This window comes from Quatrionicoccus australiensis (genome assembly GCF_020510525.1).
Taxonomy (GTDB): Bacteria; Pseudomonadota; Gammaproteobacteria; order Burkholderiales; family Rhodocyclaceae; genus Azonexus; species Azonexus australiensis_B.
Window position 1 is genome coordinate 1,239,304 of sequence record NZ_CP075188.1, and the last position, 55,862, is coordinate 1,295,165.

General features: G+C 60.7%; 54 protein-coding genes (2 of these 54 only partly in view). 22 read left to right on the forward strand and 32 right to left on the reverse strand.

Going from position 1 to position 55,862, the window contains the following annotated elements:
* Positions 1-396 carry the end of a bifunctional phosphopantothenoylcysteine decarboxylase/phosphopantothenate--cysteine ligase CoaBC gene (coaBC, locus tag KI612_RS05970; RefSeq protein ID WP_226442902.1) on the forward strand. It extends 807 nt beyond the left edge of the window, so the window shows 396 of its 1,203 coding nt (coding positions 808-1,203); its start codon lies off the left edge, out of view; it ends in the stop codon at positions 394-396.
* Positions 383-832, forward strand: a complete 450-nt coding sequence (gene dut / locus KI612_RS05975) for a dUTP diphosphatase (RefSeq protein WP_226442903.1) — start codon at positions 383-385, stop codon at positions 830-832. The genes coaBC and dut overlap by 14 nt, the downstream gene beginning before the upstream one ends.
* A gap of 8 nt (positions 833-840) precedes the next feature.
* Here the strand turns inward: dut and KI612_RS05980 are convergent, their stop codons facing one another.
* The 3 genes from KI612_RS05980 to aceK form a co-directional block, all read right to left on the reverse strand.
* Entirely contained in the window at positions 841-1,080 is a 240-nt protein-coding gene (locus KI612_RS05980) for a DUF2789 domain-containing protein (protein WP_226442904.1), read from the reverse strand.
* A gap of 79 nt (positions 1,081-1,159) precedes the next feature.
* Positions 1,160-2,560: a class II fumarate hydratase gene (gene fumC, locus KI612_RS05985; protein ID WP_226442905.1), complete on the reverse strand. Its 1,401-nt coding sequence runs from the start codon at positions 2,558-2,560 to the stop codon at positions 1,160-1,162.
* Positions 2,561-2,660: 100 nt separating this feature from the next.
* Positions 2,661-4,433: a bifunctional isocitrate dehydrogenase kinase/phosphatase gene (aceK, locus tag KI612_RS05990; RefSeq protein WP_226442906.1), complete on the reverse strand. Its 1,773-nt coding sequence runs from the start codon at positions 4,431-4,433 to the stop codon at positions 2,661-2,663.
* A 207-nt stretch (positions 4,434-4,640) separates the two neighbouring features.
* On the opposite strand from aceK, the gene KI612_RS05995 reads away from it, so the two are divergent.
* On the forward strand, positions 4,641-6,878 hold the full coding sequence (locus KI612_RS05995; RefSeq protein WP_226442907.1) for an NADP-dependent isocitrate dehydrogenase: 2,238 nt from the start codon (positions 4,641-4,643) through the stop codon (positions 6,876-6,878).
* A gap of 169 nt (positions 6,879-7,047) precedes the next feature.
* A complete protein-coding gene (icd, locus tag KI612_RS06000; RefSeq protein ID WP_226442908.1) occupies positions 7,048-8,289 on the forward strand; it encodes an NADP-dependent isocitrate dehydrogenase in 1,242 nt (413 codons plus the stop codon).
* Between the two features lie 76 nt (positions 8,290-8,365).
* Here the strand turns inward: icd and KI612_RS06005 are convergent, their stop codons facing one another.
* Positions 8,366-10,021, reverse strand: a complete 1,656-nt coding sequence (locus KI612_RS06005) for a B12-binding domain-containing radical SAM protein (RefSeq protein ID WP_226442909.1) — start codon at positions 10,019-10,021, stop codon at positions 8,366-8,368.
* A 69-nt stretch (positions 10,022-10,090) separates the two neighbouring features.
* Complete coding sequence (locus KI612_RS06010) at positions 10,091-10,309, reverse strand: hypothetical protein (RefSeq protein ID WP_226442910.1); 219 nt, start codon at positions 10,307-10,309, stop codon at positions 10,091-10,093.
* 214 nt (positions 10,310-10,523) lie between these two features.
* On the opposite strand from KI612_RS06010, the gene murI reads away from it, so the two are divergent.
* On the forward strand, positions 10,524-11,312 hold the full coding sequence (gene murI, locus KI612_RS06015) for a glutamate racemase (protein WP_226442911.1): 789 nt from the start codon (positions 10,524-10,526) through the stop codon (positions 11,310-11,312).
* A 1-nt stretch (position 11,313) separates the two neighbouring features.
* The gene (locus KI612_RS06020; protein ID WP_226442912.1) at positions 11,314-12,513 is read left to right on the forward strand and encodes a CaiB/BaiF CoA transferase family protein; all 1,200 of its coding nucleotides are present in this window, start codon (positions 11,314-11,316) and stop codon (positions 12,511-12,513) included.
* A 32-nt stretch (positions 12,514-12,545) separates the two neighbouring features.
* Here KI612_RS06020 and KI612_RS06025 read toward each other — a convergent pair whose 3' ends face one another.
* Together KI612_RS06025 and KI612_RS06030 are read right to left on the reverse strand one after the other, a co-directional pair.
* Entirely contained in the window at positions 12,546-14,174 is a 1,629-nt protein-coding gene (locus KI612_RS06025) for a methyl-accepting chemotaxis protein (RefSeq protein ID WP_226442913.1), read from the reverse strand.
* A gap of 114 nt (positions 14,175-14,288) precedes the next feature.
* Complete coding sequence (locus KI612_RS06030) at positions 14,289-14,987, reverse strand: energy transducer TonB (RefSeq protein WP_226442914.1); 699 nt, start codon at positions 14,985-14,987, stop codon at positions 14,289-14,291.
* Here KI612_RS06030 and KI612_RS06035 point away from each other — a divergent pair.
* Together KI612_RS06035 and KI612_RS06040 are read left to right on the forward strand one after the other, a co-directional pair.
* The gene (locus KI612_RS06035; protein ID WP_226442915.1) at positions 14,956-15,897 is read left to right on the forward strand and encodes an ankyrin repeat domain-containing protein; all 942 of its coding nucleotides are present in this window, start codon (positions 14,956-14,958) and stop codon (positions 15,895-15,897) included. The genes KI612_RS06030 and KI612_RS06035 overlap by 32 nt on opposite strands.
* Before the next feature lie 144 nt (positions 15,898-16,041).
* On the forward strand, positions 16,042-16,323 hold the full coding sequence (locus KI612_RS06040; RefSeq protein WP_226442916.1) for a hypothetical protein: 282 nt from the start codon (positions 16,042-16,044) through the stop codon (positions 16,321-16,323).
* A gap of 78 nt (positions 16,324-16,401) precedes the next feature.
* On the opposite strand, the gene KI612_RS06045 is transcribed toward KI612_RS06040, so the two are convergent.
* The 6 genes from KI612_RS06045 to KI612_RS06070 form a co-directional block, all read right to left on the reverse strand.
* On the reverse strand, positions 16,402-17,010 hold the full coding sequence (locus KI612_RS06045; protein WP_226442917.1) for a response regulator transcription factor: 609 nt from the start codon (positions 17,008-17,010) through the stop codon (positions 16,402-16,404).
* Entirely contained in the window at positions 17,003-19,354 is a 2,352-nt protein-coding gene (locus tag KI612_RS06050; RefSeq protein WP_226442918.1) for a PAS domain S-box protein, read from the reverse strand. Before KI612_RS06050 ends, KI612_RS06045 begins: the two co-directional genes overlap by 8 nt.
* 122 nt (positions 19,355-19,476) lie before the next feature.
* Positions 19,477-20,202: an LrgB family protein gene (locus KI612_RS06055; RefSeq protein ID WP_226442919.1), complete on the reverse strand. Its 726-nt coding sequence runs from the start codon at positions 20,200-20,202 to the stop codon at positions 19,477-19,479.
* On the reverse strand, positions 20,199-20,558 hold the full coding sequence (locus tag KI612_RS06060) for a CidA/LrgA family protein (RefSeq protein ID WP_226442920.1): 360 nt from the start codon (positions 20,556-20,558) through the stop codon (positions 20,199-20,201). The genes KI612_RS06055 and KI612_RS06060 overlap by 4 nt, the downstream gene beginning before the upstream one ends.
* A 137-nt stretch (positions 20,559-20,695) precedes the next feature.
* Entirely contained in the window at positions 20,696-22,558 is a 1,863-nt protein-coding gene (locus KI612_RS06065) for a diguanylate cyclase (protein ID WP_226442921.1), read from the reverse strand.
* Between the two features lie 277 nt (positions 22,559-22,835).
* On the reverse strand, positions 22,836-23,747 hold the full coding sequence (locus KI612_RS06070) for a LysR family transcriptional regulator (RefSeq protein WP_226442922.1): 912 nt from the start codon (positions 23,745-23,747) through the stop codon (positions 22,836-22,838).
* Between the two features lie 111 nt (positions 23,748-23,858).
* Here KI612_RS06070 and KI612_RS06075 point away from each other — a divergent pair, with 111 nt between their 5' ends.
* Together KI612_RS06075 and KI612_RS06080 are read left to right on the forward strand one after the other, a co-directional pair.
* Entirely contained in the window at positions 23,859-24,626 is a 768-nt protein-coding gene (locus KI612_RS06075) for an SDR family NAD(P)-dependent oxidoreductase (RefSeq protein WP_226442923.1), read from the forward strand.
* Positions 24,627-24,638: 12 nt separating this feature from the next.
* A complete protein-coding gene (locus KI612_RS06080; RefSeq protein WP_226442924.1) occupies positions 24,639-25,634 on the forward strand; it encodes an aldo/keto reductase in 996 nt (331 codons plus the stop codon).
* A 149-nt stretch (positions 25,635-25,783) separates the two neighbouring features.
* On the opposite strand, the gene aceB is transcribed toward KI612_RS06080, so the two are convergent.
* Positions 25,784-27,382, reverse strand: coding sequence for a malate synthase A (gene aceB, locus KI612_RS06085; protein ID WP_226442925.1), 1,599 nt, complete (start codon positions 27,380-27,382; stop codon positions 25,784-25,786).
* A 38-nt stretch (positions 27,383-27,420) separates the two neighbouring features.
* Positions 27,421-28,128 carry a haloacid dehalogenase type II gene (locus tag KI612_RS06090; RefSeq protein WP_226442926.1) on the reverse strand — a complete coding sequence of 236 codons (708 nt, stop codon included), beginning with the start codon at positions 28,126-28,128 and terminating at the stop codon, positions 27,421-27,423.
* A gap of 75 nt (positions 28,129-28,203) precedes the next feature.
* On the opposite strand from KI612_RS06090, the gene KI612_RS06095 reads away from it, so the two are divergent.
* Entirely contained in the window at positions 28,204-29,106 is a 903-nt protein-coding gene (locus KI612_RS06095; RefSeq protein ID WP_226442927.1) for a LysR family transcriptional regulator, read from the forward strand.
* A 120-nt stretch (positions 29,107-29,226) separates the two neighbouring features.
* On the opposite strand, the gene aceA is transcribed toward KI612_RS06095, so the two are convergent.
* The 4 genes from aceA to clpS all read right to left on the reverse strand — a co-directional run bounded on the left by aceA (position 29,227) and on the right by clpS (position 34,013).
* On the reverse strand, positions 29,227-30,525 hold the full coding sequence (aceA, locus tag KI612_RS06100) for an isocitrate lyase (RefSeq protein WP_226442928.1): 1,299 nt from the start codon (positions 30,523-30,525) through the stop codon (positions 29,227-29,229).
* A 364-nt stretch (positions 30,526-30,889) separates the two neighbouring features.
* Positions 30,890-31,381 carry a ribonuclease E activity regulator RraA gene (gene rraA / locus KI612_RS06105; protein ID WP_226442929.1) on the reverse strand — a complete coding sequence of 164 codons (492 nt, stop codon included), beginning with the start codon at positions 31,379-31,381 and terminating at the stop codon, positions 30,890-30,892.
* Between the two features lie 65 nt (positions 31,382-31,446).
* On the reverse strand, positions 31,447-33,705 hold the full coding sequence (clpA, locus tag KI612_RS06110) for an ATP-dependent Clp protease ATP-binding subunit ClpA (protein WP_226442930.1): 2,259 nt from the start codon (positions 33,703-33,705) through the stop codon (positions 31,447-31,449).
* Entirely contained in the window at positions 33,705-34,013 is a 309-nt protein-coding gene (gene clpS, locus KI612_RS06115; RefSeq protein WP_226442931.1) for an ATP-dependent Clp protease adapter ClpS, read from the reverse strand. Before clpS ends, clpA begins: the two co-directional genes overlap by 1 nt.
* A gap of 274 nt (positions 34,014-34,287) precedes the next feature.
* Between clpS and KI612_RS06120 the strand changes: the two genes are divergently transcribed.
* Complete coding sequence (locus tag KI612_RS06120; protein ID WP_226442932.1) at positions 34,288-34,491, forward strand: cold-shock protein; 204 nt, start codon at positions 34,288-34,290, stop codon at positions 34,489-34,491.
* 82 nt (positions 34,492-34,573) lie between these two features.
* Here the strand turns inward: KI612_RS06120 and soxZ are convergent, their stop codons facing one another.
* From soxZ to moaC, 3 genes are read right to left on the reverse strand one after another with little or no spacing between them, the layout of a single operon-like run.
* Positions 34,574-34,885: a thiosulfate oxidation carrier complex protein SoxZ gene (soxZ, locus tag KI612_RS06125; protein WP_226442933.1), complete on the reverse strand. Its 312-nt coding sequence runs from the start codon at positions 34,883-34,885 to the stop codon at positions 34,574-34,576.
* Positions 34,886-34,887: 2 nt separating this feature from the next.
* On the reverse strand, positions 34,888-35,358 hold the full coding sequence (gene soxY / locus KI612_RS06130) for a thiosulfate oxidation carrier protein SoxY (RefSeq protein ID WP_226442934.1): 471 nt from the start codon (positions 35,356-35,358) through the stop codon (positions 34,888-34,890).
* Positions 35,359-35,376: 18 nt separating this feature from the next.
* Positions 35,377-35,811 (reverse strand): cyclic pyranopterin monophosphate synthase MoaC, encoded by a 435-nt coding sequence (moaC, locus tag KI612_RS06135; protein WP_404818096.1) that lies wholly within the window; start codon positions 35,809-35,811, stop codon positions 35,377-35,379.
* A gap of 112 nt (positions 35,812-35,923) precedes the next feature.
* On the opposite strand from moaC, the gene KI612_RS06140 reads away from it, so the two are divergent.
* The 3 genes from KI612_RS06140 to pabB all read left to right on the forward strand — a co-directional run bounded on the left by KI612_RS06140 (position 35,924) and on the right by pabB (position 39,375).
* A complete protein-coding gene (locus tag KI612_RS06140; protein WP_226442936.1) occupies positions 35,924-37,372 on the forward strand; it encodes a beta-barrel assembly-enhancing protease in 1,449 nt (482 codons plus the stop codon).
* Positions 37,373-37,411: 39 nt separating this feature from the next.
* Complete coding sequence (locus KI612_RS06145) at positions 37,412-37,639, forward strand: sulfurtransferase TusA family protein (RefSeq protein WP_226442937.1); 228 nt, start codon at positions 37,412-37,414, stop codon at positions 37,637-37,639.
* Positions 37,640-37,797: 158 nt separating this feature from the next.
* The gene (pabB, locus tag KI612_RS06150; protein WP_226442938.1) at positions 37,798-39,375 is read left to right on the forward strand and encodes an aminodeoxychorismate synthase component I; all 1,578 of its coding nucleotides are present in this window, start codon (positions 37,798-37,800) and stop codon (positions 39,373-39,375) included.
* 75 nt (positions 39,376-39,450) lie between these two features.
* Here the strand turns inward: pabB and KI612_RS06155 are convergent, their stop codons facing one another.
* Genes KI612_RS06155 through KI612_RS06180 form a run of 6 tightly spaced genes read right to left on the reverse strand, consistent with a single transcriptional unit; the run spans position 39,451 to position 46,734 of the window.
* Positions 39,451-39,927 carry a hypothetical protein gene (locus KI612_RS06155; protein WP_226442939.1) on the reverse strand — a complete coding sequence of 159 codons (477 nt, stop codon included), beginning with the start codon at positions 39,925-39,927 and terminating at the stop codon, positions 39,451-39,453.
* A 15-nt stretch (positions 39,928-39,942) separates the two neighbouring features.
* The gene (locus KI612_RS06160; RefSeq protein WP_226442940.1) at positions 39,943-42,789 is read right to left on the reverse strand and encodes a valine--tRNA ligase; all 2,847 of its coding nucleotides are present in this window, start codon (positions 42,787-42,789) and stop codon (positions 39,943-39,945) included.
* A 49-nt stretch (positions 42,790-42,838) separates the two neighbouring features.
* Positions 42,839-44,389, reverse strand: a complete 1,551-nt coding sequence (locus KI612_RS06165) for a glycosyltransferase family 39 protein (protein WP_226442941.1) — start codon at positions 44,387-44,389, stop codon at positions 42,839-42,841.
* A gap of 34 nt (positions 44,390-44,423) precedes the next feature.
* Positions 44,424-44,810, reverse strand: coding sequence for a hypothetical protein (locus KI612_RS06170; protein WP_226442942.1), 387 nt, complete (start codon positions 44,808-44,810; stop codon positions 44,424-44,426).
* 8 nt (positions 44,811-44,818) lie between these two features.
* Positions 44,819-45,241: a DNA polymerase III subunit chi gene (locus KI612_RS06175; protein ID WP_226442943.1), complete on the reverse strand. Its 423-nt coding sequence runs from the start codon at positions 45,239-45,241 to the stop codon at positions 44,819-44,821.
* A complete protein-coding gene (locus tag KI612_RS06180; RefSeq protein WP_226442944.1) occupies positions 45,238-46,734 on the reverse strand; it encodes a leucyl aminopeptidase in 1,497 nt (498 codons plus the stop codon). The genes KI612_RS06175 and KI612_RS06180 overlap by 4 nt, the downstream gene beginning before the upstream one ends.
* A gap of 71 nt (positions 46,735-46,805) precedes the next feature.
* Here KI612_RS06180 and lptF point away from each other — a divergent pair, with 71 nt between their 5' ends.
* Entirely contained in the window at positions 46,806-47,888 is a 1,083-nt protein-coding gene (gene lptF, locus KI612_RS06185) for an LPS export ABC transporter permease LptF (protein WP_226442945.1), read from the forward strand.
* Positions 47,888-48,973 (forward strand): LPS export ABC transporter permease LptG, encoded by a 1,086-nt coding sequence (gene lptG, locus KI612_RS06190; RefSeq protein ID WP_226442946.1) that lies wholly within the window; start codon positions 47,888-47,890, stop codon positions 48,971-48,973. The genes lptF and lptG overlap by 1 nt, the downstream gene beginning before the upstream one ends.
* Here the strand turns inward: lptG and KI612_RS06195 are convergent, their stop codons facing one another.
* The 4 genes from KI612_RS06195 to KI612_RS06210 are packed head-to-tail and all read right to left on the reverse strand — an operon-like array spanning position 48,974 to position 50,848.
* A complete protein-coding gene (locus KI612_RS06195) occupies positions 48,974-49,390 on the reverse strand; it encodes an RDD family protein (RefSeq protein WP_226442947.1) in 417 nt (138 codons plus the stop codon).
* Positions 49,390-49,932 carry a DUF3106 domain-containing protein gene (locus KI612_RS06200; RefSeq protein ID WP_226442948.1) on the reverse strand — a complete coding sequence of 181 codons (543 nt, stop codon included), beginning with the start codon at positions 49,930-49,932 and terminating at the stop codon, positions 49,390-49,392. The genes KI612_RS06195 and KI612_RS06200 overlap by 1 nt, the downstream gene beginning before the upstream one ends.
* Positions 49,902-50,288: a DUF3619 family protein gene (locus KI612_RS06205; RefSeq protein WP_226442949.1), complete on the reverse strand. Its 387-nt coding sequence runs from the start codon at positions 50,286-50,288 to the stop codon at positions 49,902-49,904. The genes KI612_RS06200 and KI612_RS06205 overlap by 31 nt, the downstream gene beginning before the upstream one ends.
* Positions 50,285-50,848, reverse strand: coding sequence for an RNA polymerase sigma factor (locus KI612_RS06210; RefSeq protein WP_226444160.1), 564 nt, complete (start codon positions 50,846-50,848; stop codon positions 50,285-50,287). Before KI612_RS06210 ends, KI612_RS06205 begins: the two co-directional genes overlap by 4 nt.
* Before the next feature lie 118 nt (positions 50,849-50,966).
* Between KI612_RS06210 and ilvB the strand changes: the two genes are divergently transcribed.
* From ilvB to KI612_RS06235, 5 genes are all read left to right on the forward strand, one after another.
* Positions 50,967-52,667 carry a biosynthetic-type acetolactate synthase large subunit gene (ilvB, locus tag KI612_RS06215; protein ID WP_226442950.1) on the forward strand — a complete coding sequence of 567 codons (1,701 nt, stop codon included), beginning with the start codon at positions 50,967-50,969 and terminating at the stop codon, positions 52,665-52,667.
* A 19-nt stretch (positions 52,668-52,686) separates the two neighbouring features.
* The gene (ilvN, locus tag KI612_RS06220; protein ID WP_226442951.1) at positions 52,687-53,178 is read left to right on the forward strand and encodes an acetolactate synthase small subunit; all 492 of its coding nucleotides are present in this window, start codon (positions 52,687-52,689) and stop codon (positions 53,176-53,178) included.
* 24 nt (positions 53,179-53,202) lie between these two features.
* Complete coding sequence (gene ilvC, locus KI612_RS06225) at positions 53,203-54,219, forward strand: ketol-acid reductoisomerase (protein WP_226442952.1); 1,017 nt, start codon at positions 53,203-53,205, stop codon at positions 54,217-54,219.
* A 144-nt stretch (positions 54,220-54,363) separates the two neighbouring features.
* On the forward strand, positions 54,364-55,116 hold the full coding sequence (pssA, locus tag KI612_RS06230) for a CDP-diacylglycerol--serine O-phosphatidyltransferase (protein ID WP_226442953.1): 753 nt from the start codon (positions 54,364-54,366) through the stop codon (positions 55,114-55,116).
* Positions 55,117-55,132: 16 nt separating this feature from the next.
* Positions 55,133-55,862 carry the start of a 2-isopropylmalate synthase gene (locus KI612_RS06235; RefSeq protein ID WP_226442954.1) on the forward strand. The gene runs 815 nt beyond the window's last position, so the window shows 730 of its 1,545 coding nt (coding positions 1-730); it begins with the start codon at positions 55,133-55,135; its stop codon lies beyond the right edge, outside the window.

Consider the following 55,862-nt stretch of genomic DNA (forward strand, 5'->3'; position numbering starts at 1 on the left):
TTCATCGGCGTTGCGGCGGTGGCCGACTACCGCGTCGCGAATGCTGCCGAGCACAAGCTGAAGAAGGATACGGGCGGCATTCCGCCGATCGAGCTGGTTGAAAACCCGGACATCCTGGCCGAAGTCGCCGCCTTGCCGGCCGCGCCGTTCTGCGTCGGCTTTGCGGCCGAGAGCCGCAATCTCGAAGACTATGCGCAGGCCAAGCGCAAAAAGAAGAATATCCCGCTGATTGCCGGCAACCTGATCCAGGACGGCTTCGGCGGCGACGACAACCGGCTAGTCCTGTTCGACGATGCCGGTGTCCATCCGCTGACGCCGGCGCCGAAATCGGTGCTGGCCCGTCAGCTTGTTGAACACATTGCCCACATGACAGGAAACACCGATGCACACGATTGACGTCAAGATTCTCGACAACCGCCTGCGCGATACGCCGCCGCACTATGCAACGCCCGGCTCGGCCGGCCTCGACCTGCGCGCCTGCATCGCCGAACCGCTCACCGTGGCACCCGGCCAGACGACGCTGGTGCCGACCGGCATGGCCATCCATCTGGCCGATCCCGGCCTGGCGGCAATGATCCTGCCGCGCTCCGGCCTCGGTCACAAGCACGGCATCGTGCTCGGCAACCTGACCGGCCTGATCGACAGCGATTACCAGGGCGAGTTGATGGTCTCGGTGTGGAACCGCGGCCAGACTGAATTCACGCTTAATCCGCTCGATCGCATCGCGCAGATGATCATCGTGCCGGTGCTGCAGGTCGGCTTCAATATTGTTGACGAGTTCGACGCCAGCAAGCGTGGCGAGGGCGGTTTCGGCAGTACCGGCCACGCCTGAGCAAATATTTAGTGCGCGGGGTGCAGCGCCGCGTTCAGATGGTCGATGACTTCCGCCCAGGCGGCATCGACCAGGATTTCCTCACGCAGGAAAGTGGCCTGGGCCGGGCTCCAGAACGGGGCATCGGCCAGGCGGGCCGGTTCGGGTAGCGGGCCGTGCGTTTCGATGAAGCGCGCGATGTCCGCATCTTCCGACGGCAATCCCAATTGGGCGAACAGATTGCGCATGCTGTGGCTGTGGGTTTCCATGGCTGACCTCGATGTGATTGTTTGTTGCGGCGGCCGAATGTGGCGTGCTGCAGGTTGGAGTCCGGCGCGCCGGCAAAGTTCATGACGCCGTCAGCGGCGTAGCGGTCGACGCCGGCTGCAGCATGTTTTCCGGGCGCACCCATTGCGCGTACTCGGCGGCCGTCAGGTAGCCCAGGGCCAGTGCCGCTTCTTCCAGTGTCGATGCGTCGCGCTGCGCCTTCTTGGCGATCTCCGCCGCCCGGTCGTAGCCGATGTGCGGCGTCAGTGCCGTGACCAGCATCAGCGAGCGTTGCAGCAGTTCGGTGATGCGTTCGCGGTTGGCCGTGATGCCGCGCGCGCAGTGCTGCTCGAAGCTGCGCATGCCGTCGGCGAGCAGGCGGATGCTGAAGAGGAAGTTGTGGGCGATCAGCGGCTTGCAGACATTAAGTTCGAAATTGCCGGCCGCGCCGCCCATACTGATCGCCACGTCGTTGGCCATAACCTGGATGCAGGCCATGGCGAGCGCCTCGCTTTGCGTCGGGTTGACCTTGCCGGGCATGATCGAACTGCCCGGCTCGTTTTCGGGCAGGGCAATTTCGCCCAGTCCGGCACGTGGACCGCTGGCCAGCCAGCGAATGTCGTTGGCGATCTTGCTGAGTGCAACCGCCAGCACCTTGAGGCCGCCATGTACGGCGACCATCGCGTCGTGCCCGGCCAGGGCCGCGAACTTGTTGCCGGCGCTGGTGAAGAGCAGTCTGCTGCGCTGAGCGACCTCGGTCGCAACGCGCCTCCCGAATTCCGGGTGCGTGTTGAGGCCGGTGCCGACCGCCGTGCCGCCCACGGCGAGCGGGTAAAGCGCCGGCAGCAGCACGTCGATTACGCTTTGCGCCTGATCGAGTTGCGCGACGTAGCCGGAAAATTCCTGGCCCAGCGTCAGTGGCGTCGCGTCCTGCAAATGCGTGCGGCCGATCTTGATGATGCTGGCGAATTCGCCGGCTTTGGCGTCCAGCGTGTGGCGCAGGGCGCTCAGCGCCGGCAGCAGTTGCTGCACGATGCCGGTCGCCGCGGCGACGTGCATGGCGCTCGGGAACATGTCGTTCGAGGATTGCCCGAGATTGACCGCATCGTTGGGATGCACAGGCTGTCCGAGTTGCTCTCCGGCAAGGCGGGCGAGCACTTCGTTCACGTTCATGTTGGTCTGCGTGCCGGAACCGGTTTGCCAGACGGAGAGCGGGAATTCGGCGGCGTATTCGCCCTTTGCCACGGCGTCGCCGGCAGCGGCGATGGCGGACGCCGTGTCCGGCGGCAGCAGGCCGAGTTCACCATTGACGCGGGCGGCAGCGGCCTTGAGCAGGGCGAGGGCGCGGATCAGTTCCTCCGGCATGCGCTCGCGGGAGATGGCGAAATGCTGCAGCGAGCGCTGCGTCTGGGCGCCCCACAGATGCTCGGCGGGAACCTCGATGGCGCCGAAGGCGTCGTGTTCGGTGCGGGTGTTGCGCATGGCTGGCCTCGCTTTCTCCCTATTAAGAGAGCGTTGCCGGCCGGAGGTTCAGAAATCGTGCCTTTTTACCGGTCGACCGTCTGGCGCGGCCGTTTTTCGCCTAGTCAGCTTCCGGCGGGTTGTTGCAGAAGCGCAGTTCTTCCGGATAGGGGAAAAAATCCTCGACATGGCCGGCGCGGATCTTCTCCTGCGCGTCCTGCCAGAATTTCGCCGAGAGCAGGTCCTTGTGGTGCTTGTGGAAAATCTTGCGCAGGGTCGGCGAGGCGAGCAGGAAGGTGGCGAACTCTTCCGGGAAGATGTCGTTCTTCGCCACCGGATACCAGACCTCGCCCGACATCTCGGTCTCGAAATCCGGCGCCGGCGGGATTTTGCGGAAATTGCAGTCGGTCATGTACTCGATTTCGTCGTAGTCGTAGAACACGACGCGGCCGTAGCGGGTGACGCCGAAATTCTTCCACAGCATGTCGCCGGGGAAGATGTTGGCCTGCGCCAGTTCGCGGATGGCGTTGCCGTATTCGCGGATCGCATGTTCGAGGCCTTCGATGTTGTTGCTGCGCTCCATGCGGTCGAGATGCATGTTGAGCGGCTCCATGCGGCGTTCGATATAGAGATGCTTGATGATCAACTGGTCGCCATCCACCTCGAAACAGTTGGGCGCCAGTTTCTGCAATTCGGCCAGCACCTCGTCGTCGAAGCGCTTGAGCGGCAGCAGCACGTTGGAAAACTCCAGCGTGTCGGCCATGCGTCCGACCCGGTCGACTTGCTTGACGAGCAGAAATTTCTTTTTGACCGTGGCGCGATCCATGTTCTTCGAGCTGCCGAAGACATCCTTGATCAGCTTGAAGACGTAAGGGTAGGAGGGCAGCGTGAACACCAGCATGACCAGGCCGCGGATGCCGGGGGCCATGATGAACTTGTCTTCCGAATGGCGCAGGTGATAGATCAGGTCGCGGAAGAACATGGTTTTGCCCTGCTTGCCGAGGCCGAGCATGATGTACAGCTCGGAGCGCGGCTTGTTGGGCAGGATGGAGCGCAGGAACTGGACGTAGCCGGACGGCACTTCCATGTCGACCATGAAATACGCGCGCGACAGCGAGAAGAGCAGGCCGATGCGCCAGGCGTCGAGCAGCACGGTGTCGATGAAGAGCCGGCCGTTCTCGTCGTGCAGCACGGGAATGGTGAACGGATATTCGGCAGCGCCGTTGATCGCCTTGCCGATGATGTAGGCGGCCTTGTTGCGGTAGAAGGCGGAAGCCAGCACCTGGATCTGGAAATTCACCTCGCGTTGCGGCATGCCCTGCAGGAAGCGGCTGATCGCCTGATAGACGCGATTGACGTCGCGCTCGAGATCGGCAAACGGCCGGTGCCAGTTGAAGTCGGCGATGATGCTGGCGACCGCGCCGCGCAGGCCGTCGGCCTTGGCGTAGTAGCTGCGGTAGGTTGGGTCGGTGTCGGCCTCGATGTTTTCGGTCGACAGCGTCGGACGGACGAAAATGAAATCGTTGTGATAGTAGTTGCGGTCGAGGATCTTGGTCGTCACCGAGTTGAAGAAGGTTTCGGCCAGTTCCGGCTGCTTGTGGTTGAGCAGCAGCCCGATGTAGAGCAGCTTGATCTGCTGCCAGGTCGGCTGGTCGATGTGGCTGGCGTCGAACTCGTCGCGCAGGCGCTCGACGCATTCATCGACGCGGTCGTCGTAGAAGCGGATGCGCTCCTTGACGGCGAGCTGTACGCCCGGCCAGTCGGCCTTTTCGAAGCGTACCTTGGCTTCCTGGCTGGTCGCGCGAAACAGCGTGTAATGCTTGTTGAAGCCCTGGATCAGGGCGAGCGCGATCTGGTGGGCATTGGTGCCGTAGAGGCCGACCGCAATTTTCATTTTTGTCTCCTGACTTTGCCCGAAATTCTAGCATCCGGCATGCGCGTTGATGCCTTGCCGGGCACGCTGGCAAGCCGTTTTGGCAGCGTCGACGTTGACTGCCATACGGCTGGCAAAGGATACTCTTCGTTTTGTCGCTGTAAGTATGGCGAAAGGGGGGCGGCGTACATTCGTCCCGGTAAATCTAACCTAATACGAGGGGGTAGCATGGCTGCAGGGAAGTCAAAGATCATTTACACGCTTACGGACGAGGCGCCGCTGCTGGCGACCTGTGCCTTTCTGCCGATCGTTCGCACGTTTGCTGCCCCGGCCGGGGTCGAAATCGAAAAGGCCGACATCTCCGTGTCCGCCCGCGTTCTGGCCGAGTTTCCGGAATGCCTGACCGACGAGCAGAAGGTCCCGAATACCCTGGGTGAGCTGGGCAAGAAGTGCCTGCTGCCGGATACCAATATCATCAAGTTGCCGAACATTTCTGCCTCCGTCGCCCAGCTCAAGGCCTGCGTCAAGGAATTGCAGGAAAAGGGCTACAAGATCCCCGATTACCCGGAAACCGCCAATACCGAAGAAGAGAAGGCCCTCAAGGCCCGTTTTGGTAAATGCATTGGTTCCGCCGTCAACCCGGTGCTGCGCGAAGGCAACTCCGACCGCCGCGCGCCGATGGCCGTCAAGAATTTTGCCAGGAAGCGCCCGCATTCCATGGGCGAGTGGAAGCAGTGGTCGCAGACCCACGTTTCGCACATGGAACACGGTGACTTCTACCACGGCGAAAAGTCGCTGACCCTCGACAAGGCGCGCGAAGTCCGCATGGAACTGATCGCCAAGGGCGGCAAGACCACCGTTCTGAAGCCGAAGCTTTCCCTGCTCGAAGGCGAGATCATCGATTCGATGTTCATGAGCAAGAAGGCGCTGTGCGACTTCTACGAAGCCCAGCTCGAAGATTGCCGCCAGTCCGGCATCCTCTTCTCGCTGCACGTCAAGGCGACGATGATGAAGGTCTCGCACCCCATCGTCTTCGGCCATTGCGTCAAGATCTACTACAAGGAAGCCTTCGAGAAGCACGGCAAGACCTTCGACGAACTGGGCATCAACGTCAATAACGGCATGGTCGATCTGTACGAGAAGATCAAGCAATTGCCGGAATCCAAGCGCGACGAGATCATCCGCGACCTGCACGCCTGTCAGGAACACCGTCCGCGTCTGGCCATGGTCGACTCGGCCAAGGGCATCACCAATTTCCATTCGCCGAACGACATCATCGTCGACGCCTCCATGCCGGCCATGATCCGTCAGGGCGGCAAGATGTGGGGTGCCGACGGCAAGCAGTACGACAGCAAGTGCGTCATGCCGGAATCGACCTTTGCCCGCATTTACCAGGAGATGATCAACTTCGTCAAATGGCATGGCAACTTCGATCCGAAGACCATGGGTACCGTGCCGAACGTCGGTCTGATGGCCCAGCAGGCCGAGGAATACGGCTCGCACGACAAGACTTTCGAAATTGCCGAAGACGGCATCGCCAACATCGTCGATAACGCGACCGGCGAAGTGCTGCTGACGCAAAACGTCGAAGCCGGCGACATCTGGCGCATGTGCCAGGTCAAGGACGCGCCGATCCGCGACTGGGTCAAGCTGGCCGTTACCCGTGCCCGCCAGTCCAACACCCCGGCCGTGTTCTGGCTGGACGCCTATCGTCCGCACGAAAACGAACTGATCAAGAAGGTTCAGAAGTACCTCAAGGAGCACGACACCACCGGCCTCGATATCCAGATCATGTCGCAGGTCCGCGCCATGCGCTTCACGCTGGAACGTGTCATCCGCGGTCTGGACACCATCTCGGTGACCGGCAACATCCTGCGCGACTACCTGACCGACCTGTTCCCGATCATGGAACTGGGCACCTCGGCCAAGATGCTGTCCATCGTTCCGCTGATGAACGGCGGTGGCATGTACGAAACCGGTGCCGGCGGTTCGGCGCCGAAACACGTGCAGCAGCTGACCCAGGAAAACCACCTGCGTTGGGATTCGCTCGGCGAGTTCCTGGCCCTGGCCGTTTCCCTGGAAGAGCAAGGCATCAAGGACGGCAACAAGCGCGCCATCCTGCTCGCCAAGACGCTCGACGCTGCTACCGGCAAGCTGCTCGACAACAACAAGTCGCCGTCGCCGAAGACCGGTGAGCTCGACAACCGCGGTTCGCAGTTCTACCTCGCCATGTACTGGGCGCAGGAACTGGCTGCCCAGACCGAGGACAAGGAGCTGGCCGATCATTTCGCCAAGCTGGCCAAGACCCTGACCGACAACGAAGGTCAGATTGTCGCCGAAATGAAGTCGGTACAGGGCAAGCCGGTTGATATCGGTGGCTACTACAAGGCCGATGCCGAGAAGTGCAAGGCCGTGATGCGTCCGAGTCCGACGCTGAATGCCGCGCTGAAAGCTGCACGCATTTAAGCTGGCAGGCCCCGGCCGGGGCTTGTTCCTGACTTGAAGCAAGGGGAGAAATGGCTGCCATTTCTCCCCTTTTTGTTTCATAATCGCCGGCACGATCTGCCATGGCGAAGCCAGCAGCGGGAAGCTTCTTCCCGGATCAACGCAGCCGAAAACAATTCAAGGAGTGGTCATGACATCCCACATCAGGATTCCGCAAGGTGGTGAGAAAATTGTTGCGGGGCAAGCGATCCCGGACAATCCGATCATTCCTTTCATCGAAGGTGACGGGGTGGGCATCGACGTCACGCCGGTCATGATCAAGGTGATTGATGCAGCGGTCGACAAGGCCTACGGCGGCAAAAAGAAAATTCACTGGATGGAAGTCTATGCCGGCGAGAAATCGACCCGCCTGTACGGACCGGATGAATGGTTTCCCGAGGAAACCTTCGCCGCGCTGAAAGAGTATGTCGTCTCGATCAAGGGGCCGATGACGACACCGGTTGGTGGTGGCATCCGCTCGCTCAATGTCGCACTACGCCAGGAACTCGACCTTTATCAGTGCGTGCGGCCGGTGCGCTATTTCAGGGGCGTGCCCTCGCCCCTGAAGTATCCGGAGCAGACCAACATGGTGATCTTCCGCGAGAACACCGAAGACATTTACGCCGGTGTCGAGTGGGCATGCACGTCGGAGGAGGTCAAGAAGGTCATCAAGTTCCTGCAGGACGAAATGGGTGTCAGGAAAATCCGTTTCCCCTTCTCGTCTGGCATCGGTATCAAGCCGATTTCAGTCGAAGGCAGTTCCCGCCTGGTGCGCGCCGCGATCAAGTACGCCATTGCCAATGACCGCAAGTCGGTGACTATCGTGCACAAGGGCAACATCATGAAATACACGGAAGGCCTGTTCCGTGATGTTGCCTATGAGCTTGCAAAAAATGAATTCGGAGCCGAGCCGATCGATGGCGGACCATGGTGCAAGGTCACCAATCCGCATACCGGGCGCGAAATCGTCATCAAGGATTCCATCGCCGATGCCTTCCTGCAGCAGGTCCTGCTGCGGCCGGCCGAATATGACGTGATTGCGACGACCAACCTGAACGGCGACTACATCTCCGACGCGCTGGCCGCCCAGGTCGGTGGCATCGGCATTGCGCCGGGCGCCAATATTTCCGACCAGTATGCCTGTTTCGAAGCGACGCACGGCACGGCGCCGAAGTATGCCGGTCTGGACAAGGTCAATCCGGGGTCGCTGATCCTGTCGGCGGAAATGATGCTGCGCCATCTCGGCTGGAAGGAAGCCGCCAACCTGGTGATCAAGGCCATGGAATCAGCCATCGGCGACAGGAAAGTGACCTACGATTTTGCCCGCATGATGGATGGGGCGGATGAGTTGTCGTGCTCCGAGTTTGGTGATGCGCTGATCGAGCGGATGTAATATCTGCTGCGAAGCGGCTATTGCAGGAAGCCCTCCGGACGGGGGCTTTTGTTATTTTGGGCTGCTCCGCGCCCGGTCAGGCAACGAGCAGGCCCGTCCGGCGCAGGTCTTTGCTCAGTTCGTGCTGCTGGCTGGCGATGAAACGGTTGCGCGTATGCAGAAGGCGTTCGAGCAGGCGATCGCAGCGTTCGCCAAGGTCGGCCTCGCTCCAGCCCGATGTTCTTCCGCACTCGTGGCCCTGGCACGCATCTTCCAGCATTGTGAACAACAATTGGTTGGCGGAGCGAGTGATCGAGCGCAGGTTCGTTTCATAGCGCCGGCTGTGACGTACGGAAGGAAACAAGCGCCTGATGATGGCCAATTCGTTCCAGGCCCAGTTGATGTTGGGGGCGAGCGAGCGCTGTCCGTGTACCCAGCCGGCCATGCTGGTTAACTCGTGCACTTCCTTGTACAGGCTTTCGATACATGGTTCGAGGAAGTCGTAGTCGGGGTTGCAGATGTCGCCGCGCATGCGTCCTTCCGCTTCAAGGGTTGATTTGATCGGCGTTCCCTCATAAGGGAGCATGCGGCAGAAAACGGCCGCTGCACTGCCGTCACCAACGATCTCCCGGAGAAAGCGGATATTGTCGCGGATGCCGGGCAAGGTACTGGATGGATCGAAGAGCATGAAACCGAACTCGAACATCATGCCGATTTGCTTGAGTAGCGCGACTGCCCGCAGGTTCTGTTCGACATCGATCTGCTTGTGGAGCGTCTGCAGTCCGTGTTCGCTGCCCGATTCGAGTCCCATATAAACGAGGTAGAGGCCGGCTGCGCGCATTTCCGTGAATAGCGCTGCGTCGACCGCATCGGCGCGGCAGTTGATTTTCCAGGCGATTCGCCCGGCCAGCCCACTGCGCCACAACTCGGCCACGAACAGGCGAGCCCAGCGCTGCCATGCCTTGCCGTAGAGGGGAAAGTCGTCATCCTGGAATAGGAAGATGTTGATTCCCCGGGTGTGGTGCAGGTGGTGCATTTCCTCGACGACATGTACCGGTTGCCGGGTGCGTACGACCTTGCCGGGTGCCTGGCGGTAGAAGGTGTGGATGGAGCAGAAAGAACAGGTCCGGGCGCAGCCGCGGCTGGCAATGAGTGGCATCGCTCGTTGGCCGAGGATGGTTTCGGCTTCGTACTCGCGATCTGGATAGGGCAGGCGGTCGAGGTCGGGGAGCAGGGGACGCAGCGGATTCATCCGGACTCTCTCATCCTGCCGGTAGGCGATGCCGTCGATGTCCTGCCAGGCTTGTTGTTTGTCAAGGCGGCTGGTCAGTTCGAGCAAGGTCTGTTCGCCCTCGAAACGTACGACGCTGTCGAGGTGGGGGATGTGCTCCAGCGTGAGCGTCGGGTTCAGGCTGGGGAAGTGCCCGCCTATTGTGAAGTGGCAGGTCTGGTCATACTCGCGCAGGCGTTCGGCGAGAGTTGCAAAGCGCGGCAGGTAAAACTGGAAGATCAGCGAGAAGCCGATCAACAGGGGGCGCAGTGCCTGCGCCGCCTGGCACAGGCTGGCGACATCCTGTTCGATATCGAGAATCTCGACGCGATACCCAGCTTGGCGCAATGTTGCCGCAAGATAACCCAGACCGAGATTGCCCTGATTCAGGAAACCGATCAGCAGGACCGGTTGCTGCGTGCGGGCGGAATGCCGGGAGTCAGCCCGGGGAGCCGTCGTGACGGGAAGCGGGAAATGGCGCATCGTTCTCTCCTCGCGAGCGGCGGGATACGCGGCGGGCAGGGCGCCGTCCGCCGCGGGGTAATGAACTGCCTATTTTTTCCGGTTCAGTACGACGAGCGATTTGTCGAGCGCCTCGAGTTGCGCCTTGAGGACGGTGCGCTGTGCCTCAATCTGCAGGGCGCCGAGTTCACGGATCGCATCCGGGGTGAGATGGTCGATGACCCAGTCGGGGACCGGGTCCCACCACCAACGCGGACGGAAGTGAAAAGTGTCTTGAAGCTGGACGGGAATCTTGCTGGTTGTGGCCATGTTGAATCCTCCTGTATGACACGCTTGAAAATCAAAACCCATGACAAATGGGTAAACAAACACTAGCACTGCGCTGCTGGGTGGTCAATGACAATGGCGAATCTCCGTAAGTGCCGGGCTGGACATGCCGTGGTGTCGACGAGCACTTCAGGCAGTGCTGGGCTAAACTTGCAATCGGTTTGATAAGGACCGTCCCGGCTCGGGCGGCAACAAATTGGAACGTACCCAACCCATCGCTGTTTTCGACTCCGGCTTAGGCGGACTAACTGTCCTTCGTGCTTTGCGCGGTCGACTGCCGCATGAAGACTATTTCTATTTTGCCGACACCCGTTTTCTGCCCTATGGCGACCGTTCCGAGTCCTTCCTCAGGGAGCGCGGTGTCCTGATCGCGCAGGCGCTGGAAAAGCGTGGCGCCAAAGCCCTGGTGATTGCCTGCAATACGGCCACGGCGGCGGCGGCCGAGGCAATCCGGGCCGCAATCAAGCTGCCGGTGGTGGCGCTGGAGCCAGGCGTCAAGCCGGCGGTGGCGCTGACCCGGAGCGGTGTGATCGGCGTCCTGGCGACGACGCGTACTTTGCACAGCGAGCGTTTCCAGCGTCTGGTCGGCAATCATGCGCCGCATCTGAAGGTGCTGGCGACGGCTTGTCCCGGTCTGGCCGAGGCGATCGAGATGCGCGGCGCGCACAGCCCCGAGGTGGCGGCCCTGCTCGACGAGTTCGTGTTGCCGCTGGCAGAGGCCGGGGCCGATGTCGTGGCGCTGGGCTGTACGCATTATCCGTGGGTGGCCGAGGCGATTGCCCGGCGCCTGCCGGCCGGGACGCGCCTGCTCGATACCGGCGAAGCGGTGGCGCGCCAGCTGGAAAGACTGCTTGCCGCCGGCAATCTGCTCGGCGGCGGGGGCGGGCATCTGACGGTGGCGACCAGCGGTGCGCCGGCGTCGGTGGGCGCAACGGTCGACCGTCTGTGGGGGCAACATTTGCCCGTCGAACACTGGGAACCCTGACATGAGCGACATGCAAAAACCGCTGGCCGGCTTGCGCGTGATCGAACTCGGCACGCTGATCGCCGGGCCGTTCTGCACGCGCATCATGGCCGAATTTGGCGCCGAGGTGATCAAGGTCGAGTCACCCGACGGCGGCGATCCGCTGCGCAAGTGGCGCAAGCTCTACGAAGGCACCTCGTTGTGGTGGTACGTCCAGGCGCGCAACAAGAAGTCGGTGACGGCCAATCTGAAGCATCCGGAGGGCCGCGAATTCGTGCGCAAGCTGATTGCTGGCGCCGACATCCTGGTCGAAAATTTCCGTCCCGGCGTGCTGGAAAAGCTGGGCCTGGGCTGGGAGCAGCTCAAGGCTGACAATCCCGGACTGGTCATGGTGCGCCTGTCCGGATTCGGGCAGACCGGGCCGTACAAGGATCAGCCGGGCTTTGGTGCGGTCGGCGAGGCTATGGGCGGGCTGCGTTATATCACCGGCTTCGCCGACCGGCCGCCGGTGCGTACCGGAATTTCGATCGGCGATTCGATTGCTGCGCTATGGGGCGCCATTGGTGCGCTGATGGCGTTGCGCCACAAGGAAGTCAATGGTGGCGCCGGGCAGGTGGTCGATGTCGCGCTCTACGAGGCGGTGTTCGCGATGATGGAGTCGCTGGTGCCGGAATTCGATGTCTTCGGCTTCGTGCGCGAGCGCACCGGCAACATCATGCCCGGCATCACGCCGTCGAACACGCATACGACGCGGGATGGCAAGCACGTCACCATCGGCGCCAATGGCGATGCGATCTTCAGGCGTTTCATGCGTGCGATCGGCCGCCCCGATCTTGCCGATGATCCCGGCCTGGCTGACAATGCCGGGCGCGACGCGCGGCGCGACGAGATTTACGGGCTGATTGACGCCTGGTGTGCGCAGCACGACGAGAGCGAAGTGCTGGCCATTCTGGCGGCGGCCGAGGTGCCGTCGTCGCGGGTTTATTCAGCGGTCGACATGTTTGCCGACCCGCAATTCCTCGCCCGGCAGATGCTTGAATCGGCCCGCCTGCCGGATGGCAGGGAATTCCGCATGCCCGGTATCGTGCCCAAGCTTTCTGCTACGCCGGGCTCAACCGAGTGGCTGGGGCCGGAGCTGGGCGCACACACGGCTGAGGTCCTTGCTGAACTGGGTTATGCCCCCGGGGAAATTGCCGAGCTGAAAGCAAACGGGGCGGTTTGAGCCGCCCCATTGTTGTGGACCGTCAAGGCGCTTTATACCCGGAAGCGTCCGATCAGCTGTTTCAGGCTGTTGGCAATGCCCTGCAGCTGATGTGCCGTGGCTGCCGTGCCGCGGATGGTGTCGGTGGTTTCTTCGACCATGTTGGCGATCTGCTCGACGCGCTGGGCAATCGACGTGCTGGCGGCACTTTGTTCCTGCGTCGCATCGGCGACTTCACCCACCCGCTCCAGCGTGCGCCGGGCACCCATCTCGATGGCCTGCAGCGACTCGGAGGCGGAGCTGGCGAGTTGTACGCCTTCCTGGACTTCCGGCAGGGCTGAACTCATGGCTTCGACGGCGCCGACGGTATCGCTCTGGATGCCGATGATCATCTGCTCGATCTCGGTTGTTGCCGACGAGGTGCGTTCGGCCAGCTTACGCACTTCGTCGGCGACCACCGCAAAGCCGCGTCCCTGTTCGCCGGCGCGGGCGGCTTCGATGGCGGCATTCAGGGCGAGCAGGTTGGTCTGGCCGGCGATGTCCTTGATTACGTTGGCAATTGACGATACCTGCTTGGCCCGCTCTTCCAGGGCGCGAATCCGCCCCGAAGCATCGGAAACGGTATCGGAAATTTTCTGGATTGCCTGCGAGGCTTGTTGCACCCGCTCTGTCCCCTGGCCGGAAAGGGTGACTGCCTCTGTTGTGTCACGCGCGGTTTCGCGGGCACTGTCGGAGATGTGATTCGAGCTGACGGTCAGCTCCTCGATGGCGGCAGCCATCGCCGATGTTGCATCCGACTGCTGTTCGGCCGCACGTGCCACCTCATCCGAGGCGGTGGCAATTTCTTCGGCATTGTTGACCAGGCGGTTGGCGTCATTGTTGATTTCGGTCACCAGCTGGCGTAGCGAGGTCACCATGTCACCCAGGGCGCGCAGCAGGCTGCCGGCCGGGGCCGAGTCCAGACTGGCAGTCAGGTCGCCACCGGCAACGCTCTGCATGACGGCGGTAGCATCCTGCGGTTCGCCGCCCAGCTGGCGCAACACGCTGGCGCCCACCTGCCAGCCAACGAGCCCGAGCAGGACGAGCAGGGCTGCGGAGATGGCGCCGAGCAGCAGGGCGTTGCGCTTGTATTCGCGATCAATGTCGTCGATGTAGATGCCGGTGCCGAGCACCCAGTTCCAGGGAGTAAACGCCACAGCATAGGAAATCTTCGGTTCGGCAGTCTGCTGTCCCGCTTTGGGGAACCAGTATTCGACAAAGTCGCCGCCTTTTTTGCCGGCGCTGACCAGGTCCCGGATCAGGTATTTGCCGTTTGCATCCTGCATGTCGCTCTTGTTTGCGCCCTCAAGTTCCGGCTTGGGCGGCAAAAGGACATAGTTGTGATTGGTGTCGACGATGAAAAAGTAATCAGTGCTGTCGTAGCGCAGGTTGCGCAAGGCTTCCTTGGCGGCTTTTTTGGCATCTTCTTCCGCCAGCTTGCCGTCGGCTACCTGTTTCTGATAGTGAGCGAGCGTGCCGATGCCGATTTCGACCAGATTGCGGGTCTTTTGCTTGCGGTCTTCGAGCATGCTCGACTTGACCTGAAAAAGCGCGGTGAAACAAAGTATCAGCAAACCGGCCAAAGCCAGTCCAACCAGAATCTGAATGCGTGTCGCAACGCGCAAAGAGCCAAAGGCATTCATGTTGCTTCCCCCTGAACTACTAAAACGATTTTTTCAGTATCAGCGAATACTGATTCTGAGCAAAATCATACACGCCTGAAGTACCAGTAATACAGTATTGGTCAGGCCAATTTTCTATTTCAGTCTGAAGCGAACCGGCAACAAGGTTTCGCGGGGGGCATCGGCAGGCAGCGAGTGCAGCGAACGCACTGCTCGCAAGGCCGCCGCATCGAGAATTGCCTGGCCGCTCCCCTGTTCAACCCGGGCTGCACTGACCTGCCCCCGTTCATCAAGCAGCATCAGAACCACCACCTCGCCTTCGAGGCCGCGGGCGATCGCTTCGGCGGGATAGAAAAGGCCATCCGCAAGCTGCTTGTTGAATTGCTTGCGAACTTCCTGCGTCCATGTTTTTGTTGATTTTATATTATTTGGTGAATTTCGGTGTGGGGCTTCTTGTTTTTGTGCAACAGGCGGGGCGGGGGGCTTTTTTTCCAGTTCGAGCGGCACCGTGCTGACGGCAGGTGCGGCAGGTCGCAGTGCCGCCTGGATCGGTGGCGTTGGAGGCGCGGCTGGCGGTGTCTGGACGAGGCCGCCGATAAAAGGCGAAATGTGCAACAGCAGCGACAAGACCAAGGCGAGGGCTAGCCGGAAAGTGGTCCGGGTCATGCGAAAATGCGGCCTGGCCGGGGAGGAAAGTAATTTGATGAAGCAGACAATGGTGCGGGCAGTCAGAAGTAATCTGCTGGCTATGATAATCGCGATGAGCCCGGTTTTTCCGGCAATGGCGGAGCAGGCAAGCACATTGCCGACGCCGATCACCTTTACCAACAACATGGAACTGGGTGATCTGGGGCAGGCGCAGCGCTGGCTGGATGCCGGCCTGCCGCCCGACTTCATGGGCAGCCGCGTTGGTTCCGGCCTGATGATCGGTGCCTGGGAAGGCAATTTCGAGTTGATGCGCCTGTTTCTGGCCAATGGCGCCGATATCAACCTGTTGAACGACAATGGCGAATCAGCGCTGGTCCTCGCCGCCTGGCGGGGCAAGCTGGACGTCGTGAAATGGCTGCTCGAGCGTGGCGCGCGCATCAACGCGCCGCAACGGCAGTGGTCGGCGCTGCATTACGCGGTGTTTTCCGGGCATGCCGAACTCGCCGATTACCTGATCGAGAACGGTGCCGATATCGATGCCAAAAGCACCAACGGCTCCAGTGTGCTGATGATGGCAATTTATGAAGGCCGCGAAAGCCTGGCCCGCAAGCTGATCGAAAAGGGCGCCGACCGTTCGCCGCGCAACGACTGGGGCGACGGGGCGCTGGAATGGGCGATGCGCTTCAATCACCTGAATGTGGCGCGCATGCTGACCAATCCCGAAGAGTTCAATATCGCCGTCAGTCAGCCGAAAGAGAAATGGGGCGAGCCCAAGCGCTCGCTGCGGACATCGAAAGAACTCGATACGCTGGTTTCGATGCGTGAAAAACTGGTCGAGCGCGGCATGTCGACCGAGACCATAGACCGGCGCATTGCCGCCGAGCGGGTGCGTATCGTACGCAGCGAGCTGGATCGCCAGGCTGCGCCGGCACGGGCCGCTACGCTGGAAGTGACGGCCAGCCGCAAGACGCCGCAGCAGCAATCGACGCAGCTGATCTACGACGACAAGGGCAAGGCCGTGGGTTTCAAGGCGCCACCGGCGACTTATTTTGGCACCCCGAAAATGCCGCCCAAGGGGAACGTAAAGAATTATTAATGGCTGCGGCGGCCTGCATCTTGCACCTTTGTCTGATTGCAAAGCGGGCGCGCCTGATGCAGACTTCGAAAATAACGATTGGGAGGTTTTTGCATGCTTTATGTGGCCAGAGACGGCAATGGACTAATTTGCGAATTACATCCGATGCCGGTCGGCAACGCGCAGGAGGAGTTGACTGCCGACAATCCGGAGGTTCTGCAGTTCATTCACGAGCGTTGGCGGGAAAGCCAGCTGACCGAGCTTGATCGCGACTTCGTGCGCGTCATCGAGGATACGATCGAGTTGCTGATTTCCAAGGAAATCATCCTGTTCACCGATCTGCCGCCCAAGGTCCAGGAAAAGCTGCTGCGCCGCAAGGAAGTGCGCGAACTGACCAATTACGAAGGCACCATGGGTTCCGGCGGGGATGACCTGATTCCCCTCTGAGTTGTTGCCCGGTTCTGCCCGAAAAAATGCCGCTTCATGAAGCGGCATTTTTTTATCGGTCGACCAGCATTTTTCGGCCTATTTCAGACTCATTACCGCCTTGACCAGCTCGGCCAGGGTGCGCACCCCCATTTTTTCCATGACGCGGGCGCGATGGGCTTCCACCGTCTTCATGCTGATGCTGAGCTGGTCGGCGATCTGCTTGTTCAGTTTGCCGGCAACGACCAGTTGCATGACTTCCTTTTCACGCAGGGTCAGCTGTTCGAGACGATGGGTGATGGCGCCGTCGCGGTGGCGGCGGGCGGCGAGTTCGGCATCGAGTTCGAGGGCGCGGCGGATGCGCGACAGCAGGTCTTCGTTGTGGAAGGGCTTTTCGATGAAATCGCAGGCGCCGCGTTGCAGGGCGCCGACCGCCATCGGCACGTCGCCGTGGCCGGTGACGAAGATGATCGGCAGTTGCGAGCCGAGCGCATCGAGCTTTTCATGCAGTTCGAGGCCGCTCATTTCCGGCATGCGCACATCGAGCACGATACAGCCCGACATGTCGTCGCGGCGGGCGGCAAGAAAACTCTCGCCGGAGTCGAAGCAGGCGACGCGGTAGCCTTCGCCTTCGAGCAGCCAGTTCATCGAGTCGCGCATGGCCTCGTCGTCATCGACGACGTAGATGGTTTGCGTCAGCTCACTCATTTTCTTCCTCTATCGGTACGGTGAAACGGAACACGGTGCCGCCCTCGCGCTGCGGTTCAACCCACAGCCGTCCCTGGTGAAACTCGATGATCGAGCGGCAGATCGCCAGCCCTATCCCCATGCCTTCCGCCTTGGTCGTGTAGAACGGCGCAAAGATCTTTTCGATGTCTTCCTCGGCCAGTCCGTGCCCCTGGTCGCGCACGGCGATTTCGAGCATTCTTTCGTCGGCGAGGCGGGCCTTGATGAACAGCCGGCGCCGCTCGAAGGGGATGTCGTGCATGGCTTCAATGCCGTTTTTCACCAGGTTGAGCAGCACCTGTTCGATCATGATGCGGTCGACGACGATGCGCGGCAAGTTTTCCGGCAATTCGACGCTGATTTGTGTGCCGGTGCGCTGCGCCTCTATGTCGGCAAAGGCGCGTGCTTCGTCGACGATGTCGGCGAGTGCGACCGGTTGCCGGTTGGGGTCGCTCTTCTTCACCATGTCGCGCATGCGGCGGATGATCTTGCCGGCCCGTTCGGCCTGGTCGGAGGCTTTCTGCATCGCGGCGAGCAGGTCTTCGAAGCGGTAGTTGCCGGCCTGCATGCGCTTGACGCAGCCGGCGCAGTAGTTGGCGATGGCCGACAATGGCTGGTTCAGTTCATGTGCCAGCGACGAGGCCATCTCGCCCATGGTGATCAGGCGCGAGGTCTGTTCGAGGCGCTTTTGCTGCTGCAGATTGACTTCGTCGATCAGTTTTCGGTCGGTGATGTCGGCGGCGATCTGGACGCGCACGGTGCGCCCGTCCACCCAGCGGATGGCGCGTTCGTGCAGGTGATACCAGTGGCCGGACAGTGCGTGCTGGATTTCGCCGTCAAAAATTTCGCAGGGCAGTTCGTCGACCGAGAGTTCGTTCGGGTCGGCATGCAGGGCTTCCGGCGGTGGCCGGCAGGCGGCGGTGACCAGCGCCGAATCGCGGCCGACCGTGTCGAAGCCGAAAATGTTCTGGAAGGCCCGGTTGGCAAACAGGATTTCGCCGCTATCGACGGCGGCGACGTGCACGGCGGTATCAAGGCCGTCGATGACGGTGACGAAGCGCTCATGGGCCCGCTCCAGTTCGACGCGCACGCGCTTGGGTTCGGTGATGTCGTTCATCGAGGCCATCCAGCCGATCTGCTGGCCGTTGGTGTCGATCAGCGGCGAGAAGTACAGGCGGACGTCGAAACGCTCGCCGTTCTTGCGCATGATGCGCATCTCGAAGCCGCTGGCCGGGGCCTGGCCGGCCAGGGCGGTATCGATGTTGTGCTTGAGCTTGTCGAATTCTTCTGGCGGCCAGTAGGGGTAGGGCGGGGCAATGCCGACCAGCTCGGCTTCGTCGAAGCCGGTCATGCGGCAGAAGGCGGCGTTGACGAAGGTGATGCGTCCCGACAGGTCGATGGCGCGCATGCCGGTGATCAGCGATTGCGACATCGCCTGGCGGAAGGCGTAGGCATCGCGCAGCTTTTCTTCCGTTTCGGCGCGGCGCTGGGCATGCCGGCGCAGCTGGACCAGGGTGCCGGCGGCGATCAGGGTCAGGATGACGATCAGCGCCGCCGGTACATAGTGCAGCCAGGCACCGCCGCCGCGATAGGCGACGATGTTGAGGCCGAGCCGGTTGCCGGGCAGGTCGAGGCTGATCGTGCCGGAGATCTGGCGGTCGGTCGGCTTGATCGAGGAGTTGCTGTACACCTCGCGATCCTGCGCGTCGACCACGCTCAGGCTGTAACGGGCGGTAAATACCGTCGGCAAGGTCGCGCGCAGCAGGGTTTCCAGCGACTGCAGCGCGATGAAGGCGCCGATGTCGCTGCTGCTGCGCTGTACCGGCTGGATCAGGTCGTTGCTGTGCTGCTGGTAGGCATCGGTATAGTCCGGCGAAAAGATCGTGCGGCGCACGCGCAGGGCTTCCTGCAGGGTGGCCAGGCGCTGCCCGGTCAGTTGTTCGCCGACGAAGGTGACGTTCGACTCGTTGGGTGACACCCATTCCACCTTGCCGTCGGTATCGACCCAGACGATGGCGAGGATTTCCGGGTTTTCCTGGACGTAGCGCGTGGCGCGGACCTGGAAGGATTCGTAGGTGAGCTGCTTGAACTCCTGTTCGCGGGCAAGTTCGCCGAGAAAGTCCTGGTGCGCGTGCAGGCGGTTTTCGATGGTGCGCTCGGCCCAGTGCATGTCGCCTTCGAGGGCCGAGCGCGCCGTATCCTGTTCGCGCCACTGGAGCAGGGCGGTCAGGACGAGCATGGCGACAGCAAAAATGCCGATCGCGACGTAGGGGGCGAACCACAGCCAGGGTTGTTTCGGCTGGCTGGGTGGAGGTCGTATGAACATGGTCTGATTCTTCGCTGCGCCTGCCTTGCCGACCATAGGTACTTACCCTAACTGGACAGGGCGGCAAAAGCCGGCGGCAGGCATTTTTGCAGTTTTTCAGCGGTCGACCGCCGGGAAAGGCATCAAACGGCGCCCAGCCAGGGCGCGATGAAGGGCAGCAGCAGCGCCGTCAGCGCACCGTTCAGGCCCATCGCCAGCGCCGCGAAGGCGCCGCTCTGCTCATTGACCTGGAAGGCGCGTGCCGTGCCGATGCCGTGCGAGGCAATGCCGATCGCGAAGCCGCGGATGGCCGGGTCGCGCAGTTTCATCGCATCGAACACGTAACGGGCGCCAACCGCACCGATGATGCCGGTGACGATGACCAGCACCGCGGTCAGCGACGGAATGCCGCCGATGCGCTCGGCGATGCCCATGGCGATCGGTGTCGTCACCGACTTGGGGGCGAGCGAGAGTTGCGTCGGCAGGCTGGCTCCAAGCAGGCGGCCGATCGCGACGGCCGACAGGATGGCGGTCAGGCTGCCGGCGAAAAGCCCGGCGACGACCGGCAGCAGCATCGCGCGCACGCGGCGGAACTGCGTGTAGAGCGGAATGGCGAGCGCCACCGTGGCCGGGCCGAGCAGGAAATGCACGAACTGCGCGCCGGAAAAATAGGTCTGGTAACTCGTACCGGTCAACGTCAATAAAAGCACCAAAATGCTCACTGCGATCAGTACCGGGTTGGCCAGCGGATGACTGCCCGAGCGCCGGTAAAGCCAGAAGGCGGCCTGGTAGGCGAGCAGGGTCACGGTCAGGCCGAGCAGCGGCGAGGCGGCGAGATAGACCCAGATTTCGTTGAGACGCGGCGTCATGCGCTTTCCCCATCGGTTTTCGCCGGGTGCTGACAGAGTTTCATCACCAGGCCGGTGACGACCAGCGTGGCCAGCGTGCTGAACAGCAGCGACACGAGCAGGGCCGGCCATTCGTCGGCGATGCGGTGCATGTGCAGCATGACGCCGGTGCCGGCCGGCACGAAGAGCAGTGACAGGTGTTGCAGCAGGTTCTGGCTGGTCGTCTGCAGTTCGTGGTCGGGGCCGTCGCGCAGCAACAGGGCGATGAAGAGCAGCAGCATGCCGAGGACCGGGCCGGGTACGGGCAAGTCGAGGCCGCGCGCGATCACTTCGCCGGCAAGCTGGAAAATCAATAGTTGGGTGAGGGCGGCGAGCATGCGGCAATCCTTCATTGGGAAGGATTGCAGTGTATTTGCTCTTTCCGGTCAGCAATAGACGGTGATTCGTCTATTTATTGTTGACTGGAAGTATCGACCGGCAAATTGCCTCTTTTTTGCCGGTCGACCGCTACGGCTTAGTATTCCTTGGTGTCCGACCACATTTCCGGGTTGAAGCGGATCACCCGGTTGCGGCCCTGTTCCTTGGCCTGGTAGAGCGCCACGTCGGCGAACTTGACGGCCTGCCAGAAGGTGTCGCTATCGGTCGGGAAGTCGGAAATGCCGATCGAGATGGTCTTTTGCAGCACGATCCCCGATACCTGCACCTTGAGCGCTTCGACGGCCGCCCGGATATTCTCGGCAACGCGCTCGGCGGCGGTGCTTTCGCTATCGACCAGGATGATCAGGAACTCTTCGCCACCGTAGCGGATGACCAGGTCGGAGGCGCGCACCGACTGCTTGAGCACATTCGAAAGCGACTTCAGCACGGCATCGCCGGCGTCGTGGCCGTAGGTGTCATTGACCATCTTGAAGTAGTCGAGGTCGAGCATCAGGATGGCGACGTGAGTGCGCTTGCGCTGCACGCTGGCGACCAGGGTTTCGACATATTCCTCGAGGAAGCGCCGATTGTTGAGGCCGGTCATCGGGTCGCGCAGGGTCGAATCGCGCAGGCTTTCCATCAGGCGCTTGGTTTCCAGCACCGGTGCGGTTTCGCGCAGATAGACGTTGATGAACGGAATCTGGCTTTGCAGCTTTTCCTGTTCCTCCGGGCTTGCCAGCAGCTGGACAACGCTGCCTACCGAGCCGGACTGGATGATCGGGAAGCAGACATGGCGGCGCTCGCCGGCTTCGATCGGTGGCTTGAACGAGTAGCAGATGTCGGGATTGCTGATGCCGTCGACGATATGGCCGGTACGGCGGACGCGGCAGGCTTCCGGGCGGATCATGATTTCCGGATCGCACCAGCGGCAGGTTTCGGCGATCGCGCCGTCGACCATGATGCTGCGCATCTGCTTCTTGTTGCTGCTTACTTCGTAGAGCGAGAATTCCTTGAGGGCAAACTCCTGCTGCAAGGTGCTCGACAGGCGCTGGTAGATCTCGATCTTGACTTCGTCTTCCTCGATCGCCTGCTTGAAATGCGCGGCCTTGGTCAGGCCTTCGACCATGTCGATGGTTGCCGTCAGCAGGTTTTCACCGGCGGCCGGCGTGCGGTCGGTGAGGCGGGCGACATTGCTGCCGATGCGGTTCAGGCCATCGTCGAGGAAGGTCAGCAGGCGGTTCATGTCGGTGGCGATCTGGCCGATCTCGTCATTGGTCTTCTTCTCGACATGCGCCTTGAAGTCGCCGCGCAGGGCGTGCTGTACGGCGTCCTCGACGGCATTCGCAGTGTCGGAAATCGGGCGCAGCAGACGGCGCAGCAGGACGATGACGAGCAGCACGAAGAAGGCGACGGCACCGGCAATGCCGGCCACCGTGAACAAGGCCTTCTCGCGCAGCGCCTCGATCGACATGGTCATGCTGACCGCACCGAGCACGGCGCCTTCTTCGACCTGGTGGCATTGCAGGCAGTTCGGCGTGCCGCTGGCCGAAGCGATGTAGGGAATCGTGCCACGAAAGACCGTTTCGTAGCCGTTATCGATGACATCGAAATGCGCCTTGCCTTCCCGGAGAACGCGGCGTTCGTTGTCATCCGCCACCGACTCGACACTCAAACCTTTGCCGAACTGTTTTTCGACTTCGGGCGAACGTATCACCCGTGCCGATTTCAGTCCCTGCACTTCCAGCATGCGCTTCAGGAAACTCTCGCGCTTGTCGATGACGCCATTGATCATCGACTCGGTCAGATGCACGCGAACGATTTCACCTGCGGTGCGGATATGGTCAGTCGCCGAGGCAATCGAAAAGCTGCGAAAAGCGTAGAGACTGATGGCAACCAGGACAGCCAGCAAGGCTGCGGCAATGCACATGAAAAAGAGAGTGACCTTGGCGTTCAGATTCACGGTTTAGCTTTCGGAAACACTGTTTTTTGAAGAGCGCCATTATGTCCGATCAGCTTTGTCCGGACCAAGCTAATGCGCTGAAAACAAAGGGTAGAGAGCGAATCATTTGACCAAGGTCAAATCCCTTTTTGGGGGTCATTGAGACTTCCTTGAGGTGTGTTACCTGTTTTTTGGTATGTTTGCTCGGTGGTGGCGATTCGCGATCTGTGTCGCGCAGTTTCCCCCTGGGGCCATGGATGTCTAGGCTTGCCATCGTGGAGCGAGGGGGCGACATGGATCAAGGGCGTGAGCGGGCAAGGGCCGAGCGATCCTGCAGCATGTCGACAAAGGCTTTCAGGCCGGCCGGCATCAGCTTGCGGCTCGGGTAGTACAGATAAAAGCCGGGGATTTCCGGGCACCAGTCTTCCAGCACGGTTTTCAGCCGGCCATCGGCTACCGGCGCCGCCGCGTACTGGGCATAAACATAGGCCAGCCCGAGACCTTGTTCTGCGGCCGTGATCATCAGCGGCATCTGGCCGACGGCGACCGGCCCGTCGACCTCGATTTCAAACTGCTCGCTGCCGCGGGAAAATTCCCAGCGATAGAAACTGCCGTTGGGAAAACGGATGCGGATGCAGCGGTGCTGCTGCAATTCGCGCGGGCATTCGGGTACGCCGTGCGCCGCCAGATAGTCGGGCGAGGCGACCACGACAAAGCGCTGGGGCGGGCCGAGCGGCACGGCGACCATATCCTGCTGCAGACTTTCGCCAAAGCGGACGCCGGCATCGAAGCCGGTGGCGACGATATCGACGAAGGCGTCGTCGGCCACCAGTTCGATGCGCATGCCGGGGTTGGCTTCCAGAAAGCGCCCGAGCAGCGGCGCCAGAACCAGCTCGCAAGCGGCACGCGGCGCGTTGATGCGCAGCGTGCCGAGTGGCGAGTCGCGAAAGGCATTGACCTCGTCCAGCGCGCCGTGGATGTCTTGCAGAGCGGGCGACAGCCGGTCGAGCAGGCGTTGGCCGGCCTCGGTTGGCGCCACGCTGCGCGTTGTCCGGTTGAGCAGGCGGACGCCGAGCCGGGCTTCCAGGCCGCGCAAGGCATGGCTCAGGGCTGACGGTGAAACGCCAAGTTCGGTGGCCGCCTTGCGAAAACTGCGCAAGCGGGCCACGGCGGCAAATGACTGGAGATCGGCAAGACTGGCAGGATTCATGATTGGTGAGGATAGCTCAATAGCCTATCAAGCAGTATGCGGATTGTTGCACAGTTGGTCGGGGGGTAGGCTGCTTGCTGTCATATCCCCAACCCCGCAATGGAGAACAACATGCAAAATATTCTGGCCGACCTCTCGGGCAAAACCATTCTCGTTACTGGTGCTTCGTCCGGCATTGGCGCCGCCACCGCCCTGGCGCTTGGTCGGGCCGGGGCCAGGGTGGCGCTGGCCGCCCGCCGTCTGGATGCGCTGGAAAATCTGGTGATGCAGATTCGCGCGGCCGGCGGCGACGCCATCGCCATCCGGACCGACGTCACCGTCGAAGCCGATATCCAGAACGCCGTGGCGACGACCGTCGCCCACTTTGGCCGGCTCGACGGTGCCTTCAACAACGCCGGCGTGCTGGGCAAGGTGGCACCCATCCACGAATTGACCAGTGCCGATTTCGCCGAAGTCATGCAGGCCAACGTATACGGCGTGTTCTGGTCGCTCAAGTATGAAATGGCCGCGATGCTGAAAACCGGCGGCGGGTCCATCGTCAATACCGCCTCCGTCGTTGCCCAGATCGGTTTCGCCAATTTCTCGCCCTACACGGCCAGCAAGCACGCCGTGCTCGGGCTGACCCGCAGCGCGGCGCTCGAAGGTTTCCAGCAGGGCATCCGGGTCAACGCGGTCAATCCCGGTCCTGTCGTCACGCCGATGGCCGAAATCGGTTTCGGCGGGCTGGAAAATCTCGAAGCCACGCTCAAAACCAGCCCGGCGGGCCGTCCCGGTCAGCCCGAGGAAATCGCCAACCCCGTGCTCTTCCTGCTTTCTTCGGCGGCCAGCTACATCAACGGCCAGGGCTTCGCCATCGACGGCGGCTACACCGTTCAGTAAAGGGCCATCAACATGCAAACACGCTTTCTTGGTCAGCAACAGCAGCCGGTCCCCGCCATCGGTCTCGGCTGCATGGGAATGAGCGAATTCTACGGCGCCAGCGACGATGCCGAATCCCTGCGTACGCTGGCCCGGGCACTCGAGCTCGGGATCAATTTCTTCGACAGCGCCGACACCTACGGCTTTGGCCACAACGAGAGCCTGCTCGGCCGCTTTCTCAAGGAAGGCGGCCCGGCGCGCCGGCAGCAGGTGGTGATTGCCAGCAAGTTCGGCATTGTCCGCGAGCAGGGCAAGTACGAACGGCGCATCGACAACAGCCCGGCCTACATCCGGCAGGCCTGTGAAGCCTCGCTGCAACGTCTCGGCGTCGAGCAGATCGACCTCTATTACTGTCATCGCCGCAACCCGGATGTGCCCATCGAGGACATGGTGGGCGCCATGGCGCAACTGGTCGCTGCCGGCAAAGTCGGCCAGATCGGTCTTTCCGAAGTTTCGGCCAGGACGCTGCGGCAAGCCAGCGCTGTGCATCCGATTGCCGCCGTGCAAAGCGAATATTCCTTATGGACGCGCGATCCCGAGCGCGACATGCTCGCCACCTGCGCCGAGCTGGGCACGACTTTTGTCGCCTACAGCCCGCTCGGCCGCGCCTTCCTGACCGGTACGGTCAAGCCGGAGGAACTGGCCGACAATGATTTCCGCAAAAGCAATCCGCGGTTTCAGGGCGAAGCCGAACACGCCAACCGGCTGCTTGTTGAACAACTTGCTGCCTTCGCCTCGGCGCGTGGTCTGAGCAATGCCCAGGTCGCCCTGGCGTGGCTTCTCTCCAAACACTCCCACGTCATCCCCATTCCAGGCACACGACGTATCGCCTACCTCGAACAAAATGCGGCTGCCGCCAACCTGACTTTGAGCTCGTCGGAAATCGCCGGGCTTGATCTGCTTTTCGATCCGCTACAGGTCGCCGGCCAGCGTTATCCGGATGCCGGTATGGTGGGGCTTGAATCATAGGAAGCGGCTCGGCTTACTCTCACCAAGTCGCGAACGGAGTTGGTTTTTAAGCGTGTCCGGGTCGACAAAAAACGCCGGGTCTCCCCGGCGCTTTTCTTCCAGCTTCTCTGTCGGAGTCGGGCGTCTTTGCGCCTTTTTCCGGGTACTGCTTATTCCATCGCTTCGTACAGCGGGAGGGTCAGGAATTCCGGGTAGTCCGGGGTCAGGGACATCTTGTCGAAGATCACGGCGGCCTGGTCGTAGGTGGCGGTGTCTTCGCCCTGGGCGGAAACCGTTGCCTTCACCTTGGCCAGTTCTTCGGCGATCATCGGTCGGACCATCTCTTCGGTGACCTTGCGGCCGTCGTCGAGAATGCCCTTCGGCGAAACCACCCATTGCCACACTTGCGAGCGGGAGATTTCAGCGGTGGCTGCATCTTCCATCAGGTTGTGGATGGGCACGCAGCCATTGCCGGCCAGCCAGGAGCCGAGGTAATGGATGCCGACGTTGATGTTGTTGCGCAGGCCGGCTTCGGTGATCGGGGCTTCCGGCTGGAAGTCCAGCCACTGGGCCGGGCCGAAGTTGCCTTCAACCTGCTTTTCCCACTGGTTCGGCTTGTCGCCGAGGACCTTGACGAACTCTTCCATCGCGATCGGCACCAGGCCCGGGTGAGCCACCCAGCCGCCGTCGAAGCCGTCGTTGGCGTCGCGGGTCTTGTCGTGGCGAATGCCGGCCAGGGCCTTTTCGTTGGCGACCGGGTCGTTCTTGATCGGGATCAGGGCCGACATGCCGCCCATGGCCGGAGCGCCACGCTTGTGGCAAGCCTGCACCAGAGCCAGGGCGTAGCCGCGCATGAAGGGCACTTCCATGGTGATGGCGCTGCGCTGGGCCAGGCAGAAGTCCTTGTTCTTCTTGAACTTCTTGATGCACGAGAAGATGTAGTCCCAGCGGCCGGCATTGAGGCCCGACGAATGGTTGCGCAGTTCGTAGAGGATTTCTTCCATCTCGAAGGTGGCGAGGATGGTTTCGATCAGCACGGTGGCCTTGATGGTGCCTTGCGGCAGGCCGATGTGGTCCTGGGCCATGACGAAGATGTCGTTCCACAGGCGGGCTTCGAGGTGGCTTTCCATCTTCGGCAGGTAGTAGAACGGGCCGGCGCCGCGGGCGATCTGTTCCTTGGCGTTGTGGAAGAAGACCACGGCGAAGTCAAAAATGCCGCCGCCGACGCGTTGACCGTCAACCAGCACGTGCTTTTCGTCGAGGTGCCAGCCGCGCGGACGGATCTGCAGGGTGGCGATCTTGTCGTTGAGCTTGTATTCCTTGCCGTTTTCGTTCTTGAACGAGAGTTCGCGGCGGATCGCCTTGTACAGGTTGATCTGGCCCTGGATCTGGTTGTCCCAGTTCGGCGAGTTCGAGTCTTCGAAGTCGGTCATGTAGGAGTCAGCGCCCGAGTTGAAGGCGTTGATGATCATCTTGGCTTCGACCGGGCCGGTGATTTCGGTGCGGCGGCACTCGAGGGCCTTGGGCAGCGGGGCGATCTTCCAGTCACCTTCACGGATGGCCTTGGTTTCCGGCAGGAAATCCGGCATTTCGCCGGCGTCGATGCGGGCCTGGCGGGCAACGCGGGCCTTGAGCAGTTCCTGGCGACGGGCTTCGAAGGCGCGATGTAGCTTGGCGACCAGTTCGAGGGCTTCGAAGGTGAGGACGGATTCGTAACCCGGCTTGATCGGGCCGGTGATTTGCACGCCTTGGGGCAGGTTGAGGCTCATGGAAACTCCTTGGTTAAGGTTGAAAAGAGGTGAATGGTTCAGCCCTGCAGGCCGCCGACGTAGGTCAGTACGTCGGATAGCTGGCGGCCGCTGGCAGTCGGGGTGACGTCGAGGACTTCCCCGGGCTGGTTGTTGCGATTGACCCAGAAGGTCGTGAAACCGAACCAGGTGGCAGCACAGGCATCCCAGGCATTGGCCGAGACGAAGAGAATCTCGTTTTTCGGCACTTTGAATGCGTCGACCGCCAGCTGGTAAACCTCGGGCGAAGTCTTGAATTTCTGCACGCTGTCGGCCGAAAGAATGTGGCTGAACAGGTGGCTCATGTCGTTGTACTTGACGGCGATGTCGAGCATCGAGTGCGTGCCGTTCGACAGGATGGCGAGTGGATAGCCCATCGCCTGCAGCGTTTCCAGTGTCGCCATGTTTTCCGGGAAGGGGCGCAGGCAGGCGTACTGGTTCATCAGGTGCTGGCGCTGCGTATCACTCATGTCGAGGTCGAGGCGGCGGGCGGCGAACACCAGCGCGTCGCGGGTGACTTCCCAGAAGGTCTTGAACTGGCCGCTCATCGTCCGCACGCGGGTGTATTCGACTTGCTTCAGGCGCCATTGCACCGTCAAGGCGGCACCCTGGCCGGGGAAATACTCTTCTGCCAGGGCTTCCATGCAATAGACGTCGAACAGCGTCGCGTAGGCGTCGAAGGCGATGGCTTTGATCGAAGAAGGGGCGGTAGAGGAGAGCATGGACATGGAGTTTATTGTTACTTTTAAGATAAGATAAGTGGCATTTCCGGCGTTAATTCTTTTACTTAAAGTAAAGAATCTATGGATACTTTCAAACAGATTTCCGCATTTGTAAACGTCTCGACGCGGGGCAGCCTGTCGGCGGCGGCGCGCAGCGAAAATGTCACGCCGGCCATCATCGGTCGCCGCCTCGATGCGCTGGAAGCGCGGCTCGGTGTACGCCTGCTGATCCGCACGACGCGCAAGCTGACGCTGACTTTCGAAGGCCAGGCTTTTCTTGAAGATTGCCAGAAGGTACTGAACGACCTGGCCAATGCCGAGGCTGCAGTATCGCTGGGCAGTCTGCAAGCCAGTGGCCAGTTGCGGGTGTCTGCGCCTTCCGGCTTTGGCCGCCGGCATGTCGCGCCGCTGGTCGGCGAATTCATGCTGGCCAATCCCGAGGTGCGGGTCAATCTGAATCTCAGCGACCGCCTGGTCGATTTGCTCAATGAAAATATCGACTGTGCCATTCGCATCGGCGAACTCACCGATTCCAGCCTGGTCAGCGTGCGCCTCGGCGAAATGCGCCGCATGGTGGTCGCCAGTCCGGCCTATCTGGTGGCGCATGGCGTGCCGCGCGAACCGGCCGATCTGGCGCAGCACAACTGCCTTTCGCTCGGCCAGCAGCGCGGCTGGGTGTTTCGTGATCCGGACAGCGATCAGGTCGATACCATCAAGGTTGGCGGCAGTTTCGAATGTAATGACGGCGCGGTCCTTCACGAATGGGCGCTGGCCGGGCGCGGTCTGGCCTGGCGTTCATTGTGGGAGGTTGGGCAGGATCTGAAGGAGGGCCGCCTGACTTCCGTTCTCGATGCCTGGCAGGCACCGCCCATGGGGATCTACGCTGTTTTTCCGCAGCGCCGGCATTTGCCCTTGCGGGTGCGCTTGTTTATCGATTTGCTGAAGGAAACCTATAGCCGCGCCAGCTACTGGGAGTTGCGCTGAAAAACGGCTCGCTGTAACGGTCGACCGTCCGGCAGCAGGCAAAATGAAAAAGGCCGACCCCTCGTGAGGGTCGGCCTTCCTTTGCCACCCGGTCGGGCGGCAATTCAAAGCGCTGAGTTCTTAGTGGAACTGTTCTTCTTCGGTCGAGCCGGTCAGGGCGGTCACGGAAGACTTGCCACCCTGGATCACGGTGGTGACATCGTCGAAGTAACCGGTACCGACTTCCTGCTGGTGCGACACGAAGGTGTAGCCACGGTCGCGGGCAGCGAATTCCGGCTCCTGAACCTTCTCGACGTAGGCCGACATGCCGCGCTTGGCGTAGTCCTGGGCCAGATCGAACATGTGGTACCACATGTTGTGAATGCCAGCCAGGGTGATGAACTGGTACTTGTAGCCCATGGCGCCCAGTTCCTTCTGGAACTTGGCAATGGTGGCGTCGTCGAGGTTCTTCTTCCAGTTGAAGGAAGGCGAACAGTTGTAGGCCAGCATCTTGCCCGGGTGAACCTTATGTACGGCTTCGGCGAACTTGCGGGCAAATTCCAGATCCGGCGTGCCGGTTTCGCACCACACCAGGTCGGCGTAGTCGGCGTAAGCGATGGCGCGGGAGATGGCCTGGTCCAGACCCTTCTTGGTCTTGTAGAAGCCTTCGGCAGTGCGCTCGCCGGTCAGGAACGGCTTGTCGTTTTCGTCGTAGTCGGAGGTCAGCAGGTCAGCAGCTTCGGCATCGGTACGAGCGATCACCAGGGTCGGCACGCCATAGACGTCGGCAGCCATACGGGCAGCGATCAGCTTCTGCACGGCTTCGGTGGTCGGAACCAGAACCTTGCCGCCCATGTGGCCGCACTTCTTGACGGAAGCCAGCTGGTCTTCCCAATGCACGCCGGCAGCGCCAGCGCGGATCATGGCCTTCATCAGTTCGTAGGCGTTCAGCACGCCGCCGAAACCGGCTTCAGCGTCGGCGACGATCGGCAGGTGGTATTCGACGTGGCCGGCATCGCCAGCGTTGATGTTCTTCGACCACTGGATTTCGTCGGCGCGGTTGAAGGCATTGTTGATGCGCTCGACAACCTTCGGCACGGAGTCAACCGGATACAGCGACTGGTCCGGGTACATGGCGGCGTACTCGTTGTTGTCGGCAGCAACTTGCCAGCCGGACAGGTAGATGGCCTTGATGCCGGCCTTGGCTTGCTGAACGGCTTGACCGCCGGTCAGGGCGCCCAGGCAGTTGACGTAGGGGGTGTTGTTGACCAGATCCCACAGCTTTTCGGCACCGCGACGGGCCAGAGTGTGTTCAACCTGGAAGGAGCCACGCAGACGGACGACGTCAGCAGCGGTGTAGCCGCGCTTGATGCCCTTCCAGCGGGGGTTGGTTGCCCAGTCTTTTTCCAGTTCGGCGATTTGCTGTTCGCGAGTGCTCATGTCTGTTCCTCGAAAGTTGGCTGTTGTTGGGTGACTCGATGTCGCTCTGGAGAACTTGCCGAAGCGCCGATCGATGGAAGAAGTATAGGTTTTTTCTTGCAGGGCAGCAACAGTCTTATATAAGACATAAGACAATTTTTTATTGTTTAGAATCAGTTGCTTGAATACGTGATTTCACAATATGAAAAGCTATTTGTTTTTGTGAAATGAAAACCTGTCGCAGTGCCGCATCGCAGCGGGAACAAATCGTCCGGCTTGGGCCGATTGTCGTGCACCTTGTTGCCGGGGAGCTTGCGCCTTCGTCTTTCTTTGCGCTGCGCAGACGTAAAAACGGCGCCGCGTGGCGCCGTTTCTGATGGCCTGCTCAGTTGAGCGGGCGACTGCTGACCAGCACGCCGTCTTCGTCGGCATAGAGCCATTCGCCGGGATTGAAGGTGACGCCACCGAAGGTGACGGCGATGTCGCGATCGCCGACGTTTTTCTTGATGCTCTTTTGCGGATGCGTGTTGAGGGCGCGCACGCCGATATCGATACCATTGATGTCGCCCGAGTCGCGGATGCAGCCGTAAACCACGACGCCTTCCCAACCGTTCTTCTGGGCCAGGATGGCGAGTTGGTCGCCGACCAGGGCACAGCGCAGCGAGCCGCCGCCATCGATGACCAGGACCTTGCCTTTGCCATCTTCGGCAAAGGCGGTGCGGACCAGCGAGTTGTCCTCGAAAATTTTCAGGGTGACGATCTCGCCACAAAATGCAGTGCGGGCGCCGTAGCGCTGGAACATCGGGGCCACGATGCGCAGGCTCTTGCCGATTTCGCCTTCGAATTCATCGCACAGGTCGGGGGTCTTGAAGCTCATGGTTTTGTCTCCGGAAATAAAAAAGCCGTGCAATCTTGCACGGCTTTCGGGGGAACTGGCAATCGTCAGACGACGGCTTCGCTCTTTTCTTCCTCGAAGTCGAGCCTGATTTTGCCTTCTTTATCGAGGTCGACCGTTACGTGACCGCCACTGGCCAGTTTGCCGAACAACAGCTCATCGGCCAGCGCCGAGCGGATGGTGTCCTGGATCAAACGTGCCATCGGACGGGCGCCCATCAGCGGGTCGAAGCCCTTGTCGGCGAGCATCTCCTTGACCTTGTCGGTGAAGTGGGCGTCGACCTTCTTCTCGTGCAACTGCTCTTCAAGCTGCATCAGGAACTTGTCGACCACGCGCAGGATGACCTCGCGTTCAAGCGGCCCGAAGGAAATCGTCGCATCCAGACGGTTGCGGAACTCGGGCGTGAACTGGCGCTTGATCTCGGCCATTTCGTCGCCGGTCTGCTTCGAGTTGGTGAAGCCCATGCTCGACTTTTGCAGGTCGGCAGCGCCGGCATTGGTCGTCATGATGATGACCACGTTGCGGAAGTCGGCCTTGCGTCCGTTGTTGTCGGTCAGCGTGCCGTGATCCATGACCTGCAACAGGATGTTGTAGATGTCCGGATGCGCCTTCTCGATTTCGTCGAGCAGCAGCACGCAGTAAGGCTTCTTGGTAACCGCCTCGGTGAGCAGGCCGCCCTGTTCGAAGCCGACATAGCCCGGCGGGGCGCCGATCAGGCGGGAAACGGCATGGCGTTCCATGTACTCGGACATGTCGAAGCGGGTCAGCTCGATGCCCAGGCAGTAAGCCAGTTGCTTGGCGACTTCGGTCTTGCCGACGCCGGTCGGGCCGCTGAACAGGAAGGAGCCGATCGGCTTGCCCGGATTGCCGAGGCCGGAGCGGGCCATCTTGATCGCCTTGGCCAGCGCGTCGATGGCCTTGTCCTGGCCGAAGACGACCGCCTTCAGGTCGCGATCGAGGTTCTTCAGGGCGCCGCGATCATCGAGCGTCACATGCTGCGACGGAATGCGGGCGATCTTGGCGATGATTTCCTCGATGTCGGTCTTGTTGATGACCTTCTTCTGCTTCGATTTGGGCAGGATGCGCTGTGCGGCACCGGCTTCGTCGATGACATCGATCGCCTTGTCCGGCAGGTGCCGGTCGGTGATGTAGCGTGCCGACAGCTCGACTGCCGACGTTAATGCCGTGGCCGAGTACTTGATGCCGTGGTGTGCCTCGAAGCGGGCTTTCAGGCCCTTGAGGATTTCAATGGTTTCGGCCACCGAGGGTTCGTTGACATCGATTTTCTGGAAGCGGCGGGACAGCGCGCCATCCTTCTCAAAAATGCCGCGGAATTCGGTGTAGGTCGTCGCGCCGATGCACTTCAGCTGGCCGGAAGAAAGCGCCGGCTTGAGCAGGTTGGAGGCATCGAGCGTGCCGCCCGAGGCGGCGCCGGCGCCGATCAGGGTATGGATTTCGTCAATGAACAGGATGGCGTGCGGATTTTCCTGCAGCGCCTTGAGGACACCTTTCAGGCGTTGCTCGAAATCGCCGCGATACTTGGTGCCGGCCAGCAGCGAGCCCATGTCCAGCGAGTAGACATTGGCCTTGGCAAGGATTTCAGGTACGTCGCATTCAACGATCTTGCGCGCCAGACCTTCGGCGATCGCCGTTTTGCCGACGCCGGCTTCGCCGACCAGCAGCGGATTGTTCTTGCGCCGGCGGCACAGTGTCTGGATGACGCGCTCCAGCTCCTTGTCGCGGCCGATCAGCGGGTCGATCTTGCCCTGCAGCGCCAGCGCATTCAGGTTGATCGTGTATTGCTCGAGCGGGCCGGCCTGCTGCTGTTCGCCTTCGTGCTCAGCCTCGCCCTCGGTCGTGGTCTTCGGCTGCGGCACCTTGCTGATGCCGTGCGAAATGTAATTCACCACATCAAGGCGCGTGATGCCCTGCTTCTGCAGGAAATAAACGGCGTGCGAATCCTTCTCGCCGTAGATCGCAACCAGTACGTTGGCGCCATTGACTTCCTTCTTGCCGGACGATTGCACGTGCAGGATGGCGCGCTGGATGACGCGCTGGAAGCCAAGCGTCGGCTGGGTATCGATGTCATCCTCGCCGGAAACGGTCGGCGTGTGCTCGATGATGAAGTTGGTCAGGTCCTTGCGCAATGCATCAGGCTTGGCGCCGCAGGAACGCAGCGCATCGGCGGCCGACGGATTGTCGATCAGCGCGAGCAGCAGGTGCTCGACGGTAATGAACTCGTGGCGTTTTTGACGCGCCTCGACAAAGGCCATGTGCAGGCTGACTTCGAGTTCCTGGGCAATCATCAGTTTTCCTCCATGATGCAAGCAAGCGGATGTTGATGCTGGCGGGCAAATGCGCTCACCTGTTCAACCTTGGTCGCAGCGACGTCGCGGGAAAAGATTCCGCAGACACCACGACCTTCGTTATGAACTTTGAGCATGATTCGCGTCGCTTGTTCAGTATCGAGAGAAAAAAAACGTTGAAGAACGGTAATGACGAAATCCATCGGCGTGAAATCGTCGTTCAACAACATCACCTTGTACATTTTCGGCGGTTGCGGCTTGGTGCGTTGTGCCTCAAGCAGCCCGTCTTCCTTAAACTTCGTAGCCATGCGTTCGATTCTAAACAGTTCGGTCCAATGTGCAACCGGGAAAAATGATCAGGGGACATCCTTCCTGATGATAAATCAAAGCAATTCTCTTGCCTGACTTTTGCTGCGCTGCCGCATCGATACTTGTTGACGGCATATTTCAACTCGCGTAGAAAGCAATCGTGTTTGGCTTCAAACTGTGTCAAGGTTGCCGCAATGCACCGGGTCACTGAGTTCAAACAGGGAGTCGGGGAGACCCGTAAATTTGTTCGTTTTTTGTATGAAAGTTGCAAACATGGCAATCGGTACTGTCAAGTGGTTCAATGATTCCAAGGGCTTTGGTTTTATCACTCCTGATGATGGCAGCGAAGACCTCTTCGCACATTTCTCCGCCATCAACATGAATGGTTTCAAGACTCTGAAGGAAGGCCAAAAAGTTTCCTTCGATGTCGTGCAAGGCCCCAAGGGCAAGCAGGCATCCAATATCCAGAGCGTCTGAGCAACGGATAGCCGTAATTTATAAAGCCCGTCTGAATTCAGACGGGCTTTTTTCATTTGGGTGGCGCAGGAATTGTCGGCAATCAGCCAACGGTCACTTCATCCTGTCGCTTTTCGCCCAGATTGTCGGTCCACGCCACGCTCAGCTTGTCACCTGCCTTGATCCCGCGGCTGCGGAACGTGAATAGCGGATTCTTCGATACCGAGGTGTTGAGCTGACCGTCGATAATCGGTTTGCCATTGAGGTTGACCGTAAAGTTCTGGATGAAATGGCTGGGCAGCAGTTGTCCCTGCTCGTTGCGGCGTTGCCCGGTTTCCATCGGATGCTGCATCAGGATGCGGATTTCGGCGATTTCGCCCTGAAGTAGTGCGCGGATCTTGATCTGCTCAGCCATTGTCATGCTCCGCAGCCACCGAGGGTGACCTTGATGTCGCGCCAGGCGACGTGGGTCTTGCCATCGGCTGTTTTGGCGACGACACGGATCCGGGTGCTTTCGGCCAGTTTCAGTTGCAGCTTGGCATAGGGCAGGACCGGGCCGGAAAAATCAAGGGCAGCGCACAGCGGCAGCGGGTTCTTGTCGGCGAAGACAGCAAGGCTGCGCGTGTTGGCGAGGTTGCTGCTGATCTCGATATCGACCTTGGCGCCATTTTCGGAAATTTCCGGGGCGGTGATCTGGATGTCGCGTGCCTCGCCGGTGGCGGGGGCGCCATAGGCCTTCAGCGCTTCGTTGATGGTGCGGGCGGTGAAGGCCGGGCGATTCCAGTCGGCGGCGCGGGCGGTCTGCGGCAGGAGCAGGCTGCTGCCAAGCAGGGGCGAGAGCAGCATGGCGCTGCCGCCCTTGAGCCATGTACGGCGGAGTTCTTGCATGTCGTTTCCGGAAAAGGTTTATTCGGCCAGCCAATGCCCGGACTTGCCGCCGGACTTCTCGAGCAGCCGGATATTTTCGATACGCATGCCGCGGTCGACCGCCTTGCACATGTCGTAGATGGTCAGCAGGCCGACACTGGCGGCGGTCAGGGCTTCCATTTCGACGCCGGTCTTGCCGTGGCATTCGGCAATGACTTCGCAATGCACGGCGTTTTTCGCTTCATCGACGACGAAGTCGACCGCAACGCGGGTCAGGGCGATCGGATGGCAGAGCGGGATCAGGTCGCCGGTGCGTTTCGAGGCCTGGATGGCGGCGATGCGGGCGATGCCGATAACATCGCCTTTCTGGGCCGAGCCGTCGCGGATCAGTGCCAGCGTCGCCGGCTGCATGAAAATGCTGCCGCCGGCACGGGCAACGCGGGCGGTTTCGGCCTTGCTGCCGACGTCGACCATGTGGGCCTGGCCGGTGCTGTCGAAATGGGTGAGGGGGTTCTGGGTCACGATGGTCACGATTGGTTACGATTCCGCCCGGAAAGGCCCGGAACGGCTGCGTTATCATAGCACCATGCCTGTTTTGCAGCGTTTTGCCGCCGGCCTCCTGGCCTTGTCCCTGGTCGTCCAGCCCTTGCGGGCCGACGATCTGCCGGAGCTCGGCGATGTCGCGAGCAACGAATTGTCGCTGGCAACCGAGAAAAAAATCGGGCAGCAGATCATGCATGAAATTCGCTGGCGCGAAGCCACCTACCTCGACGATCCGGATGTTGAGGCCTATCTCAACCAGCTCGGCGCCCGCCTGGTCGCCTTCAGCAATGATCCCGGCATGGGTTTCTATTTCTTCGGGATCAACGATCCGAGCATCAACGCCTTTGCGATGCCGGGTGGCTTCATCGGCGTGCATAGCGGCCTGATCCTTTCGGCGCAGAGCGAGTCGGAACTGGCCGGCGTCCTGGCGCACGAAATCTCGCACGTCACACAGCGCCACATCGCCCGTCAGCTCTACCAGTCCAAGCAGCTCGGCATCGCCTCGATGGTGGCGATGGGGCTCGCCCTGCTCGCGGCACGCTCGAACGGCCAGGTGGCGGGAGCGGCGATCGTCACGGCGCAGGCCGGGAGCCTGTCGGCGCAACTCGCCTATTCGCGGGATTTCGAGCGCGAGGCGGATCGTCAGGGTTTCGAGATCATGCGCAAGGCGGGCTATGAAGTGCGTGGCATGTCGGATTTCTTCGTGCGCCTGCAGCAGGCGGTTCGCCTGTACGAGAACAATGCGACGGCCTACCTGCGCACCCACCCGCTCACCGGTGAACGTCTCACCGACATGCAAAACCGCGAGCAGGCGGCGAGTTACCGGCAGGTTGCCGACAGCGTCGATTTCCTCCTGGTGCGGGCGCGTTTGCGCGCCTTGCAGGGGATTCCTGCCGAAGCGATCAAGGATTTCGCGACCTTGTTGCGGGAAGGTAAATACACCTCCGAGGCGGCGACGCGCTACGGCCTGTCCTGCGCGCTGTTCCGCGCCCGTGACTGGGTGGGGGCCGAGCGCGAACTGCGGGCGGCGCGTCAGGGGAAGATTTCCTCGGCCATGCTCGAACGCCAGTTTGCCGAAACGCGCATCGCGAGCGGCGATATCGACGGCGGACTGAAGGTCTATCGCGACGCGATGGTGCGTTTTCCGATGAATCTGGCGCTGGTTTACGGTTACGGCGACGCTTTGGTCAAGGCACGGCGCTTTGCCGATTCCCTGCGTTTTGCCGAAAACCAGTTGCAGAATTACGCCCAGGATATTCGCCTGCATCGTCTGCGGGCCGAGAGCTACGCCGGTCTCGGCCGGCGGGCGCAGCAGCACCTGGCGCTGGCCGAGGCTTTTGCGCTGCAGGGGCAGACGGAGACTGCGGTGAATCAGTTGCTGTTCGCGCAGCAGGCCGGCGACGGCAATTTCTATGAAATGTCGGTCATCGATTCCCGTCTGCGCGAGTTGAAACAGCGTCGCCTTGAGGAACTCAAGGAAAAACGCAATTAAGGGTAAAATCCCTCGTCTTGTTTAACTGGCCTATCGACCATGGAATTTGATCGCGATCTCGATGTAAAAGGCTTGAATTGCCCGCTGCCCATCCTGCGCACCAAGAAGGCGCTGGCCGAGATGGAAACCGGTCAGGTCTTGCGCGTGCTGTCCACCGATGCCGGCTCGCTCAAGGATTTTCCCGCTTTTGCCAAGCAGACCGGTAACGAGTTGCTGGCGCAGAGCGAAGAAAATCGCGTCTTCGAGTTTTTCCTGAAGCGCAAATAAGTACCCCGTTCCACGCATTTTTTGAAGATCGGCGGGCGCCCTCGGGCGAACCCGCCGCTTGGCTTTTCTCCGCCCCGATCGATTGCCTGAGCGCGCACGATGCGCCCAGCCTGAGCGCGGTACTGGCTCGCCTGCAGGCCGAACCGGGCTGGACGGTGATGGCGCTCGACTACGAGCTCGGGCATGTGCTCGAACCCCGTTCAGCACCGCCCGGCGGGCAATCGGGGCCGGAACGTCCGCTCGCCCGCTTCTGGCGCTTCGCCGAGTGTCGCCGGCTGGATGCCGCAGCAGCCGATGCCTGGTTGCTGCGCCAACAGGACGAGGCTGCGGCCGGGATCGGCGGCTGCCGGCCGGCGCTCGATGAAAAACAGTACTGCGCAGCGGTCGACCGGATAAAACGCTACATTTCCGACGGCGATTGCTACCAGGTCAATTTCACCTTTCCGCTGCATTTCGACTGGTTCGGCTCGCCACTGGCGCTTTATGCCCGCCTGCGCCAGCGTCAGCCGGTGCGTTACGGCGGCTTCGTCGGCGATGCGACGCAAGCCGTGGTCAGCCTGTCGCCCGAGCTGTTTCTCGAGCGGCGCGGCGACCGCCTGCTGACCCGGCCGATGAAGGGCACGGCGCCGCGCAGTGCGCCGCCCGAAACGCTGCGCAATTCGGCCAAGGATTGCGCCGAGAACCTGATGATCGTCGATTTGCTGCGCAACGACCTCGGCCGCGTTGCAAGCAACGGCAGCGTCCATGTCGACAAGCTGTTCGAGGTCGAGGATTACCCGAGCGTCTGGCAGATGGTGTCGGAAGTCTCGGCCGACGTTGCCGGGCGCAGTTTCGCCGACATCCTGCCGGCGCTGTTTCCCTGCGGTTCGATTACCGGCGCGCCGAAGATCCGCGCCATGCAGATCGCGAATGAACTGGAAAACGGGCCGCGCGGCCTGTACACCGGTGCGCTCGGCTGGCTGGCGCCGGATGGCGACTTCCGCCTCAACGTGGCGATCCGCACGCTCGAACTGACGGCTGACGGTAGCGGCAAGCTCGGCATCGGCAGCGGCATCGTCGCCGATTCCGAGCCGGCTGCCGAATGGCGCGAATGCCAGCTGAAGGCAGGCTTCCTGCGCGATTGCGATCCGGGCCTGCAACTGATCGAAACCCTGCGCCGGGAAAACGGCATTTATCCGATGTGGACCGGTCATCTTGCGCGTCTGCGCCGTTCCACCGAATGGCTGGGTTTTCCGTTGGATGAGCAGGCGCTGTTCCGGGAGCTTGGGGCACAGCCGCGCAGCGGCACCTGGCGCGTGCGCCTGACGCTGGACAAGGCGGGCGCAATCGTCGTCCAGTCCTTCCCGCTCGATGCGGTGCCGCCGGTGCTGCGCCAGGCTGCGCTGGCGACTGAACGTATCGAATCGAACGATCCCTTGCGCCGCCACAAGACGACGGCGCGCCATCTCTACGATGCTGCCTTGGCCGGCTTGCCGGCCGGTTCACCGGTTTTCGACCTGGTTTTCCTCAACGAGCGCGGCGAAGTGGCGGAGGGCGCACGCAGCAATGTCTTTGTCGAGCGCGACGGCATGCTGCTGACGCCACCGCTGGCGAGCGGTGCCTTGCCCGGCGTCTTGCGTGCCGAGTTGCTGGCCAGGGGCAAGGCGTGCGAGGCGGTGCTTTATCCGGCCGATCTCAAGAATGGATTCTGGCTGGGCAATGCCCTGCGCGGCCTGATGCCGGTCGAACTGGTCTGATTTTCGGGTTTTTTGTGGTGTCGACCGCTGGCCGACGGGTTTTCCGGCCGGGCGGCCGGAAAACCTCTTCGCAATTTACTTGCGGAACTTGCGCAGCCAGAAGCCGAGCAGGGTCAGGCCGGCGCCGGCCAGGGCGTAATACAGCGCCTTGACCGTGACATCCTGCGACTCGACGAGGACCGGTACCTCGTTTTCCAGCTTGTAGCGGATGACGGTCTGGAAGTGCCAGGAGGAGAATTTCAGTTCGATCAGGTCGTTGACCTTCTTCCACTGGATCCAGCCGTCCTTTTCCATGACTTCGCCGGCATCGCCGGGAATTGCCAGCGTGCTGTACAGAGCTTTTTCCCTGGCCTGGGCGAGTTGACCGTAGGGAATGCTGCAGATTTCATTCTCGGCACAAACGGCGGCAACGCGGAATTCCGGCTTCCAGTCGCCGTCCTTGTCCCATGGCCAGGCCATGATGATGCCGACCGCCCAGATCCAGACGACGGCGCAGAACAGCATCACGGTGAAAAAGAACTTGGCGAGAATGCCGCGTTTGTCTTCGGACATGGATTTCCTTTGCGTTTAGCCGAGCTTGGCAAGCTGCGGCTTGAGTTTTTCCAGCGTCGCCGTGAAGTCGGCCACCCGCTGCTTTTCCTGATCGATCACGGCAGCCGGGGCGCGCGCGACGAAGCCTTCGTTGTCCAGCTTGCCCTGGGCGATAGCAATCTGCTTTTCCAGCTTCTCGATTTCCTTGGCCAGGCGAACCTTTTCGGCGGCGACGTCGATCTCGACCTTGAGCATGAGCCGGGTTTCGCCAACCACGGCGACCGGCGCCATGGCATCAGCCGGCATGTCGTCCACCAGTTGTACCTCGGACAGCTTACCCAGAGCTTGCAGGATGGGCGCGAAGTCGGCCATCTCGTCGCCGCCGCCGGCAACCAGCAGCGGCATGCGCAGGGCGGGCGAGACGTTCATCTCGCCGCGCAGGTTGCGGCAGGCGTAGGCGAGGGCTTTGAGGCGCTCGACCTTGGCTTCGGAGGCCTGGTCGAGGCGGGCGAGGTCGGCGCGCGGGTAGGCGGCGAGCATGATCGAGTCGTGCGTCTTGCGCCCGGCGATCGGGGCGACGGTCTGCCACAGTTCTTCGGTGATGAAGGGAATCAGCGGATGCGCCAGGCGCAGCACGGCTTCCAGCGTACGGATCAGGGTGCGGCGGGCGCCGCGCTGCTGCGCTTCGTCGCCGGTCTGGATCTCGACCTTGGCGATTTCCAGGTACCAGTCGCAGAACTCGTCCCAGACGAACTTGTAGATGGCCTGGGCGATCAGGTCGAAACGGTAGTCGGTGAAGTGGCGTTCGACTTCCTGTTCGACGCGCTGCAGCTGGCTGACGATCCAGCGGTCGGCAAAACTGAATTTGAGGCGTTTTTCGCCGTCGACCGCTGCGCATTCGCCGTTGCCGGCGCCTTGCTGGTGATCGAGGGCGAGGTCGTGGCCTTCGACATTCATCAGCACGAAGCGCGTCGCGTTCCACAGCTTGTTGCAGAAATTGCGGTAACCGTCGCAACGGCCGAGGTCGAACTTGATGTCGCGGCCCGGGCTGGCGAGCGAGGCGAAGGTGAAGCGCAGCGCGTCGGTGCCGAAGGCGGCGATGCCTTCCGGGAATTCCTTCTTGGTCTTCTTGGCGATGCTTTCCGCCTGTTTCGGATTCATCAGGCCGGTGGTGCGCTTTTCGATCAGCTTTTCGAGGTCGATGCCGTCGATCAGGTCGATCGGGTCGAGCACGTTGCCCTTGGACTTCGACATCTTCTGACCTTCGCCGTCGCGGATCAGGCCATGCACATAAACGTGCTTGAACGGGATCTGGCCGGTGATCTGCTTGGTCATCATGACCATGCGCGCGACCCAGAAGAAGATGATGTCAAAACCCGTGACCAGCACGGTCGACGGCAGATATTGCTGCAATATCGGGTTGGCCGCGTCGAGTGCCGCGTCGCCGGTCCAGTCCAGGGTCGAGAACGGCCACAGGGCGGAGGAGAACCAGGTGTCGAGGACGTCGTCGTCACGCTTGAGGGCGCCGCTGTAGCCTTGTTTGGCCGCTTCGGCGCGGGCTTCTTCTTCGCTGTGGGCGACAAAAATCTCGCCGTTGTCGCCGTACCAGGCCGGAATCTGGTGGCCCCACCAGAGTTGGCGCGAAATACACCAGTCCTGGATGTTGTTCAGCCACTGGTTGTAGGTATTGACCCAGTTTTCCGGGTAGAACTTGATCTCGCCAGAATGCACGACGTCGAGCGCCTTCTCGGTGATCGACTTGCCGTCTTCGCCCGGCTTGGACATGGCGACGAACCACTGATCGGTGAGCATCGGCTCGATGACGACATTGGTCCGGTCGCCGCGCGGCACCTTGAGCTTGTGCTTGTCGACCTTGATCAGGATGCCTTGTTCCTCGAGGTCGGCAACAACGGCCTTGCGGGCGTCGAAGCGGTCGAGGCCGCGGTATTTTTCCGGGGCTTCATCGTTGATCTTCGCATCCAGGGTCAGGATGGAAATCATCGGCAAACCGTGGCGCTGACCAACGGCATAGTCGTTGAAGTCATGCGCCGGCGTGACCTTGACGCAGCCCGTGCCGAACTCGAGATCGACGTAGCTGTCGGCGATGATCGGGATTTCGCGACCGGTCAGCGGCAGTTTCACCATCTTGCCGATCATGTGCTTGTAGCGCTCGTCTTCCGGATGCACCATCACGGCGGTGTCGCCGAGCATGGTTTCCGGACGCGTCGTGGCGACCACCAGGCTATCGCTGCCATCGGCCAGCGGATAGCGGATGTGCCACATGAAGCCGTCTTCTTCCTCCTGCACGACTTCGAGGTCGGAGACGGCGGTGTTCAGCTTCGGGTCCCAGTTCACCAGGCGCTTGCCGCGGTAGATCAGGCCTTCGTTAAAGAGGCGGACGAAGGTTTCGGTAACGACCTTGTTGAGACCGGCATCCATCGTGAAGCGTTCGCGCTTCCAGTCCGGGCTGGTGCCCATGCGGCGCATCTGCTTGGTGATGGTGTTGCCGGAGTATTCCTTCCATTCCCAGACCTTTTCCAGGAACTTCTCGCGGCCGAGGTCATGGCGCGAAATACCTTGCGCATCCAACTGGCGCTCGACAACGATCTGCGTCGCGATACCGGCGTGGTCGGTACCCGGCTGCCACAGCGTGTTGTGGCCGCGCATCCGGTAGTAGCGGGTCAGCGCGTCCATGATCGTCTGGTTGAAGCCATGGCCCATATGCAGCGTGCCGGTGACGTTGGGCGGCGGCAGCAGGATGCAGAAATTTTCGTCCGGGGCCTTGCTGCTGTCTACGCCGGCAGCGAAGTAGTTGCGGGATTCCCATTCGGGGTACCAGCGGCGTTCGATATCGGCTGGTTCAAAGGCTTTGGCGAGTTCCATGGGGGTGTCGGCGTAGGGGAAAACCGGCAATTATACCCGGTCGACCGCCTCACTGATCCTGTGGCGCACCCGGTTCGATCAACAGGACGCCCCAGGTGGCTTGTCGATAGCCGCTCGGTTTCCACAGGTGATGCCAGGGGGCTGCAATCAACCGGGCATTGGTGGCATTCTGGCTACTCGGGAGCAGGGTCTTGAAACTCGCCGGCAGCGCAATGTCCTGGTCGGAAACGCCCCAGACAAGCGCAATCTGCTTGTTGCGGTCGGGGGGCGGGTTGTCCTGGCCGGTCAGCAAAATGCGCGATTCCGGGAAGAAACGGCGCAGGTTGCCGGCGATCTGCACGTTGTTGCTGATCAGAGTGCCCTCCGTAAAGCCCTGGGCGCGGATTTCCTGCGCCAGTTCGGTATACGGAATGCCCCAGCGGCAGCGCGAGCAGAAAGGTTCCTGCACGAAAAGATTGCCCGAGCGCACGCCATAAGCGGTCGCCGTGAAGGCGAGCAGAATGGCCATGAACACCTTGATCCGCCGTGCCGAGGGTTGTGTCTCCTGAGCCTTGGCGGTCAGCCAGGGAATGGCCATGACGAGCATGGGCAGGATGCTGTGCACGGCGTAGCCGGCGCGCGAATAAACCAGGCCATTGACGAGCATGATGCCGGCCAGCTCGAAAAGCAGGATATGCACAAGAAACAGCTTGGGATCATGGTCGACCGTCCGGGTCGGGCGAAATGCGGTCTGCGTGAAGATGTTTTTCAGAAGGGAGGGGAATACTGCCGGCAGGATCAGGATGTAGGGCGCGAGCACCAGAATGGGGAAGGTGGCGGCGTCGCGCACGCTGCCCAATAGCCTGCTCAGGGTATGGCTGGTGAAATCGGGGCGATACGTGGCGAGCAGCGTATGCAGGCGTTGCGGTTCAGCCAGCAGCCAGAGCAGGTAAGGGGCGACGATCAGTAGTGTGAGCGGGGTGACGGCCAGCATTTGCCACGAGAACAGGCGCTGGCGAATGGCTGCTTGCATCGTGCCGGCGAGCAGCAGCGCGATCAGGAAGCAGGCAAAGCTCGGCTCGGTCAGCAGGCCCAGACCGGTCAACATGGCAAAAAGCAGGTAATTGCGCCAGGTGCCATGCTCCAGCAGGCGCAGCATGGCCCACAAGGTCGCCAGTGCCAGCGCCATGGCGCCGACCCGGTGCGTGAAGCCTTCGTGCAGACGCCAGAAGATCTGGTAAACCGAGGCCAGCGATTCGACCGCAATGAAGGCCCATAAGGCGCTTCGGGTGAGGCGCTGGGTGATCAGGAAGACAAAGCCGGCGATAGCCGTCAGCAGTGAATATTTGAGTGCCAGAAAACTGACCAGACCAGTGCCGAGGAGGTGCTGCAGCAACCAGAGCAGCCAGTCATAAAGCGGACCGTGTTCGATGCTGTAGCCGGGAGCGAGTGTCTGGACCAGAAGATTGTCGAGCGGATCGTCTTCGCCGAGATTGCCCGAGGCCAGCCAGCGGGTCGTGGCGTGGATCAGCGTATAAATCGCCACCACCAGCAGAACGCCGGGCAGCGTAAAGGGAAATCCGGTTCGCCCGGCGAGGCCGGACGGCGATGGTTTGCTCATGGTCATGGTCGGCTGCAAACAGGTCTGAGCGTGTTTACAGGTCTTTTCTGCTGTTATGTTCGGCCAGAAAGTCGCGCACGGTGGCGGCGATGATGGCCGGCAGTTCGGCGCTCAGGCGAGCTTCGATGCGCCGGCTCAGTTCGCGTACGAGGTGTTCGTCCAGGTCGGCATCCGGGGCTGGCGCCGTAATCACTTCGGGCGCTGCTTCCGGTGTCGGTGGGGTGGCGTCGTCAAGCTGATTGGGTGTGTCGGCGCTTTCTGCCGGTTCTGCTGCGGGCGCTGGCGTATCGACCAGGAGCAGGATGGGGATGTCTTCGTCGTCGAGGGCATCGATCAGGACGGGGACCTCGTCCGCGCCGGCGAGGTTCTGGCGACGCTTTTGCATCAGGGCGTCGGCGCGGGCAATGATGGGGCTGGGCACCGGTTCTCCTAGCGCTCGCTGAGATCGAAGTAACGCACTTCGTAGCCGCGGTCCTTGTAGAACTTGACGCGGTCGCGGGCGGCTTCACGGTCGGCATCATCCTGGCCGACGACTTCAATCAGGCTGGCAAAGCGCGAGAATCCGGGCGGAATAACCTGGCTGAGATTCATCAGGCGTTCGTCCTGGGCGATGCTCTCCAGCGAGTCAGCGATCAGGATCGGCGTTTCCGCCGCCAACGGCGAGTCGGCACGGCAGTGCGGAACGAAGCCGAGTGCCGGGTGCGTCCACAGCATACGGTCGACGCTGCCGGCGACCTCTTTTTCCGGCGCAAACACCAGCATCGGCTTTTTCTTGGCATAGGCGCCGCCGAGCAGGGCGCAGGCGGCGGCGATCCTGTCCGCCGCGCCGTGATAGAAAAAGACCTGGGTCAATTGAGTTTGCCGGCGCGTTGCAACAGGTAATGCGTGAGCAGCGGCACCGAGCGGCCGGTTGCCCCCTTGTTGCTGCCAGACTTCCATGCGGTACCGGCGATATCGAGGTGAGCCCACTCGAATTTCTTGGTGAAGCGGGACAGGAAGCAGGCGGCCGTGACGGCGCCGGCCAGGCGGCCGCCGATGTTGGCCATGTCGGCAAACGGGCTTTTCAGCTGATCCTGGTAGTCATCCCAGAGCGGCATATGCCAGGCGCGGTCATGGGCTTCTTCGCCGGCGTCGAGCAGGTCGCGGGCCAGTCCGTCCTTGTTGGCGAACAGGCCGCTGGCGACATCGCCGAGGGCAACGACGCAGGCGCCGGTCAGGGTGGCGACGTCTATCACGGTGTCGGGTTCGAAACGTTCGGCGTAGGTCAGGGCATCGCACAGGATCAGACGACCTTCGGCGTCGGTGTTGAGAATCTCGATGGTCTGGCCGGACATCGAGCTGACGATGTCGCCGGGGCGGCTGGCATTGCCGCCGGGCATGTTTTCAGTGGCGGGAACGATCACGGTCAGATTGATCGGCAAGGCCATCCGGGCTGCGGCCTGCATCGCGCCGAGCACGCTGGCTGCACCGCACATGTCGTATTTCATTTCATCCATGTCGGCGCCCGGTTTCAGCGAAATGCCGCCGGTATCAAAAGTGACGCCCTTGCCGACCAGAACCAGCGGCTTTTCGGTGCTTTTGCCACCCCTGTGGCTGAGCACGATCAATTTTGGGGGTTGATGCGAGCCGCGGGCCACTGACAGCAGCGAGTGCATGCCCAGGGCTTCCATGTCGGCACGTTCGAGAATCTCGCAATCGAGCGTGAATTCGGCGGCCATGCTGCGCGCCTGTTCGGCCAGATAGGTCGGGTGGCAGACATTGGGCGGCAGGTTGCCAAGATTTCTGGCCAGGGTGACACCTTCGGCGATCGCCAGCCCCTGGTTGAGGGCTTCTTCGGCGAGACCCAGTTCGTTGCGCCGTTCGACGCCGATGGTCAGTTTGCGCAGGGGGCGGCGGACTTCGTCCTTCTTGCTCTTGAACTGGTCGAACTTGTAGGTGACATCCTGCGCAATCATTGCCGTCTGGCGCACGCGCCAGGCGATGCTGCGTTTCTTGACGGCAAGTTCGGTCAGGAAGATCGTGGCGTCAAAAGCGCCGGTTTCATTGAGTGTCTTGATCGCAAGACGTGCCGCGTTGATGAATTCCTTCTCGCGGAAATCCTTTTCCTTGCCCAGACCGACCAGCAGGACGCGGTCGCAGAGTGTGCCGGGAACGTTGTGCAGGAGCAGGGTGCTGCCGGCTTTGCCTTCCATGTCACCGCGCCGGATGATGTCGGAAATGTAGCCATTGGCAGCTTTGTCGAGCAATTCCGCCGAAAGCGTCGGCTTTCTCGGTTCAAAAACGCCGACAACGACGCAGGCGCTGCGTTGTTTTTCCGGGCTACCGCTTTTTATGCTAAATTCCACAGGCTGCTCCTGTTCAGGGAAATATCAGTATTCGAGGGATTATCCTCGTATTTTTTTGGTTTCGTCAAAGCATGATATTCGAGCGCGCCGTACGCCGCGAGTTCGCTCAGGCAGCCGTGGGCATCAATGTTGCCCTGCTGGCTATCCTGGCTTCCATATTGTTGCTCCGCATGCTCAAAGAAGCAGTCGGCGGACGCATCGTGCCCGAGGCTGTCGCCTCGATGCTCGGGCTGGCAATGTTGAATCTGATGCCCCTGTTGCTGACCTTGATGCTTTTTGTGTCAATTCTGCTCACTTTGACGCGTGCCTATCGTGACTCCGAGATGGTTGTCTGGTTTTCCAGTGGCTTGCCATTGACAGCCTGGGTGCGCCCCGTGCTCCGTTTTTCCTTGCCGGTGGTGCTGGCGATTGCGCTTTTTTCGGGTTTTCTCTCGCCGTGGGCAAATTACAACACCGCTGAATACCGACAGAAAATGGCTGCTCGCAGTGATGTTTCCCAGGTTTCACCCGGAACATTCCGTGAAGCAAAAAACGGCTTGCGTGTTTTTTTCGTTGAGGCGCTGGCAGAGGATGCAAGCCATGTCGGGAATGTATTCGTTGCTTCTGTCCAGGGGGGCAAGCTGGGCGTCGTGATGTCGAACTCGGGGCATCAGGAAGTCGCGGCGAATGGCGATCGTTTCGTCGTGCTCGAGCATGGCCGCCGCTATGAAGTCGAGCCGGGCAGCCCGGAGTTCAAGGTCATGGAATTTGAGCGCTACCGGGTGCGCACCGAAGAAAAAGAGGCGGCGCCTGCCGAGCGTTCGCCAACCCGCCAGCCGATCACAGAGCTGATTTTTGACGACAGCAATCAGGCGCGTGGCGAATTGCTGTGGCGAATCGGCATGCCGCTTTCGGCGCTGATCCTTGCCTTGTTGGCAATACCGCTTTCCTATGTCAATCCGCGGGCCGGGCGTTCAGCCAACATGTTGATTGCCGTGCTGATTTATGCAACCTACAGCAACCTGCTCTCGGTCAGTCAGGCCTGGGTGGCCCAGGGCAAGCTCTCCTTCTGGATTGGCGTCTGGGCGGTGCATGCGCTGATGCTGTTGCCGCTGCTGTTGCTCTTTTACCGGCGGATCGCCTTGCGATTGCCCTGGCAGCGGAGAATTGTCTGATGTTCCGGCTTGATCTGTACCAGCGGTATTTGATGCGCGAGATCTTTGCTGCGATCTTTCTCGTGCTGCTTGCCTTTATTTCCCTTTTTGCCTTTTTTGACCTGATCAACGAATTGCGCAGTATCGGCAAGAATGGCTACCAGCTTTATCAGGCAATGTTTTTTGTCGCTCTCAGTCTGCCTGGGCTGGTGTATGAGTTGATTCCGATTGCTGCCCTGATCGGGACGCTTTACGCCTTGTCGACGCTGGCGCGCCATTCCGAAATTACCGTGCTGCGCGCCTCCGGGCTGGCGACGCGGGATTTGCTGATGACGCTGTTCCGGGTGGCCGGCCTGCTCGCCCTGCTGATCTTTCTGGTCGGCGAAGCCCTGGTGCCCTTTTCCGAGCGTGTTGCCCAGGAAATGAAGGCGCGGGCGATGAGCGAAGTTATTGCCCAGCAGGGATTCGAGTCGGGTTTGTGGGTCAAGGACGGGCGCAGCTTCGTCAATATTCGTCAGGCGACGCCGGATGCCAGGCTGCAGGGAGTCAGAATCTACAAGTTTGACGATGCTGGTGCGCTGGAGTCAGTCACCGATGCCGAGGAGGCCAGTTTTGTTCCGCCCGGACACTGGTTGCTCAAGACGGTCGTCAGAACGGTACTGGAGGGCGATACCTCGCGTGTCGAGCGTTTGCCCGGCAGCGAATGGAATTCAGCGGTCAACCCGGATTTGTTGTCGGTTTTGATGGTTGCACCGGAACGCATGTCATTGTATGGGCTGTTCAATTACACGCGGCATCTGCTGGAAAATCACCAGAAGACCGAACGCTACGAAATTGCCATCTGGAAGAAGCTGGTTTATCCGCTGGCAACCCTGGTGATGGTGGCGCTTGCCCTGCCTTTCGGCTATTCGCATAGCCGGGTTGGCGGAGTGAGCCTGAAGATCTTCGCCGGGGTGATGATGGGTATGCTGTTCTACGCCCTGAATGGCCTTTTTTCCAATCTGGGCATCATCAACTCCTGGCCGCCTTTTGCCAGTGCCACTGCGCCTTCGGCCTTGTTCCTGCTGGCGGCCACCGGCATGCTCTGGTGGGTGGAGCGGCGCTGATCAGCCGTTTGTCGAGATGATGCGGGTGCCTGCGATCCGGTCGTGCAGGAACTGTTTATCCTTGTCAAATACCGCCCAGATAATGCCGATGCCGAAACAGCCAATGCTCGGCCAGGCCGCCAGGTAGCGGAGCAGGGCCTGGGTCGGGCGCAGGCTGCTGCCGTCGGCCGTGCTCAGGGCGAGCTTCCAGGTCTTCATTGGCAATGTTTGCCTGCCATTCAGCCAGGACCAGACGAAATAAAACATCAGCAACAGCCAGATGTGCAACATGAGTACTTTGCCGCCAAGTTGCAGGCCAAAGGCAAAGAATACCGATTGCGGGATCAGGAAGCCGATCAGCAGGATGGAGAATACGACCAGGCTTTCATACAGCAGACAGGTCAGGCGACGGCCGAGACTGGCGATTTGGCTGGGCATTATTGCTTACCTGCTTCGCTGGTGGCTTCTGCTGCCGTCGCTTGGGATGCTGGCTCGCCGGACGGCGACTTGCTTGCTTCCTGTGCGGGAACGGCCAACCGCCTGGATGATTTGCTGTTTTCGCGAATTCGCTGCTTGTCTTCCGTTGGCAAGCTGGAGTACGCCTCCCATTTTTGCTTGACGATTTTTTTCTGCTCGGCTGGAAGCTGGTTGAAGTCCTTGTAGGTGTCCCTGGCCTTGGCCCGTTGTTCCGGCGTCAGGTTCGCCCACTCGCGCATGCGCAACTGAACGCGACCCTGTTCGTTGGGTGCCATGTTCGGATAGCGCTCGGCAATGCCCAGCCATTTCTTCCGGCGAACGTTCTCCATCTTGTCCCAGTCGCCTGCGAGCGGCGTCAGGATGTTTTTTTGCTGAGCGTTCAATTGTGTCCAATCGGGTTGTGGCGGCGTACCGATGATGATGGTTGTCGGCGTTTCGGCAACAAGAGGCGTGGCCAGTGCAAAGCAGAGGATTACTCCTCCGGCGAGTCGTCTTTTAACCATTCGAAGAAATCATTGTCCAAAAAGGCTTCGGGAGGCAGGTCGTCGGAAAGCAAGGAGCTGTCGACTTCCTCCAGTTCGGTGACGTACTCGACGCTATGCCAGTAAAAGGAAATCCACATGCCCAGCAGCAGTGCCGCAATTGCCAGGGCTTGTTTCAAGTAGGGGATATTCGGGCCCAAGCGGAGTGAGGGCGCATGTCGCCCTGCTAGCGCCAGTTCGGTGGCACCCTGTTTTTGCCTGGATAGTGCCAGATGACGGGCTGCTTCAAGGCGTCGGGCTGCGGGGGCGGGGATTTCCTTCAGGCCGTGGTTCAGCGCCTGGCGCACACGGTAGGCGTAACGGTCTTCATTCGTCATAACTTGATCCCCTTTGCCGTCAGGGCGGCTGCCAGCGCATGCGTGGCGCGCGAGCAATGGGTTTTGACGCTGCCTTCTGAGCAGCCCATCGCTGCTGCGGTTTCGGCTACATCCATGTCCTCCCAGTAACGCATGAGGAAGGCTTCGCGTTGGCGCGTGGGCAGTTTTTTTATTTCGTCGTCGATGGCGTTGAGGGTCTGGGCTTGCAGCAGCTGGCTTTCCGGGGTGCGTGTGCCGCCGGCGTCTTCATCTGCCGCCAGTGTTTCCAGGGGGTCGTGGTCCTCGTCATCGTCCCGCGAGAAAGCCGAGAGCAGGGTGGTCCACATCGATCGAACCTTGCTGCGGCGATAAAAGTCGCGGATGGTGTTCTGCAGGATGCGCTGGAAGAGCATGGGAAACTCTTCGGCCGGTCGGTCACCGTATTTTTCGGCGAGCTTGAGCATGCTGTCCTGAACAATATCCAGAGCGGCGTCTTCGTCATGAACAGCAAACATGGCTTGTTTGAACGCGCGGCGTTCGACGGATTCGAGAAAGCTTGATAATTCGCGGGAGGATGCCAGGGTAGTCTCTTTTGCTAAAGGCCTTGAGTATTATATGGTTATGTCGGCAAACCTTGACCGAACAAGGGCGGTCGATTAAGGTTACGCCCTTTTAGGCAACAGCTTTTTGGGCTCAAGAATGATGATCAGCGGTGCGGAAATTGTAATCAGGTGCCTGCAGGAAGAAAAGGTCGATTGTGTATTCGGTTACCCGGGTGGGTCCGTACTGCACATTTATGATGCCCTTTTCAAGCAAGAGCAGGTCAAGCATATTCTGGTTCGCCATGAGCAGGCAGCTGTTCACGCGGCCGATGCCTACTCGCGTTCCTCGCAGAAAGTCGGCGTTGCGCTGGTGACCTCCGGTCCGGGCGTGACCAATACCGTGACCGGTATTGCGACTGCCTATATGGACTCGATCCCGATGGTCGTGCTGTGCGGCCAGGTGCCGACCCAGTATATCGGTCAGGATGCCTTCCAGGAGTGCGACACGGTCGGTATCACCCGGCCTTGCGTCAAGCACAATTTCCTGGTCAAGGATGTCAAGGATCTGGCGGTCACGATCAAAAAGGCCTTCCATATCGCGTCGACCGGTCGCCCCGGTCCGGTGGTGGTGGATATCCCCAAGGACATCACCGCCCAGCTCTGCGAGTTCGATTATCCGAAGAGCATCCAGATGCGCTCCTACAACCCCGTGGTCAAGGGGCATCTGGGGCAGATCAAGAAGGCTGTTCAGCTGTTGCAGGAAGCCAAACGTCCGATCATCTATACCGGTGGTGGCGTGATTCTTTCCGATGCCGCAGAAAAGCTGACCGAACTGGCGCGCAAGCTGAATTTCCCGGTTACCAATACCCTGATGGGTCTCGGCGGTTATCCCGCAACCGACCGTCAGTTCGTCGGCATGCTGGGCATGCACGGGACTTTCGAGGCCAATAACGCGATGCACTACGCCGACGTTATTCTCGCCATCGGTGCCCGTTTCGACGATCGCGTGATCGGCAATCCGGAGCATTTCGGTGGGGAAAAGCGTCGTGTCATCCATATCGACATCGATCCGTCGTCGATTTCGAAGCGCGTCAAGGTCGATGTGCCCATTGTCGGCAATGTGCCGGACGTGCTCGACGAAATCCTCAAGCTGATGGACGGCAATTTCAAGACCGATCCGGAAATCGCCCTGTGGTGGAAGCAGATCGACGAATGGCGCGGGCGTGATTCGCTGCGTTATCGCCAGAGCGAACACATCATGCCGCAGTTCGTCATCGAAAAACTCTACGAAGTGACTGGCGGCGATGCCTTCATTACGTCCGACGTCGGTCAGCACCAGATGTTTGCCGCGCAGTACTACAAGTTCGACAAGCCGCGCCGCTGGATCAATTCCGGCGGTCTGGGCACGATGGGTGTCGGCCTGCCGTACGGTATGGGCGTCCTGATGGCCAACCCCGATGCGCAGGTCGCCTGCGTCACCGGCGAAGGCTCGATCCAGATGTGTATCCAGGAAATGTCGACTTGCAAGCAGTACGGCTTGCCGGTCAAGATCATCAACCTGAACAACGGCATGCTCGGCATGGTCCGTCAGTGGCAGGAGATGTTCTATTCCAAGCGCTACTCGCAGTCCTATGTCACCTCGCTGCCCGATTTCGTCAAGCTGGCGGAAGCCTATGGTCACGTCGGCATGAAGATCGAGAAGCCGGAAGATGTAGAACCGGCGCTGCGCAAGGCCTTCACGGAACACAAGAATGATCTGGTCTTCATGGACTTCATCATCGATCCGGGTGCCAATGTCTTCCCGATGGTGGCGGCCGGCAAGGGCCTGACCGAAATGATCCTCGCTGAAGATCTGTAAGCGGGGGAGGAAAAGAAAAATGCGTCATATCATTTCCATCCTGATCGAAAACGAATCGGGTGCGCTTTCCCGTGTTGCCGGGCTGTTCTCGGCGCGCGGCTACAATATTGAATCGCTGACCGTGGCACCGACGGAAGATCCCTCGCTGTCCCGGATGACCATCCTGACCTGGGGTTCCGACGAGGTACTCGAACAGATCACCAAGCAGCTCAACAAGCTGGTTGATGTCGTCAAGGTGGTCGATCTCTCCGAAGCGGCCCACGTCGAACGTGAGCTGATGCTGATCAAGGTTCGTGCTACCGGCAAGGACCGCGAAGAGATGAAGCGTATGGCCGATATTTTCCGTGGCCGCATCATTGATGTCACGGAATCGACCTTCGTCATCGAGTTGACCGGTGCCAGCTCAAAACTCGACTCCTTCATCGCCGCGCTCGATGCCGGCCTGATTCTCGAAACCGTTCGTACCGGTGTCTGTGGCATCGGTCGCGGTGATCGTATTCTTAAAGTCTGACTATCTATAAATAAAGAGGATTTCATGAAAGTTTATTACGACAAGGACGCTGATCTCTCCCTCATCAAGGGCAAGAACGTCACCATCGTTGGCTACGGTTCGCAAGGCCATGCCCACGCCCAGAATCTGCGTGATTCCGGTGTGAACGTGACCGTTGGCCTGCGCAAGAGCGGTGCTTCCTGGTCCAAGGCCGAAGGTGCTGGCCTGAAGGTTGCCGAAGTTGCCGAAGCCGTTGCTGCTGCTGATCTGGTCATGATCCTGCTGCCGGACGAAAACATTCCCGAGGTTTACAAGAACGACGTCGAGCCGAACATCAAGAAGGGTGCAACCCTGGCTTTCGCACACGGCTTCAACGTGCATTACAACCAGGTCGTGCCGCGTGCCGACCTCGACGTGATCATGGTTGCCCCGAAGGGCCCGGGTCACACGGTGCGTTCCGAATACCTCAAGGGTGGCGGCGTGCCGTCCCTGATCGCCATTTACCAGGACAAGTCCGGCAAGGCCAAGGATATCGCCCTCTCTTACGCTGCTGCCAATGGCGGCACCAAGGGTGGCGTCATCGAGACCAACTTCCGCGAAGAAACCGAAACCGACCTGTTCGGTGAGCAGGCTGTTCTGTGCGGCGGTGCCGTCGAGCTGGTCAAGATGGGTTTCGAAACCCTGACCGAAGCCGGCTACGCTCCGGAAATGGCTTACTTCGAGTGCCTGCACGAACTGAAGCTGATCGTCGACCTGATGTACGAAGGCGGCATCGCCAACATGAACTACTCGATCTCGAACAACGCCGAATACGGCGAGTACGTGACCGGTCCGGAAGTCATCAACGAGCAGTCGCGTGAAGCCATGCGCAATGCCCTGAAGCGCATCCAGACTGGCGAATACGCCAAGATGTTCATCCTCGAAGGCAAGACCAACTATCCTTCGATGACGGCCCGTCGTCGTCTGAACGCCGTGCATCCGATCGAAACGGTCGGTGGTGCGCTGCGCGACATGATGCCGTGGATCAAGAAGAACAAGCTGGTCGACCAGACCAAGAACTAAGTTTGTTCTGTGCCCGGTAGGGCAGCCTTGCCCTACCTTCGCTCTCGGGCGGTGCGGAATCTCGCACCGCCCTTGTCGCTTCTGGAATTTGATGTGGGCTAGGGTGTATCCTTCAAGCCCCTTCCGGCCAAATTGTCGTGATCAATGACTGAACTCAAGCCACGTAAAGCACTGTTTAATCCCGAACTCAAACGGCGCGGCATATATGTCCTGCCCAACCTGTTCACCACGGCGGCGCTGTTTGCCGGTTTCTTTGCCATCGTGCAGGCGATGCAGGGCGATTTCGAGCGGGCTGCGATGGCCATCTTCATCGCCATGGTGCTCGATGGCCTCGATGGTCGGGTGGCGCGTCTGACGCATACCCAGTCAGCCTTTGGCGCCGAGTACGATTCGCTGTCCGACATGGTCAGCTTCGGTGCGGCGCCGGCGCTGGTGATTTATGAGTGGGCCTTGCGTGACATGGGGCGTCTGGGCTGGATCGCCGCCTTCATCTACTGTGCCGGTGCTGCCTTGCGCCTGGCGCGCTTCAACACGACGCTGGAAGTCATGGACAAGCGTTTCTTCCAGGGCTTGCCTTCGCCGGCAGCGGCAGCGCTGGTGGCTGGCCTGGTCTGGGTGATGATCGTTTCCGGTGTTTCCGGAGCCGATGTGCGCTGGCTGGCCTGCGTGCTGACCATCGTGGCCGGCGTAACCATGGTTTCCAATATCCGTTATTACAGTTTCAAGGACGTTAATCTGAAGAAAAGCGTGCCTTTCTTCGTGATCGCGGCGATTGCGCTTGGTTTTGCGCTGGTTGCCTACAGTCCGGAAATCGCCCTTTTCGGGTTCTTTGTCCTTTACGGTTTGTCCGGCTACGTGCTGGCCACGCTTGGTCTTTTCAAGCGCAAGGCGCTGTGACAACTCGGAGCAACTCATGAACAAGCAACATCTGGTAATTTTTGACACCACCTTGCGCGACGGCGAACAAAGCCCAGGCGCATCGATGACCAAGGAAGAAAAGATCCGCGTTGCCCGCCAGCTGGAAAAAATGCGGGTTGATGTGATCGAGGCCGGTTTTGCCGCCGCTTCGCCGGGCGATTTCGATTCCATCCAGGCGATTGCCCAGGTCATCAAGGATTCGACCATCTGCTCGCTGGCGCGCGCCAACGAGAACGACATCCGCCGCTCCGGCGAGGCGATCAAGCCGGCCAAGTCCGGGCGTATCCATACCTTCATCGCGACTTCGCCCATCCACATGGAAAAGAAGCTGCGCATGACGCCCGATCAGGTGGTTGAGCAGGCGGTCAAGGCGATCGGCTGGGCGCGTGAATACACCGACGATGTCGAGTTCTCGGCCGAAGATGCCGGGCGCTCGGAAATCGATTTCCTGGTCCGCATTTTCGATGAGGTGATCAAGGCTGGTGCGACGACGATCAATGTGCCGGATACCGTCGGCTACAACATTCCGCAGCAGTATGCCGAGACGATTCGCCAGCTGATCGAGCGCGTGCCGAACTCCGACAAGGTGATCTGGTCGGTGCATTGCCACAACGACCTCGGTCTCGGTGTCGCCAACTCGCTGGCCGCCGTGTTGGCCGGGGCGCGCCAGGTGGAATGCACGATCAACGGCCTCGGTGAGCGGGCCGGCAATGCTTCACTGGAAG

Excerpts from the sequence above, each read along its gene's own strand:
- soxY (WP_226442934.1), bottom strand. The coding sequence starts at position 35,358 with ATGCAAGAACTCCGCCGTACATGGCTCAAGGGCGGCAGCGCCATGCTG.
- KI612_RS06005 (WP_226442909.1), bottom strand. The coding sequence starts at position 10,021 with ATGCGCCATTTCCCGCTTCCCGTCACGACGGCTCCCCGGGCTGACTCC.
- KI612_RS06045 (WP_226442917.1), bottom strand. The coding sequence starts at position 17,010 with ATGAGTGAGCTGACGCAAACCATCTACGTCGTCGATGACGACGAGGCC.
- fumC (WP_226442905.1), bottom strand. The coding sequence starts at position 2,560 with ATGCGCAACACCCGCACCGAACACGACGCCTTCGGCGCCATCGAGGTT.
- KI612_RS06145 (WP_226442937.1), top strand. The coding sequence starts at position 37,412 with ATGGAATTTGATCGCGATCTCGATGTAAAAGGCTTGAATTGCCCGCTG.
- rraA (WP_226442929.1), bottom strand. The coding sequence starts at position 31,381 with ATGAGCTTCAAGACCCCCGACCTGTGCGATGAATTCGAAGGCGAAATC.
- soxZ (WP_226442933.1), bottom strand. The coding sequence starts at position 34,885 with ATGGCTGAGCAGATCAAGATCCGCGCACTACTTCAGGGCGAAATCGCC.
- ilvN (WP_226442951.1), top strand. The coding sequence starts at position 52,687 with ATGCGTCATATCATTTCCATCCTGATCGAAAACGAATCGGGTGCGCTT.
- KI612_RS05980 (WP_226442904.1), bottom strand. The coding sequence starts at position 1,080 with ATGGAAACCCACAGCCACAGCATGCGCAATCTGTTCGCCCAATTGGGA.
- pssA (WP_226442953.1), top strand. The coding sequence starts at position 54,364 with ATGACTGAACTCAAGCCACGTAAAGCACTGTTTAATCCCGAACTCAAA.
- lptF (WP_226442945.1), top strand. The coding sequence starts at position 46,806 with ATGATATTCGAGCGCGCCGTACGCCGCGAGTTCGCTCAGGCAGCCGTG.
- pabB (WP_226442938.1), top strand. The coding sequence starts at position 37,798 with ATGGCGCTCGACTACGAGCTCGGGCATGTGCTCGAACCCCGTTCAGCA.
- aceB (WP_226442925.1), bottom strand. The coding sequence starts at position 27,382 with ATGAGCCTCAACCTGCCCCAAGGCGTGCAAATCACCGGCCCGATCAAG.
- dut (WP_226442903.1), top strand. The coding sequence starts at position 383 with ATGCACACGATTGACGTCAAGATTCTCGACAACCGCCTGCGCGATACG.
- KI612_RS06040 (WP_226442916.1), top strand. The coding sequence starts at position 16,042 with ATGCCGGTCGGCAACGCGCAGGAGGAGTTGACTGCCGACAATCCGGAG.
- KI612_RS06155 (WP_226442939.1), bottom strand. The coding sequence starts at position 39,927 with ATGTCCGAAGACAAACGCGGCATTCTCGCCAAGTTCTTTTTCACCGTG.
- KI612_RS06030 (WP_226442914.1), bottom strand. The coding sequence starts at position 14,987 with ATGTTGTTGGTAAAGGTGATCGGCGTCGGCAATGTGCTTGCCTGCTCC.
- KI612_RS06140 (WP_226442936.1), top strand. The coding sequence starts at position 35,924 with ATGCCTGTTTTGCAGCGTTTTGCCGCCGGCCTCCTGGCCTTGTCCCTG.
- KI612_RS06020 (WP_226442912.1), top strand. The coding sequence starts at position 11,314 with ATGAGCGACATGCAAAAACCGCTGGCCGGCTTGCGCGTGATCGAACTC.
- clpS (WP_226442931.1), bottom strand. The coding sequence starts at position 34,013 with ATGGCTACGAAGTTTAAGGAAGACGGGCTGCTTGAGGCACAACGCACC.
- icd (WP_226442908.1), top strand. The coding sequence starts at position 7,048 with ATGACATCCCACATCAGGATTCCGCAAGGTGGTGAGAAAATTGTTGCG.
- aceK (WP_226442906.1), bottom strand. The coding sequence starts at position 4,433 with ATGAAAATTGCGGTCGGCCTCTACGGCACCAATGCCCACCAGATCGCG.
- KI612_RS06165 (WP_226442941.1), bottom strand. The coding sequence starts at position 44,389 with ATGAGCAAACCATCGCCGTCCGGCCTCGCCGGGCGAACCGGATTTCCC.
- KI612_RS06120 (WP_226442932.1), top strand. The coding sequence starts at position 34,288 with ATGGCAATCGGTACTGTCAAGTGGTTCAATGATTCCAAGGGCTTTGGT.
- moaC (WP_404818096.1), bottom strand. The coding sequence starts at position 35,811 with ATGGTCGACGTCGGCAGCAAGGCCGAAACCGCCCGCGTTGCCCGTGCC.
- KI612_RS06060 (WP_226442920.1), bottom strand. The coding sequence starts at position 20,558 with ATGCTCGCCGCCCTCACCCAACTATTGATTTTCCAGCTTGCCGGCGAA.
- ilvB (WP_226442950.1), top strand. The coding sequence starts at position 50,967 with ATGATGATCAGCGGTGCGGAAATTGTAATCAGGTGCCTGCAGGAAGAA.
- KI612_RS06160 (WP_226442940.1), bottom strand. The coding sequence starts at position 42,789 with ATGGAACTCGCCAAAGCCTTTGAACCAGCCGATATCGAACGCCGCTGG.
- KI612_RS06025 (WP_226442913.1), bottom strand. The coding sequence starts at position 14,174 with ATGAATGCCTTTGGCTCTTTGCGCGTTGCGACACGCATTCAGATTCTG.
- KI612_RS06010 (WP_226442910.1), bottom strand. The coding sequence starts at position 10,309 with ATGGCCACAACCAGCAAGATTCCCGTCCAGCTTCAAGACACTTTTCAC.
- lptG (WP_226442946.1), top strand. The coding sequence starts at position 47,888 with ATGTTCCGGCTTGATCTGTACCAGCGGTATTTGATGCGCGAGATCTTT.
- KI612_RS06095 (WP_226442927.1), top strand. The coding sequence starts at position 28,204 with ATGGATACTTTCAAACAGATTTCCGCATTTGTAAACGTCTCGACGCGG.
- KI612_RS06055 (WP_226442919.1), bottom strand. The coding sequence starts at position 20,202 with ATGACGCCGCGTCTCAACGAAATCTGGGTCTATCTCGCCGCCTCGCCG.
- aceA (WP_226442928.1), bottom strand. The coding sequence starts at position 30,525 with ATGAGCACTCGCGAACAGCAAATCGCCGAACTGGAAAAAGACTGGGCA.
- KI612_RS06090 (WP_226442926.1), bottom strand. The coding sequence starts at position 28,128 with ATGTCCATGCTCTCCTCTACCGCCCCTTCTTCGATCAAAGCCATCGCC.
- ilvC (WP_226442952.1), top strand. The coding sequence starts at position 53,203 with ATGAAAGTTTATTACGACAAGGACGCTGATCTCTCCCTCATCAAGGGC.
- KI612_RS05995 (WP_226442907.1), top strand. The coding sequence starts at position 4,641 with ATGGCTGCAGGGAAGTCAAAGATCATTTACACGCTTACGGACGAGGCG.
- KI612_RS06070 (WP_226442922.1), bottom strand. The coding sequence starts at position 23,747 with ATGAATCCTGCCAGTCTTGCCGATCTCCAGTCATTTGCCGCCGTGGCC.
- KI612_RS06075 (WP_226442923.1), top strand. The coding sequence starts at position 23,859 with ATGCAAAATATTCTGGCCGACCTCTCGGGCAAAACCATTCTCGTTACT.
- KI612_RS06195 (WP_226442947.1), bottom strand. The coding sequence starts at position 49,390 with ATGCCCAGCCAAATCGCCAGTCTCGGCCGTCGCCTGACCTGTCTGCTG.
- KI612_RS06205 (WP_226442949.1), bottom strand. The coding sequence starts at position 50,288 with ATGACGAATGAAGACCGTTACGCCTACCGTGTGCGCCAGGCGCTGAAC.
- clpA (WP_226442930.1), bottom strand. The coding sequence starts at position 33,705 with ATGATTGCCCAGGAACTCGAAGTCAGCCTGCACATGGCCTTTGTCGAG.
- KI612_RS06050 (WP_226442918.1), bottom strand. The coding sequence starts at position 19,354 with ATGTTCATACGACCTCCACCCAGCCAGCCGAAACAACCCTGGCTGTGG.
- KI612_RS06080 (WP_226442924.1), top strand. The coding sequence starts at position 24,639 with ATGCAAACACGCTTTCTTGGTCAGCAACAGCAGCCGGTCCCCGCCATC.
- KI612_RS06200 (WP_226442948.1), bottom strand. The coding sequence starts at position 49,932 with ATGGTTAAAAGACGACTCGCCGGAGGAGTAATCCTCTGCTTTGCACTG.